Origin of the sequence: Ruminococcus bromii, assembly GCF_002834225.1 — a bacterium.
GTDB lineage: Bacteria > Bacillota > Clostridia > Oscillospirales > Acutalibacteraceae > Ruminococcoides > Ruminococcoides bromii.
Genome location: NZ_NNSR01000073.1, coordinates 115,343 through 173,013, shown reverse-complemented (window position 1 = coordinate 173,013; position 57,671 = coordinate 115,343). Strand labels below are relative to the sequence as shown.

The following is a 57,671-nucleotide window of genomic DNA, read 5'->3' as shown; positions in this document are numbered from 1 at the left end:
AAAGCATACACGAAGCCGAAAAAAGAGCAATGAATTTTTTAGCAAACTTTCTATTCATAAAATCACCTATACAAAAATTTTAAACATTTTACTTTATAACAAAAAATCAAATCAAACAATTTCCGCCTGAACTGCAACGGAACAGAAATTGTGGCAGATGTAAGCTATAAATGGATTATAACAGAACACATTTAGAATGTAAATAGCATACATCATGTAAAATTGCACAATAATAACTATACAAACACAAATTTGCGAAACGGGGGATTATTTTGCAGTTCAGAACCGACCTTGCAATTGAAGCAAGAGAAATTGCAGGAGAAAACACAGGCGGTGTTGAATTTAAAAGGTACAGCGAAAACGGCCTTGAAATCTCACGGCTGATTGTAAAGAACCAAAAGGCAAGACAGGCACTCGGCAAAGAAATCGGAACATATATTACGATTGAGCTGCCGTCACTCACAGACAATTTTACAGAAACCGACAAGCGGCTTGAAACCGTGGGCAATGAAATAAAGAGGCTTTTGCCCGTGAACGGACTTGTGCTTGTGGCAGGGCTCGGCAACATGGAAATTACTCCCGACTCGCTCGGTCCGAAAACAAGCAGCAGAGTGCTTGCCACCCGTCACATAAGCGGAGAAATTGCCCGCTCAACAGGACTTGACAGACTTCGTCCTGTTGCGGTTATGCAAACAGGCGTCACAGGTCAAACCGGCATTGAAACAGGCGAATATATTCTCAGCATTGTACGGCGGATAAGACCTACAGCCGTTGTCGCAATTGACGCACTCGCCTCACGCAGACCGGAAAGGCTCGGCTGTACACTGCAGATAAGCGACACGGGAATCTCACCCGGTGCTGGGGTGGGCAACCATCGCACCAAAATCACCAAAGAAACCGTAGGAGTACCTGTTATCGCAATCGGAGTGCCTACGGTTGTTGATGCACAAACGCTTGCGATTGATATTCTCGGCAGCGACTGCAACCGAAAAACGCAGAAAATGCTTATGCCGCAGGGCAGACAGCTTGTTGTAATTCCCAGAGAAATTGACCTGCTCACGGAAAGAGCCTCACGGCTGATAGCCTTTGCGCTCAACGGAGCATTGCAAAATGAGTTTGATTTGCCCGACCTCATATCGTTAATGTAAATTTATGCATATTCACGCACAACACCGCATATATTTAATTTAGAAACCGTTAGCCAACATATGTACGGATTGCAGGTGATTTTGTGAAAAGTGAAGGAAAATCAAAAAATAAATTTAAAAAAGCCATAAAAATCAGCACAGCCGTTGTATTATTGTCAACGGCTGTTTTAAGCGTTATATACAGATTTCCCCTATGTTTTGACTCTCAAAATCCGGCAGCTCTTGCCGCTGCCGCCTTTACCCTCACAAACGGAGAATACAGGCTTGAAAATTCAAAGGCGAAAAAACCGACGGATTCCGGCCAAAAGCCCACCGAATCAGCCGACACAGAACCCATAGTACAAGAAAAACACAAGCGTGACAAAAGCACCTATTACGATTCCTACGGCAACCATGACGGTGAAAATAAATATACGGTTGAGGAACGCACCATAGGCGACACGGGAACTCAGGTTGACAACTGCTTTGTCAAAAACAAAACGGGGCTGTCGCTTGACTTTGACGGACTGCTCGCCGCAAAGCTGCCTTTTTCAATTGAAAAAGGCATAAACTCACCGCAGGTTCTCATCTATCACACCCACACAAGCGAGGCTTACCTTGACGAGGATGTTGACTTTTTCTATGACAGCTTTTATTCACGCACAAACAACAACGATTTCAATGTTGTGGCAGTCGGTGACGCACTCACCGAACAGCTCAACAAGCGTGGAATAAAAACGGTTCATGACACGACAATTCACGATGAATCCTACAACGGTTCGTACGACCGAAGTGTTGACACAGTGTATAAAAATCTCGAAAAATATCCTGACATCAAGGTTGTTATCGACCTGCACCGTGACGCAATAGGAACAGATGAGAACAAGGTTAAGCCTGTATTTACATACAACGGCAAAAAAGGTGCGCAAATTATGATTCTTGCAGGCTGCGACTCTGAGGGTGAACGGGGTTTTGACTGCTGGGAAGAAAATCTAAATTTTGCCCTGAAAATTCAGGACAAAGCCGAAACCCTCTACCCCGATATGACCCGACCGCTGAACTTCGACTACTTTGCGTACAACGAGTATGTCTGCAACGGTTCCCTGTTAATTGAAGTAGGCACAGAGTCAAACTCGATTGACGAGGCGGTTTATTCAGGCACTCTCTTAGGCAACGCATTAGCAGATGTTTTGTTAGGGTTGTAAGGGAAAATCACTGAAAAAATAACAAAACACCCTGCCGTGTAGGCAGGGTGTTTTATAATTATGCTTTACGAGATAGATTAAACAGTCTCGCTGTTGTTGCCATAGTAAGCATTGAGGTACATCTGCTTGATTTCCTTGAAGAGCGGATATCTTGGGTTTGCACCTGTGCACTGGTCATCAAATGCCTGCTCTGTCATAGCGTCAAGACGGTTGAGGAAGTCCTCTTCGTCCGGAACATAATCCTTGATAGAGTTCTTGATGCCAACTCTTGCCTTGAGGTCGTTTACAGCCTTGATAAGGTTTTCAACGCTCTCTGTATCGTTCTTGCCGCCGAGGCCGAGGTAACGAGCTACTTCAGCATAACGAGCGAGTGTGTGCGGGTGATCATACTGTGGGAATGTACCCATCTTAGCAGGAACTTCTGCTGAGTTGAATCTGATTACCTGCTCAAGCATAAGTGCGTTAGCAATACCGTGCGGTACATGATGGAAAGCACCGAGCTTATGAGCCATTGAGTGACAAACACCGAGGAATGCGTTAGCGAATGCCATACCTGCCATTGTAGCAGCGTGAGCAACCTTCTCACGAGCAACAGGCTCGTTCATACCGTTGTCATAGCAAGCAGGGAGATACTCGAAGATAAGCTTGAGTGAACGGAGTGCAAGACCGTCTGTGAAATCTGTAGCCATCATTGAAGCATAAGCCTCAAGTGCGTGAGAAACAGCATCGATACCTGATGCAGCTGTAAGTCCCTTAGGACCGCTCATCATGTTGTTAGCATCAACGATTGCCATTTTAGGCATAAGCTGATAGTCAGCAAGCGGATACTTAACGCCTGTATTCTGGTCTGTGATAACTGCGAAAGGAGTAACCTCAGAACCTGTACCTGATGATGTTGGGATAGCAATGAAGTATGCCTTCTCGCCCATCTTCGGGAATGTGTAAACTCTCTTACGGATATCGCAGAAACGCATAGCCATATCCTGGAAGTCAACTTCCGGATGCTCATAGAGAACCCACATAATCTTGCCGGCATCCATTGCTGAACCGCCGCCGAGTGCGATAATGCAGTCAGGCTCAAACTTACGCATAGCCTCTGCACCCTTCTGAGCTGAAATAAGTGATGGGTCAGGCTCAACATCTGCGAATGTTGTATATGTGATGCCCATTTCATTGAGCTTGTCTGTGATTGGCTTTGTGTAGCCATTCTTGTAAAGGAATGAGTCGGTAACGATGAATGCTCTCTTCTTACCCATTACATCCTTGAGTTCCTGAAGAGCTACAGGCATACAGCCCTTCTTGATATAAACCTTTTCAGGTGCTCTGAACCAAAGCATATTTTCTCTCCTCTCGGCAACTGTCTTAATATTGATAAGGTGCTTGCAACCAACATTCTCAGAAACAGAGTTGCCGCCCCATGAACCACAGCCGAGTGTGAGTGAAGGAGTAAGCTTGAAGTTGTAAAGGTCACCGATACCACCCTGTGAAGAAGGTGTGTTTACAAGGATACGGCAAGTTTTCATTCTTGAAGCAAACTCGTCGATCTTTGCTCTTTCGTTTACAGCGTCAACATAAAGTGAAGATGTGTGACCGTAACCGCCGTCAGCAATAAGATGCTCAGCCTTTGCAATAGCATCTTCAAAATCTTCAGCCTTGTACATAGCGAGTACAGGAGAAAGCTTCTCGTGAGCAAACTCTTCGCTGATGTCAACTGATTCTACCTCACCGATAAGAACCTTTGTTTCCTCAGGAATTGTTACACCTGCAAGAGCTGCGATTGTAACAGGCTTCTGACCAACAATCTTAGCGTTAAGGGCGCCGTTGATGATGATAGTCTTTCTAACCTTCTCTGTCTCTTCCTCGTTAAGGAAGTAGCAGCCACGAGCCTTGAATTCCTTCTTAACTTTGCTGTAAATCTTCTTTTCAACGATAACAGACTGCTCTGAAGCACAGATCATACCGTTATCAAATGTCTTTGAGTGGATAATTGAGTTAACTGCGAGTAAAATGTCAGCTGTTTCATCAATGATAGCAGGTGTGTTACCGGCGCCAACACCGAGTGCAGGCTTACCTGATGAATAAGCAGCCTTAACCATGCCGGGGCCGCCTGTTGCGAGGATGCAGTCAGCTTCCTGCATAAGTGTGTTTGTGAGTTCGAGTGAAGGAATATCAATCCAGCCGATGATACCCTCCGGAGCGCCTGCCTTAACAGCAGCTTCAAGAACAACCTTGGCAGCCTCAATTGTGCTCTTCTTAGCACGGGGATGCGGGCTGATGATGATACCGTTTCTTGTCTTAAGACAAACGAGTGTCTTAAAGATAGCGGTTGAAGTCGGGTTTGTTGTTGGGATAACGGCAGCAATTACGCCGATTGGCTCAGCAATCTTCTTGATGCCGTAAGCCTTGTCTTCCTCAAGAACGCCGCAAGTCTTAACATTTCTGTAAGCATTGTAAATATACTCAGAAGCGAAGTGGTTCTTGATAACCTTATCTTCTGCAACGCCCATGCCTGTTTCTTCAACAGCCATCTTAGCGAGCGGAATTCTCATCTGGTTAGCAGCAGTTGCGGCAGCAAGGAAAATCTTGTCAACCTGTTCCTGTGTGTAGGTAGCAAAAATTTTCTGAGCTTCTCTTACTCTTGCAAGGGCAGCTTCAAAGCTTTCTGCGTTATCTACGATAGGATACTCTTTTGTACTCATTTAATCTACCTCTTATCTTGCATAATTATATTAGATTCAGCAAAGCTGAAAATGAATATCTTACTTTTTATTTCAAGGCTTATTCAGCCACGAACTTCAATTTATTTTTCTGTGCGTAGTTCTGGGCATATGTTCCTTTGCCTCCGTGAATTGTAACCTCTTTGGCACACTCCGAGAAAGCATTGTCAGGGATACTCGTCACACACGCAGGAATTGTAATGTCTGTAAGCTCACGCGACTGATAAAACGCAAATTCACCGATTTTTGTGAGATTTCCGTTGTCGGGAAGAACCACATTGTTTACGGACGCACCCGAAAAAGCTCTTACGCCAATCTGCCTAAGTGAATTTGGAAGCTTAATTTCTCTGAGCTCCGAACAGTTAAAGAACACGCTGTTGTCAAGAATTTCAAGACCTTCGTTGAAGTTTACCTTTGTAAGGCTGTGGCAGTTTGCAAAAGCATAATCTTCAATCTGTTTGATGCTTGACGGGATTGTAACCTCAGTGATTTTTGAGTCGTTGAACACGCTCGGACCGATTACGGTAACCTTGTAGTTCTTGTAGCTTTCGGGAATTTTAACAACCTTGTCTGAACCTGTGTACTTAGTAACCATAAGTTCTTCCTGATTGATGATAAAAAATCCGAATTCGCCGTTTGTAAAATCAGGCTCTGTCGGCTCAACCTTGTAGCCGGGTTTGTTTTTCTGGGATTTGTTGTCGTCACAACCGCATCCGGAAAGACCTACTGCTGCTGTCAGGCACATTGCACATGCCATTAAAAAGCATAGAATTTTCTTCATTTTTTGGATCCTCTCAATCGTTGTTTTAGAATTAGCCAATCATCGATTGACTCTATTTTATCATCTTTGTTAAATAATTGTCAATGTTTTTTTGACCATTTTTCTACTTTTATCGGGTTCAATAATAATTACAAAAAGATTACACAGTTATTGTTGCACTTCTCACAAAAAAGATAAAATTCCCGTAAAAATCGCCTTTTTTAGCGGTAAAAAATGTAATTAAAGCCTTTGTAACCGTGCCAATCTGTCATATCATTGAAGAGCCAATCGCTCGGCGTCATATTTTTACAATCTGTGTAGTAAAATCAAGACCTCCTTTTTTCGGAACGCGGTAAGCAAGAGCCGAAATATTATAAGCGGAAATGTCCTTTTCAAGCAATGCTTTTGTACTGCCGCCGATTTTAAGACCGGCAATTGCAGAAGTGACAACATTTAATCTGCAATCCTTTAAAAGCTCTGCACCGTCTTTCGTAAATCCTAACACACGGACATATTCAATCGGAATCTGCGTATGAGCTTTTTCAATTCCGAGCAATGCACAGGCGAGTATTCTCCGTATGCGTGCATGAGTGTAGCGTTTTGTTTTTACAAAATCGGCAATTTCCGCCGAGGTACTGCATTGCATTGCCGCATCGGCTATTCTGTTTTCAAGTCCCTCGCCCACATCGGGCAGCTTAGAAATCTCCTCTCTTGTCATAGTACGCAAACGATACAGCAACGGTCTGTCAAGATTTTCGGAAAATGTGATTTCATCGGGAACATATGGTGCATATTTCTTCGCATTTTCACCGTTACGCAACATTTCTCTTATGTGTGACGCAGACGCAAAGCCCTCGCCCGCAATTCGGCTGTCGTGTGCAACACCTGTTCTTGCAACCGAGAACGGTTCAACAGATGTACCGCTCAATGCCTTGATATACTCAACGGCAAGAATATTATTCGGTTTGCAAAGTACCGATGAAACCCCGTCACCAAAAACCGCTTTGACGGCGCTTTCAAGCTCACGGGGGTAGTATCCGCCGTTTTTCATTCCGTCACGCACAAGAGCCTGTACCCTTTCGTCACAAACAGCGTTTGCGGATCTTTTGAGCAGTTCGCAGTCACCGCTTTCACTGCCGAAAGCAAGGTGATTTGTGCAGTCAAAAGCCGACGCAATCGCAACACCTGCCCTTGCAAAGCCCTCAGCGCCCGAAAGCGAGAACACAACGGGCAGTTCAAGCACCAAATCCGCACCGTTTTCAAGGGCAGATTTTGCACGGACAAATTTGTCGCATACAGCAACCTCACCGCGCTGGGTAAAGCTTCCGCTCATAATCGCTATAATCGGCTCTTTAAGCACTTTTTTTGCACTTTCGAGCAAATATTTATGACCGTTGTGAAACGGATTGAATTCGCAGATGACAGCTGTTGCCATAACTATTCCTCCGAAGCCTTTATTTCGCATACATATTGTAAAAAACACTTGAAAACATACATAATTTGGAGTATCATATGTATGTGTGACCTGTCAATTTTGAAAAGTCTTTTTCTGATTTACATTATAGTATAAAATATGACGACAGGCAAATATATTTCTTATATTTTAAACTGAAAACAACTACCAAAGGGGACGATTGTAATGAAAATTCTCGTAATCAACGCAGGCAGTTCCTCGCTCAAGTACCAGCTTATTGATACTGACAACGAGGCAGTTCTCGCAAAGGGTAACTGTGAAAGAATCGGTCAGAACGGTGCTTTCATTGGTTTTAAAACACCCGACGGCAAAAAAATCAACCGCAAAACACAGATGCTTAATCACACTCAGGCTTTTGAGGCTGTTAAAAATGCACTCATAGATCCCGAATACGGTGCAATCAGCGATTTGTCCGAGGTTTCCGCCGTAGGTCACAGAGTTGTGCAGGGCGGTGCATACTTTGACAAGTCGGTGCTTGTAGATAACTCGGTAATCAACAAAATCAGAGAGCTTGCTCCTCTTGCACCTCTTCACAACCCTGCACATCTTCAGGGCATTGAGGCCTGCACAAGAGTTTTCGGTCCGAAAGTTCCGCAGGTTGCGGTTTTTGATACTGCTTTTCACCAGACAATGCCCGAAAAAGCATTTATGTATGCAGTGCCTTACAAGTATTATGAAAAGTTCGGTGTAAGAAAGTACGGCTTTCACGGCACATCTCACCGTTATGTTTCCGAAAAAATGGCTGACCTTATGGGCAGAAAAAAGGAAGAGCTCAAGCTTATTACCTGTCACATCGGCAACGGTTCTTCAATCACAGCCGTAAAGGGCGGTAAGGTTATCGACACTACAATGGGACTTACTCCTCTCGGTGGTTTTATGATGGGTACCCGTTCAGGTTCACTTGATCCGTCTGTTATCACATTTATCGCTGAAAAAGAGCATCTCACTCCCGAGGAAATGTCAAAGATTCTCAACAAGGAATCGGGACTTTTGGGCATTTCGGGCGTTTCGTCTGACGACCGTGATGTTTGTGCAGCCGAAGCAGACGGCAATATGAGAGCTCACCTTGCCCACGAAATGCTTTACTACCAGATTGCAAAGTACATCGGCAGCTATTATGTAGCGCTCGGCGGTTGTGACGGCATCGTATTCACGGCAGGTATCGGTGAAAACCAGCCTATGCTCCGTGAAAAGGTTTGCGACTATCTTGAATGCCTTGGCGTTAAGTTGGATAAGGAATTCAACAAGCAGGCCACATGCGGTGTTACAGGCACACTCTCAACTCCTGATTCGGCAATCAGAGTTGAACTCATTGCAACCGACGAAGAAATGGTTATTGCAAGAGATACAAGAGCCATTGTTGAGGCACTTTAATTAAAACGAATCTGCCACGCAGTAAATATTACATAGGAAAACAGGTTGTCATATGGCAGCCTGTTTTTTGTTTATTGATTATTTTATTGTACAATACGGCGAGCCGCCGTTCCCCTTTCGTGTAGACAGTTTGCAATTTAAAAAACATATTACGCCCGAGCGAAAGTTTTTTAAATTGAAAGTTGAAAATGGAAAATTACGGCGAGCCGCCGTTCCCCTTTCGTGTAGACAGTTTGCAATGTAAAAAGCATATTATGCCCGAGCGTAATATTGTAATTGTTTTCACAATTTTATATGGGCGGATAATATCCGCCCATACGGCTAAACCTACTGCAAAAACTACGAATCCGCAACCGTTCCGTCCGTCACGGTGTCGCTTGTGTCCCTGAATAAAAGTGTAATGCACCAGATTGCGGAAAGTCCGACAAGGATGTAAACAATACGGCTTATGATTCCTGTCTGTCCGCCGCAAATCCACGCAACAAGATCAAACTGAAAAATGCCGACACTTCCCCAGTTGAGTCCGCCGATAATAAGAAGCGTCAATGCTATTTTATCGAGCATTCAAAGTCCTCCTTTGTATTTGCTGAAAATAGTATTGACGCAATTTTTCGTTTTATTCAATTTAAATCAGAATTTAATTAACAATGCAAGGAGCAAAATCAGCACTCCGAGGAAAATTACCGCACCGCCGATCATTCTTGTGATTTTTACGGCTTTCCGAATTTTGAATTTTGAAATCATATTTTCCGTGGGAAACGGAAGAATAATGAGCATAGTTCCGAGAATCACACAGCTTGCAAGTGCGACGGTAAGACCGACCTCTCTTGCAAACGAGAGCATAAAAAGTCCGATTGGAATTCCGAACACACAAATCATATTGATTACCGCAAACAGCTTGCCGAAACGCTCGCCCTTTTCGTAAAATTTATTTGCTTTAATATGACACTCATCATCACAATACTGGTCAAAATACGATATCTGCTTACCGCAGAATTCACATTTTTTCATTGTCACACCTCGTTGTTTCATTTTAAATCGTTCACGAAATATTTTAACACACAAACCGACATATTTCAACTTGAATAAATGCACATTTTCGGGTGTATGCTTTGTTGAAAAAAATTTTGCAATGTGGTATGCTGAAAAGAGGTGATTTTATGGAGAGTTTTTTCGTTGCGCTTAATGCGGTTCTGCCGATGTTCATAATGCTTTTCATTGGTTTTCTTGTGAGAAAATTAAAAATTTTGCAGGACAGCTTTCTGCCTCAGCTTAACAAAATTGTTTTCAATGTATTTTTTCCTTTTCTGATGTTCAATAACATCTACGGCTCAGATTTTTCAAGCGTTTTCAGCCCGAAGCTGCTTGCCTTTGCGGTTATTGGCGTGTTCACGATTTACTTTTTATCAATCGGGTTTACACTCCTTGTTGAAAAGTCAAATTACAGCCGTGGTGCGATGATTCAGGCGATTTACCGCAGTAATTTTGTCCTTATGGGACTTCCGATTGCGGCGAATATTTTCGGTAAGGATAAGCTTGGTATGACCGCCGTTCTTGTTGCCGTAATTGTGCCGATTTACAATATGCTTGCCGTAATCACGCTTGAAATTTTCAGAGGGCAAAAGATAAATGTGCTGAAAATTTTAAAAGGTATTGCCAGAAATCCTCTGATTATCGGCTCTGCGCTCGGACTTTTGTCTGTTGCGTTCAATATAAGCCTTCCGGAAACAATTGACAAAACGGTTTCGGATATTGCGGCGGTTGCAACTCCGCTTGCGCTGATTGTACTCGGTGCGTCTGTCACATTTGACAGCATAAAAGGCTGTTCACGCAACCTCGTAATCTGCATAATCGCAAGACTTGTTGTTGTGCCGGCACTTTGTCTGGGGACGGCGGCGCTTATAGGAATCAGAGGAGTTGACTTTGTGTCGCTTATCGGACTTTTTGCATCGCCGTGTGCGGTTTCGTCATTCACAATGGCTCAGCAAATGGACAGCGACTTCAAACTTGCAGGTGCGGCGGTTGTGTTCACTTCGGTTTTAGCGTGTTTCACGATGTTTTTGTGGATTTTCTTCTTCAGACAGGCAGGTTTCTTTTGATAATCTGCACAAATTTCAGACACATGATTTATTCAATGTATAGAGTTAAACGATATTATTACTATCAATGACAAAAAATAGTATAACAGTCTTGACTTTTATTACTGTTAGTGTTAGAATACTCGCATAGGGTAACAGTTTGTAGGAAATAGCTTGAAATCCTGCAAGGTTACACTGTTGCTTTATTAAACAGCTATTTCCTTCTTTTTTTATTATTTTGTGGGCATAAGAAAACGGAGTGCGTAATGCACTCCGTTTTCTTTTATACGAATTTTCTGAATATAACAAAATAATTGCAACACCGTAGCATCCGCCCATACATTTAAACGCAACTTCTATATATACAAAAACAGTCGGGCAACAATGATTTGCATTTTGCAAACTGTCTGCCCGACCGTAATTTTCAATTTTCCATTTTCAACTTTCAATTTTAAAAAACTTCCGTTCGGGCATAATATGCTTTTTGACATTTACAAACTATCTGCTTTATGTACCTCCGAAGAAAAGTATAGCGCATTTTCCGTAAAAACTCTTCCCCGCAAACAGCGAATGTGTTGCCCACAGGCAGCAAAACGCATTTTTCGCGTGCTATACAGTGCTATTTCAGCAGGTTCGTTGATTTTAGTCCAATACGATGTCCTTTTTCTTCCCGTTTTTCTTTCTCGGATACTGCCGAATACGGGTGACGAAATCCAGATTGATAATCTCCAGTTCGCCTGTTTTCTTCTCTATGACCATACCGCCGTCATCAATTTCTTTTATCAATCCCTGTACGCTGCCGTCATTTGAAGTAATCGTATAAATAATGCACTCTTCTCCGATAAACCGTTTTGCCAACTCTTTCATTTCAATGTTCTCCTTGTTCCGCATTTTTCGGTTCAAAATATGTCTGATTGCCGCCAATCTCCTTCGCTGCATTATCCGTGGGATAATCACAAGAAGGAACAGGGCAAGCAAAATGAGATAAAGACTGTCCATTTGCGTATTCCTCCCACAATTATATTTAGGAGATTTTATTCCCAGCTTTTGAGTAGCGCATTGCCTCCTTGCAGTACACCGACAGATTGACGATCCAGACAAGGCAAACCATAAGTGAGGGCAGAAAACCAATGTCGAACACAAGCGCACAGACCGCAAGCACAATCGCCAAAACCGTGCAGACCACATTTGTTGCGGAGTATGCTTTGAACGCACATTTGCCAATCATAATTTTCTCGGCTTCATCGCAGTCGTCAATCCACTTTTTTTGAAACCGCATATCATAGACGGATGCTTTCTTTTCGGGATTTGTCTGCTTGGCGGTGTCCACGCACTTTTGCTGAATAATCGTCGCCTCAGCCATTATGCCGAAAAAAGCAACAACGCCGATAAAAAAGATGATTGTGCTGTTCTTACTGTCAAATGTTGCAAAGCCACCGGAATAGGATGCGGCAATAAGAAAATAGGAGACGATAAGGGCTACGCTTGTAATCCAAATCACAGCAGACAGCTTTCTGTCAACCGTATCCGAGATGTCCTCATCCTCGCCATCCCACGCAGCAACCAGTTTCTTTGCACTCCGATAAATTGGGATGCAGACCACCGGCACGATGACCGCCAACGCCAGCATCAGCCACGGAGCGATGTGCGTTCCGAAGAACGCTCCCGCTTCTTTCATCGTGCCAACCAGTTGATCCAACCCGCCTTTTGCTGCACTGTGACCGGAATAATAACCGACCACGCCGCCGACAATCGTACATACGACCGCAAAAAGCAAAAATTTAGGCAGAGCTTTTCGATTTGCCTGTTTGATTTCGTCATTTTTCATTTTCAGTTTCCTCCTGTAAATAGAAGACTTCTTCTACCGTAACGCCGCAGACCTTTGCAATCGTCAGAGCAAGGGTGACCGACGGCGAATAATCGCCCCGCTCAATCAGGCTGATCGTTTGCCGTGATACGCCGCATAAGCGTCCCATTTCCTGCTGATTGACATTCAGTGCAGCTCTGCGTTCCTTCAAACGATTTCGCAGTATCATACAGCACCTCCGTCCGACAATCTTCTTTGTCTATCTGACAAGTATGGTTGTCAAAATGTATTATATTATTGTCATTTGGATTTGTCAAGCGGTTTTGAAAAATCGGAGGATAAAGCTCGTTGCCTTACCCTCCGATTACAGTTTTTACTTATAGATAATCTCTTCGCTTACGACTTCCGCTGCCTGGTTTCTGACATTGTTCATCTTGCCTATCCACGCCGTTGTATCAGTAGCTTTTAGCTCCTCACGAATTTGGAACGGCGGCTCGCCGTGCGGGCGTCCAATGAACGCCCCTACAGAATTGTGCTAACAATTACAATACTACGCTCGGGCATAATATGTTTTTATTATTACATACTATCTTCCCGAACCGGGTGCAGCGACACGCTGCCGATCAATCTGTTTTTTGATTTTGTCAAAGGTTACACCGTATTTTTCGGCAATGTCTTTGGCATAGCTTACACCTTGAGGCGGAGCGATGAAAACCTTGAACGAACGCTGTCCGTTTTCAACACCTGTTACCAGACTTTCAACCTTGCTGTCGCCCTTTACGGTTGTGTTCACCTCATCAAGATTGCGAGCCAAATCGTGCATATGGGTATTAAAAATCGCCCTTGTGCCGAGATATCGCATTGATTTGACAACATCACGGGCAATGTACAAACCCTCGGCAACATTGGTTGTTGCAAGGCTTTCGTTGAGCAAAAGCAGACTGTAACGGCTTGCAGAAGAGAAAATTTCGGCAAGTCTTTTGCTTTCTTCACCGAGTCTGCCAAGGTCAACGGTATCGTTTTCATCGGCAGGAAAATGCGTAAAAATGCTGTCGCATGGGCTGAATTTCATCTGCGTTGCAGGAACATATATTCCGTTCTGAGCAAGCAGAAACGCAAGTCCGACCGCCTGAGTAATCGTGGTTTTACCGCCACGGTTCGGACCTGTCAGAATGTAAATTCGCCTGTCATCGTTAAAATCAATATCGTTTGTGACAATATCCAAATTCTCACCGTTTGCCGATTTTATGCCGAGTTTGAGGTTGTAAACATCTTTCAAAAAACAGTTTCTTTCCTCTTTAGGAAGAACCTCTGCCTTGCAGAGCGGAAGATTTTTCTTCTTCATCCTGTCGCAAAGCTCTGCAAAACGGATATAGAAAATGATTTCGGGCATAAGCGAAACGAACGAGTAGCCGTTGACATTGACATATCTGTTGAGCATTGATTTTATGTCATTTACGGTTCTGCGGAGGATATCGGTCACAACATTTTTGAGTGCGTCAGACATAGGATCTGCGCCGGTCAGCGAGCTGTTCATAGTGTGGTTTACATCCTGCTGAGCACCCACAACAAACTGTCCCAGCCCGAACTGCGAGGTTGACGGATTGGACGGATGAAAGCTTAAAAATCCCGAAACATCGTTGCCGTGGTGTAGTTCGCCGTCACGGTTTGTAAACTTCATAAATCTTTTGAGGATACCGCTGTCGGTAAATTCTTTGTCATTGAGTGAGATTACACCCACACTCTTTGGGCGGAGCAAATCGTCAAGATTCACACCGAGGGTTATGCTCTTGAGCTTTTGAGCCTTTGCAAGCGTATCTATTATATCCTTTTTCAGGTCGGGAAAGCCGCTGTCATTGTAGATTGACTTAACATTTTTCTTTAGCTCGAGCAATCCCTCCGACCTTACATCAATCGTTTCAAGCGTATTTTTTATTCTTGTAATGCAATCGACATAGCCGTCCATTTCACGGAGTCGGTTTACAAGCTGCCATAAGGAAGATGCCTCGGTATCCTTTTGAAAGCGCTCAATTTCACGCAAATCGTTCAGCTTTACAAGGAGTGCGGATAGATCATCACGAAGTTTCGGAAAACGAAGAAAATCCTCAAAAACATCGCAACGATATTTTATAACTTCCTCGTCATCCGTAATATTTATCAGCAGCTGCTTTATGCTGTTGCGTTCATACTGCTCTTTTGTGAGAGCGTCACATATAAAATCAACCGACAAATCATTCAGTGCCTCTTTGTTGAGAGTTCTATAGGCTGCATTTGAATTTGTCGGGTGTAATAAGCTGAAATTTTCCATAATTCACCGCCGAAAAAATTTGCCGTATAACGGGTTTAAATGAATGATAGCACAAATTTTTTTCGTTTTCAATTGGCAATTTAAAAATTTGCACTTTATCCTCTTGTGTGATATTATAATTGTTGAGCAGAGGCTCATAAATTTATAATTGCAGTCAGGGGGATTGACTTATGGATAAAAAGATGCTCGAAAGAATTAACGAGCTTGCAAAAAAGAAAAAGGAACAGGGACTTACCGAGGCTGAGCAAAAAGAGCAGAAAGAGTTATACAAAATTTATCTCGGCGAAATCCGCACACAGTTCAACGCAACACTTGACAATGTAAGCGTTGAGGAAAAGGACGGCACTGTAAAACCTTTCAAAGAGGCATACAAAAAGCCGTATGACAAAAACTGATTTTAATAATCGAACAAAGGTCATATAAAAATCCAATTACACAGCCAAACAAAAAAGCAGTTCCGATTTTGGAACTGCTTTTGTTTTATAAAGTTATCTAATTACTTGTATCTTCTTCCGCCCTTTGAGTTGTTCTTGGGGAGTTTGATTTCAGCAGTATCGTACTTACTGCGTCTTTCGGACTTTCTGCCTGAAGATGAATAATCGTCGGCATAGTCATCGTTACTGCTGTAACGCTGCGGCTGTGCAGATTTGCTCTTTGGAGCGTTACTTCTGCCGCCGACTGCGACTCTCTTCTTTTTGTTAAGGACAATCGAAATCACAAAGTATGCTATGCCGGCAACACCGAGAGCAAGAAGAACAATTGAAACATAGAACATCCAATGACCGTTGTCACCCTTGCTGTTATTGTTCTTGATGAAGCTAAAGTCATCACCGTCAGAACCCGCTGTGTCGGTATTTTTAAGATTTTTTGCGATATCAGACCAGTCGCCGCTTGAAAGAGTCTTTTCGTCAATGTTATCGTCAGACTTGATAAGCGACGCTGACGGAGCAGTATTTGACGGAGCAACATATGACTGACCGCCGCCTACATATGACGGCTCAGAGTAGTAGTAAGTCTGACTGCTGCTGTAGCTATTGTTATAATCGTTATTGTTGTTGTAGTCATAGCTGCTGTCGTAGCTATAGCTGCTGTCATATGACGAATCACTTGACGAATAGCCGGGATCTACATATGATGAATCGTCCGAAGAATCCGGATACACGGGGTCGGGCTGCGGCTGCGGCTCCGGATCCGGCTCCGGTTCAGGTGCAGGTTCCGGCTCAGGGGCAGGATCGGGTTCGGGCTCTACCGGATCAACAATAACGCTTGAATCTCCGCCTGAATCAACATCCTCACCGACTGCCGATACAGAATAGCTTACAGCCGAAATGCTCAAAAGTGCTGTAAGAAAAATTGCGCAAAGCTTTGAATGTTTTTTCATAAAAGCTCCTTTCTTCAGAATAATCTGAAAGTGCGTCTGTTGTATGTCCGATATCAATTACTTTGAGCTTTTATCAGATGCGGTTGTTGTTGACGCCGCTGTTGTAGGCTCAACCGCAACGAAGAAGAGTTCGGGCTTGTACTTGTCAATAACCGAAGTGTTTTCTTCATACTTGAGTTTCTCTGCAAGACCGTCAATGTACTTTGAAAATTCGTCTGACTTCATTGACGCAAGTACACCGGCTCTGTTTGATTCGTTGCCGATATAGCTGTCAACATCCTTGTTGATGTCTTTCTTATAAACGAGATAGTAGATTGCGCTGTCACCGCTACCGACCTTGAGAGTTTCAGCCTTGCCTGTTTTAAGCTTGCCGATAGCCTCTTTAAGCTCCTTACCGATTGAACTCTTGTCGAGAACTTCTACATTTGAAACAGAAGAATCTTTTTCCGAACCGCTTGACTTCTTGTATGATGCAATAACATCATCAAAAGAACCGCCCTTGTTAAGGTCATTCTTGTAACCGTTAAGCTGATCCTCAACCTTCTTGATTTCCTTGTCGCTCATTGCAACATTCTTTGATGAACCTGCCTCATCTTTTGTTGATGTATAAAGGTTCACGGGAAGATATGAGTAGTCCGTATAGTTTTCCTTGAAATACTTTGTAAGGTCGGCGTCGGAAACTTCCTTTGAACCGCCCTTGCCGTAAACTGCTTTGAAGAGAGCCTCATACTTTGTGTTGTAGAGAGTTGTGCAGTATGCAAAGCTGTCGAGTGAAACGCCGTACTTTTCATACTGCTTCTTCATCGGCATTACATAACCCTGTGACGCATACGGACCAACATTCCAGTATGTTTCGGCCTGACTTGTTGCGGAGTCAAGAGTTGCCTGACCGATGTTTACATTTTCCTTTTTAAGCTGTTCGTCAACTACGAGGTAGCTGAGGCACATTTTCTTAGCCTGATCTTTAATCCACTCTCTTGCAACCTGCTCGTTGCCGTCATCGTCCTTGATTTTTTCATCAAGCCACTTGTCCGATGTCGAATCATAATCGTCAAGCTTCTTGGCAAAGCTTTCAGCCTGACTGTAAGCTGCATTGAGTGAGTAGATATAAGCGCCGATGGCAAGCTCGTTATCGCTTGTCTTATACGACCATTCTTTGTTAAGAGTTGTGGGTGTACAACCTGCAATTGCAAAAACTGAGAACATCATAACAATTGCAAGTAAAAATGAACCGACCTTGATATTAGGCTTCATAGTTTTTTACCGTCCTTTTAAAAAATTAAATGCTGAGTGTCCTGCAAAACACACTTCCGCAGGATAATGTACCTTACGATTATACACAAAAAATTTGTCATTGTCTACATTTTTATAAAATTTTGTTGAGAATTTCCACCGAAAAACAGCATTTTTGTACTTTCGGGAGGTTTTTTCTTAACAAATTACGGCTTCATACCGTTAAATTACTGCACACCGAAAATTTTGGTGAGCGTTTCAAGCGGAGCGGAACTGTTTTTGCACTCAACCGCAACACACGGTTTTGCTCCTGCAACAAGCTTTGCTTTTCCGCCCAAAGCGATGAGCAGATCGGCAACCTGCGGTGATTTAAGCTCGTTTACATAGAGCATAAGCATTGTGCCGTTCTGTCTGATTTCATACACGCCCATTGAGTAAGCACGGTTACGCACAAGGGCAATGTCGATAAGTCCGAGAACCGAGTTTGGAATCTTGCCGAATCTGTCCTGAAGCTCGTCAATAACATCGTCTGCATCCTCATTACTGCGAATATCAGCAATTCTGCGGTAAACATCAAGGCGGAGCGTAAGGCTTTCGACATAACTTTCGGGAATGTGAGAGTCAACCGAAATGTCAATAAGACAGTCAAGATCCTTGGCAGTATTTTTCTCGCCCTTTTCCTCACTTACTGCCTCATCAAGAAGCTTGAGATACATATCGTAACCAACCGACTCCATATGACCGTGCTGCTGTGCGCCCATAATATTGCCCGCACCTCGCAGTTCAAGGTCACGCATTGCAATGCGGAAGCCGCTGCCGAATTCTGTAAATTCCCTGATTGCGGCAAGCCTTTTCTGCTGAATCTCCGTGAGAACCTTGTTCCGTCTGAAGGTAAAGTAGGCATATGCCCTTCGTGAACTTCTGCCCACACGGCCTCTGAGCTGATGCAACTGCGAAAGTCCCATACAGTCGGCATTTTCTATAATAAGGGTGTTGGCATTCGGCAAATCGACACCCGTTTCGATAATTGTTGTGCAGACAAGCACATCAATCTCCTGTTCAAGCATCTGCCGCCAAACCTCGCTGAGCTCCCCCTCTTTCATTTTGCCGTGACCGATTGCAATTTTCGCCTCTGGAATTGCTTCCCGTATTTTTGCGGCACATGATGAAATTGTTTCAACATTGTTATGAAGGTAGAACACCTGACCGCCACGGCGGAGCTCACGGCGGATTGCCTCGTTGATAACCGCATCATCGTGTTCAAGCACATAGGTCTGAACAGGCTGACGGTTTGTCGGAGCTTCTTCGATAACGCTCATATCACGCAGACCGCTCATTGCCATATTGAGGGTTCTCGGAATAGGCGTAGCCGAAAGCGTAAGCACATCTACATTTTTGCACAGTTCCTTGAACCTCTCCTTTTGAGCAACACCGAAACGCTGTTCCTCATCTATGATTGCAAGTCCGAGGTCACGGAATTCAACATCCTTCTGCACAAGTCTGTGAGTTCCGACAATCATATCAATTTCTCCTCGCTTTAGCTTTTGGAGAATTTCTTTCTGCTGTTTTGCTGTACGGAATCTTGAAAGCAGTTCCACACGAACGGGATAGCCCTCAAAACGCTTGATTACCGTCTGATAATGCTGCCATGCGAGAATTGTTGTGGGACAGAGCAATGCGCATTGCTTTGAATCTGCAATACACTTAAAAGCGGCACGGAGTGCAACCTCTGTTTTGCCGAATCCGACATCACCGCAGAGAAGTCTGTCCATCGGCGACGAACGCATCATGTCATGCTTGATTTCCTCACAACAACGCAGCTGGTCGGGAGTTTCGTCATATTCAAAGCTGAGTTCAAAATCTCTCTGCCACTCGTTATCTGCCGAAAAGGCATAGCCCTTGGCTTTCATACGCTGTGAGTAAAGCTCGATAAGCTCCTTGGCAATGTCCTTGACAGAGGTTTTAACCCTTGCCTTTGCCTTTTGCCAGTCGCCCGAACCGAGTCGGCTAAGCTTAACCCTTGAATCCTCTTTCGGACCTATATATTTTGCAACCATATCAAGCTGTGTGACAGGCACATAAAGCACATCGCCCTTTGCGTAGTCAATCTTGATATAGTCCTTTATAACTCCGTGAGTATCAATTTTTCTTATACCGCCGAACACACCGATACCGTGAACATTGTGTACAACATAATCGCCCGGAGTAAGCTCGGAAAGGCTGTAAATTTCCTGTCCCGTCTTTTTCTTCTTCTTTTTGGACTTTTCGGGACGGTATGAAACCTGACTGTAAGTTATTGCAAAAAACTTTTGTGACGGATACTCAAAGCCTGCACTCAAAGCGCCCTGCATAACAAGCAGTTCGCCCTTTGAAATCTTATCCGCACCCTCGCTGTAAACAGCATTTATGCCGTCTGCGTTAAAGGTGTCGCAAAGATTTTTGGCGGCTCTTTCCGTTCCCGCAAAGATAACGCCCCTGCTTTCGGGGGTGAAAAGTCCGTCAACATCTTCTTTTAGCTGTTTATACGAACCGCCCCATGCCGAGAGCTGTTTTGTTGAAAAGCTGATGATTTCCGACAGCTTGATAGGCATACTTCCGTGAACAAAGTTTTCAAGCACGATTGTTCCGTGACTTTGCAAAAACTCGGTACATTCGTTGAATGTGAGCGCAAAGCGGTCAAAACCTCTGCAAAGAGTTCCGTCCTCAAAGCCCTGCATAAGGGTTTCATTGCTGATAAAGTCCATTGACTTTCCCCGTTCCTGAATTGCAGTAAATTCGGACGCAAAAACGAGGGTGTTTCTGTCGAGATAATCAAAAAGCGACTCCGGTTTATCGTAAATCTGATTGATAAATTTGTCCGCATTGGCAATCATTGCGCCGCTGCGGATAAGCTCTGCCTCGGAGAAAAGTTTTTCCTTGGCCTTTGCGCTGTTCTTGGAACGGAGGAGCTTTGCCTTGTGTTCAATTTTATCTGCAAGGGCGGCTCTGTCCTCAATTACTATTTCGGTTGAGGGCGAAAGCGTAATTTTGTCAGCCTTTTTAAATCTTCTCTGAGTTTCAATGTCAAAATAGCTGAGGTCGGTAATTTCATCGCCCCAAAATTCACATCTCACGGGATAGTCGCTGTCGGGCATAAAGAAGTCGAGGATACCGCCCCTGAGTGAAAACTGACCGCTGCCCTCTACCGCATCAAAGCGTTCGTATCCGAGCAGAGTAAGTGCCTTTGTCGCCTTTTCAAGCGAGAGTTCCCTGCCCTCTTCAAATTCAATAACCGACTGTTCAAGCACATTTCTCGGAACGGTAAGCTGTGCCGCCGCATCAACACACGCAATTGCAACATCACATTCGTGGTTGAGAAGTTTGAGCAAAACTTTAAGTCTTGCGTGCTCGTACTCGTGCGAACGGCTCTGAAAGTCAAGAAAGTTGAAGTCACGCACAGGATAAACATAGGCACGCAGTCCCATACACGAAAGATCGTTACACAGGGTTTGCGCCTCTTTTTCATCGGAGGCAAGACAAAATGCCGTGACGCCCTTGAGGCGGCACAGCGCATAGATGATATTTGATTTGTTAATTGTTGAAAGTCCCGAAGCACAAACTGTTCTGCCCGGCTTGACATTCTTTTCAAGTGTTTTGAAAACGGGCGAGTCTTTCAGAACATCAACAAGAAAGTTGAGATTATTCATTTCTTTGTCCCTTTTCAGTTGAACAAATTCATAGCACGGTCGGTTTTGCCGTCAATAATCAGCTCGATTGCTTTTTCGGCATTGTCAAAAATTTCATCAAGCTTTTTCATTTCATCGGGAGTGAACCTTGAAAGCACCCAGTCGGCAAGGTCCCAGTCGGGATTTGGCTTTGCACCTATGCCAACCTTGATGCGCGGAAACTTGTCACTGCCGCTGAGATAGATTATACTGCGCATTCCTCTTTGACCGCCGTCACTGCCCTTTGAACGGATACGCATTTTTCCGACATCAAGCGAAATGTCATCAAAAATTACAATGACATTTTCGGGAGGAATTTTGTAGAAGTTCATCGCCTCAACAACTGCCTGACCGCTGTTGTTCATATATGTTGTGGGCTTCATCAGCATAACCTTTGCACCGTTTACGGTACAAGTGCCGATAAAGCTTTTGTATTTTATCCTGTTTACCTCACAACCGAGCTTGTCGGCGATGCTGTCAATTGCAAGCCAGCCTGCGTTGTGACGGGTGTTTTCGTATTTTCTGTCGGGATTGCCGAGTCCGACTACAATGTACTCAACCGACCCCGTTGATTTGTTTTTTCCGAACATATCAGTTTCCCTCTTATTTATATTATATGTATTCTGAAATTAAAATTAACCTTTTCCGAAGCTTACAACAACCCAGTCATCGTTGCCGAGATGATAAGGATTTCCGCAATACGGGCAGTTGCGTTCTCTTGTTGCATCAAAGCTTGCGCCACAGCTTTTGCAGGTTACTTTTTTCATTGTGAAAACTCCGTCATCCATGGCGTTCACACTTCTGCAAACGGTAAGCCTGAACTTTTCGTTTTTAACCCTAAATGAAGAATTTTTGTTCTTCACGGTTGTTGCGTAAACGGTCATATCAACATAGCAACAGCCGTTTGTGACATTGAACGAATTAAGCTTTGACACACCTCTGTACTTGATATCAACAATATCTCCGAAAGGATTTTCCGTCGGAGCGCCCTCATAAACTGCGAGGTTTGTGTAATCATCGCTGAAAATCATAATCTTGAGCAAAGCAAGCACCTTGCCGATAAAGTATTCATATGAGAAGTTGGGATTAACCTCTTTCATAAGCCACGGAAGTCTTTTCTGACAATTGAAGTGCGGACCTATCATAGGAATGCTCTTTGCCACACCGACAAAAAGTCCGAAAAGCGTTTTTAATGCCCATGCAAGGTAACCTGCCAAAAGTCCGCCGAGCAGAACAGGGATTACTCTGATGCCGATTTCATAAAGCATATTTGCGGTTGCGGGATCAAAGGTTCCGTCTTTTACAACCGTCCATACCGTAAATGCCGCAACGGCGGCAATTCCGCCGAGAAGGTACGGTGCAAGCACCTTTTTGGTTGACTTGTTCGCAAGCGAATAGGTTTTTACAAAGTAGAAGTTTGTAACCTTCGGGAACAAATCGTCCATAATAAAGCGAGTTTTGCAGTTTTTACAACCGTCGAGAAGCTCTCTTACACTGCTTACCGCACCGCAGTTCGGACACGAACACGCAACCTCGGAATTTCGGTTTTCAAGCCTTGTAATCATTGTGTAGAAGAAAAATCTGTCCTTGATTTTTTTCTTTTTCTTTCCGTCTTTAAAGTATTTCTCCGTAACCTCATATGTCTTTGACGCAATGTTACTCTTACATTCGCCCATATCGTAGGCAGTACAAGCATTTACGGGGACTTCATTCTTCACCGTTTCCTTATCGGTAAAGGCGGTCTGAATCTTTACACCCTTTTCGTCAAGTCTTTTCTTCTGTAGGTCAAGCGCAAAGTCAAGGTCGATTGACGCAATATCCGGATTTTTGCCCTCATTGCACCACAATTCGTACTCATCGACAAAGCGGTTCATTATTTTGTTATCTGAATCGGAGCCGTAAACTATACCAAACAAAATTAAATCACCCTCACATATTGTACCGTTTTATTCCTGAAAATTTTGCAGTAAAACAGCGAAATGGCGGGTTAGTTAAAACCCGCCTCAATTTATATGATTAAATTGCCTGTTGTTCGCCTATCATCCGAAAGCGGCTGTGAACGGCTTGTCATTGTAAATTCTTGCGATAGCCTCCGCAAATGTAGGAGCAACAGGAAGAATTGTGAACTTGTCAATCATCTTTTCCTTCGGAACAGGAATTGTGTCAAGAAGAACAACTTCCTTAATTGCACTGTTGCGAATTCTCTCAATTGCAGGACCTGAAAGAACTGCGTGAGTAGCACAAGCGTAAACCTCTGTTGCACCGCCCTTTTCAACAATAGCGTTAGCGGCATTGCAGAGAGTACCTGCTGTGTCGATCATATCGTCAACGAGGATAACCTTCTTACCCCTTGCGTCACCGATGATATTCATAACCTCACAAACATTAGCCTTCGGTCTTCTCTTGTCGATAATAGCAAGACCTGTGCCGATTTTTGATGCGAAGTTTCTTGAACGGGTTACAGAACCGAGGTCGGGAGATACAACGATATAATCATCATTGTTGCCGCCGATTTTCTCTCTCATATGGTTGGCAAGAAGTGACGCACCCTGAAGGTGGTCAACAGGAATGTTGAAGAAGCCCTGAATCTGATTTGCGTGAAGATCCATTGTAAGCACACGGTCAGCACCTGCACAGGTGATGATATCTGCACAAAGCTTAGCCGAGATCGGATCTCTTGCCTTAGCTTTTCTGTCCTGTCTTGCATAACCGAAGTATGGCATAACAACTGTGATTCTTGCAGCAGACGCACGCTTCATGGCATCAATCATTATGAGCATTTCCATAAGATTGTCGTTGACGGGAGCGCAGGTTGACTGAACAATAAAGCAGTCGCTGCCACGAACAGATTCGTGAAGAGAAACAGAGATTTCGCCGTCCGAGAACTGTGTACAGTCACTCTTACCAAGCGGCAGACCAAGACAGCCTGCAATTCCCTGAGCTACATCAACATTTGAACTGCCGGTGAAAATTTTAATGTCCTTACCGTGAAAATTCATTGCAATAACTCCTTTGAATTTTAATGTGTGTAGTATATGTTTACCAATGATTAACCGAGCAATTAACAGCTGTAACCCTTTGTCCTTGCAATTTCGTTAAGCTGTTCAAGCTGAGCCGGATCATTTGCACCCAGAACCGTATCGCTGCACTGAGCCGTGAATGCTCCGACCTTTCTTCCGTCCTCAAGCAAAAGCTTGATTGCGTCGGGAAGATAATATTCCTTTGCGCTGTTATCCGACTTGATTCTGTCGAGAACCGAAAGAAGAAGCTGACAATCAAACCAGAAACCGCCCGAGTTTACTTCATTTATTTTGAGAGTTTCCTCATCAGCGTCCTTCTGCTCAACAATTGCACGCAGATTTCCGTTTTCGTCACGGACAATTCTGCCGTAGCCTGTCGGATCGTCAACCCTTGCGGAAATAACCGTTGCGGCACAGCCGTTTTCAATGTGAGCCTTCAGGGAATCCTCAATAGTCTTGCTGTCCATAAACGGAGCGTCGCCGTTGAGAATAACAACATTGCCGCTGTGCTTTTTAAGAAAATCCTTTGCCATCATCACAGCGTGGCCTGTTCCGAGTCTTTCAGCCTGAAACACGCTTTCAACGGAAAAATCGAGAGTTGAAAGATACTCCTCAATACACTCTTTTTTAAAGCCCTTGACCACACAGATGTCGTCAATACCGGCTTTCCTTAAAGCCGACATAACCCAACAGAGCATCGGCTTGCCGAGTACCTCCGACAATGTTTTCGGCTTGTCGGATTTCATTCTTTTGCCCTCGCCGCCTGCGAGGATAACGGCACAATTCTTCATTTTTTCTCCTTTTATCTGTGACAAAACAACAAAGATGCAGACAGTCCTGTCACAAGACACTCGTTCATACCATAATATTATCTCACAAAAATCACAAATTTCAAGAGAAAATTACAAAAATCGGGCAAAAAAAGGCATTTTAAACGATTTATACAATATTGTCGAAAATAAAACTCGTTTTTTATAAGAAAAAAGTTTGAAAAAAATATAGCTATTTTGACCAAAGTTTGTTATAATATTCGATAGGCTTATACAAGCAGGCAGGTTTTACCAAGGGGTAAGTCTGCCACAGCCGTATATCTTAATTTATTTTTAGGAGGATTACCAGTTATGGCAAACAAATGGGTTTACCTTTTTACAGAAGGTAATGCTAACATGCGTGAGCTCCTCGGCGGTAAGGGTGCCAACCTTGCAGAAATGACAGGTCTTGGACTTCCTGTACCACAGGGCTTCACAATTACAACAGAAGCTTGTACTCAGTATTATGAGGACGGCAAAGAAATCAACGCTGAAATTCAGGCTCAGATCAACGAGTACATCGAGAAGATGGAAGAGATCACAGGCAAGAAGTTCGGCGACAAGGAGAACCCCCTCCTCGTTTCAGTTCGTTCAGGTGCTCGTGCTTCAATGCCGGGTATGATGGATACAATCCTTAACCTCGGTCTTAACGAAGATGTTGTTGAAGTTATCGCTAAGAAGTCAAACAACCCTCGTTGGGCTTGGGACTGCTACAGAAGATTCATTCAGATGTATTCCGATGTAGTTATGGAAGTAGGTAAGAAATATTTTGAAGAGCTCATCGACAAGATGAAGGCTGAGAGAGGCGTTACTTATGACGTAGAGCTTACAGCTGACGATCTTAAGGAGCTTGCAGGCCAGTTTAAGGCTGAATACAAAGAGAAAATCGGTCAGGACTTCCCTGACGATCCTAAGGAACAGCTCATGGGCGCAGTTAAGGCTGTATTCCGTTCATGGGACAACCCTCGTGCAAACGTTTACCGTCGTGACAACGATATTCCTTATTCATGGGGTACTGCCGTTAACGTACAGTCAATGGCATTCGGTAACATGGGTGACGATTGCGGTACAGGTGTTGCATTTACAAGAGATCCTGCTACAGGTGAGAAGAAGCTCATGGGTGAGTTCCTCATCAATGCACAGGGCGAAGACGTAGTTGCAGGTGTTCGTACTCCTATGCCAATTGCTAAGATGGCTGAAGAGTTCCCGGAAGCTTTCGAGCAGTTCCAGAATGTTTGTCAGACACTCGAAAACCACTACAGAGATATGCAGGACATGGAGTTCACTGTTGAAAACAAGAAGCTCTATATGCTCCAGACAAGAAACGGTAAGAGAACAGCTCAGGCTGCTCTTAAAATTGCTTGTGACCTCGTTGACGAGGGCATGAGAACAGAAGAAGAAGCTGTTGCAATGATCGATCCTCGTAACCTTGACACACTTCTTCACCCACAGTTCGATGCTGCTGCTCTTAAGGCTGCTACACCAATCGGTAAGGGCCTCGGCGCTTCTCCTGGTGCTGCTTGCGGTAAGATCGTATTCACAGCCGAAGATGCTGAAAACTGGAACGCTAAGGGCGAAAAGGTTGTTCTCGTTCGTCTTGAAACTTCACCTGAGGACATCACAGGTATGAAGGCTTCACAGGGTATCCTCACAGTTCGTGGCGGTATGACATCACACGCTGCCGTTGTTGCTCGTGGTATGGGTACATGCTGTGTATCAGGTTGCGGCGACATCGCAATGGACGAGGCTAACAAGAAGTTCACACTCGCAGGCAAGGAATTCCACGAGGGTGACTACATTTCAATCGACGGTTCTACAGGTAACATCTACGACGGCGTTATCCCAACAGTTGACGCTACAATCGCAGGTGAGTTCGGCAGAATCATGGCTTGGGCTGACAAGTACAGAACTCTTAAGGTTAGAACAAACGCTGATACACCTGCTGACGCTAAGAAGGCTCGTGAGCTCGGTGCTGAAGGTATCGGTCTTTGCCGTACAGAGCATATGTTCTTTGAAGAGGACAGAATCGCTGCATTCAGAGAGATGATCTGCTCAGATACAGTTGAAGAAAGAGAAGCTGCTCTTAACAAGATTCTTCCTTATCAGCAGGGCGACTTTGAGGCTCTTTATGAGGCACTCGAAGGCAATCCTGTAACAATCAGATTCCTTGATCCGCCGCTTCACGAGTTCGTTCCTACAGAGGAAGCTGACATCGAGAAACTCGCAGCTGCTCAGGGCAAGAGCGTTGAAGACATTAAGACAATCATCGCTTCACTCCACGAGTTCAACCCAATGATGGGTCACCGTGGTTGCCGTCTTGCAGTAACATATCCTGAAATTGCAAAGATGCAGACAAAGGCAGTTATCCGTGCTGCTATCAATGTTCAGAAGGCACACGCAGACTGGACAGTTGAGCCTGAAATCATGATTCCGCTCGTATGCGATGTTAAGGAACTCAAGTTCGTTAAGAAGGTTGTTGTTGAAACAGCTGACGCTGAAATCGCTGCTGCAGGCATCGACCTCAAGTACGAAGTTGGTACAATGATCGAAATCCCAAGAGCTGCTCTTACAGCTGATGAGATTGCTAAGGAAGCTGACTTCTTCTGCTTCGGTACTAACGACCTTACACAGATGACATACGGCTTCTCAAGAGATGACGCAGGTAAGTTCCTCAACGCTTACTATGATGCTAAGATCTTCGAGAACGATCCGTTCGCTAAGCTTGACCAGACAGGCGTTGGCAAGCTCATGGAAACAGCTATCAAACTCGGTAAGCCTGTAAACAACAAGCTCCATGTTGGTATCTGCGGTGAGCACGGCGGCGACCCTTCTTCTGTTGAGTTCTGCCACAAGATCGGTCTTGACTATGTATCATGTTCACCGTTCCGTGTTCCGATTGCTCGTCTTGCTGCTGCTCAGGCTGCTATCGCAAACAAGTAATCCACACCGGATGTATTGACAGGTAACTTAATACAAGTTTAATCCTGATATAAAATCAGAGGCTGTGAAGAAATGAAGTTTAAGACTTCGTTCTTCGCAGCCTCTTTCAATTTTGGTAAAACTTTTGTGAAATAAATTACAAATTAAAGGCAAGGTGAATATCACAGCTTTTTTCTGTCTTGCATTTGCAATGCATTTTTAGCTGATTTTCGCGTATTTCAGCATATTTTAGCATACAAAAGATATAAAAATAACCGCACTAAAAAGCTCTAAAATGGCTTCTTAGTGCGGTTTTTCTTTGGTGCGCCAACAGGGACTCGAACCCCGGACCGACCGGTTATGAGCCGGTAGCTCTAACCAACTGAGCTATTGGCGCATATTCCGTTTACAGTCTGACAAATCAATAAACTTCAAAATCAATCCGCCACATTTTGTAACCGAACCACGCGAATAATATTATAACAAACTTTTCCTTCGTTGTCAATGATTTTTGTATTACAATATGCTCGGAGTTACTTTGGAAATTAACGCTCATTGAATTTATTCTTTTTAAATTCAAGATACTTTATATAATCAAGCACATTGTCGCAGTCCGCTTTGGTAAATGATTGAGGAAGCGGAAGGGAACGGTTATTGCGGTTGAACGAAAGCGGTTCGTCAATCAGACCGATTAGGTAATCGACCGACACATCAAAAAGCTTTGCAATGATTATTTTTGAATTATCGTCGGGGTCACTGCGGTTACATTCGTAGGATGATATTGTGTAGTGTGACACGCCCAAAAGCTCCGCAAGCTGTGCCTGCGACACTCCATGGTCTTTGCGAAGTTCCTGCAAGCGTTCACCAATCATAATATCACCTCATATATTTAATAACTTAATTATAAGTATTTTGCGAATTTTTGTTTAAAATTATGAGAAATTTTAGACTTTTAATTGACAAGTGTGAAAATCTGCATTATAATTCTCATATAAGCTGTGAATTTTCACAGTAATTTTAAGGAGGAATTATTTATGTATTGTCAAAAATGCGGCAAACAAATTGCTGACGGAAGTGTATTTTGTCAGTACTGCGGCGCACAAATAGGAAATGTTGTATCAGATAATTTTTCTAATCAAAATGCAAATCAAAATTTTAATGTACAGCATACCGAAAAGCATGAAGAACCAATAAAAAACAAAGAAGAATTTATTGCCGATTTCCGCGCAAAGCACCCTGAACGAATGGTATATATAGTTATATTTATTATTTTAGAAATTGTTTCAACAATCGTATTTATAATGAATGTATCATCTTATATAGATCATCACCGTGATGAAAATCTCACAGGTATGATGATTGCGGCATTTCTCGAAATAATTGCAATAATTTTTGCATGTGCAATTCAAAAAGTAAACGCATCGGCAAATAAAGCATTTAACAGTTATATTACAAAAGAAAGCCGCGAAAAAACGAATGTAAGTACAAAATGGCTGTGTCCGAAATGCGGAAATTCAAATCCTGCCAACATAAGATATTGCTCAAACTGTAGTTGTCAAAAGCCGAATTTTGAACCGATTTCAGCTCAAACCGATGTTTGGCAATGTCCAAAGTGTGGAAAGATAAATCAAAATTATGTCGGAACATGCGGTTGCGGCACAAGAAAACCATAAAGCGACAGGCTGTACGAAATTTGTACAGCCTGTTTTTATGTGTGGGTATTAAAATATAGCGGCTCGCCGTGCGGGCGTCCAATGAACGCCCCTACTGATAACTTTGCTGTTACACCGACATTTTGTCCCGAATGGCGGTGAGAATTTTCTTTTCTCTGCGGCTGATTTGAACCTGCGTCATGGAAAGAATTTTGGCGGTCTGGGTTTGGGTTTTGCTTTGATAGTAACGCAGTTGGATTATTTTTCTGTCGGTGTCGCATAGGGATTTTACTGCCTGTTCAAGCGACAATCGTTCCGAGATTTCGTCCTGAATATCATCTGTCGGGACATCAAGCTGTGGGTTGCCCTCGCTGTCATATTCGGCAGTCAGGGATAGAGGAACTCTTGCACTGTTAAGTGCGTCAATGATTTTTTCCTCGCTTGTATCAAGCCTTTCGGCAAGCTCGCTCACGGTGAGTTCTCTGCCGTTTTTCAGCTTGCTTTCATTGTTAAGCCTTGATATCGCAAGCGAAAGCTCCTTTAATGTGCGGCTTACCCTGACTGCACCGCCGTCACGGAAAAGCCGCTTTATTTCGCCCATAATCACGGGGAAGGCATAGGTTGAAAACTGCAGGTTACGGCTTTCATCAAAGTTATTTATCGCCTTTGCAAGTCCAAGGCACCCCGATGCGAAAAGCTCTTCGTACTCTATTCCTTTGCCTGCAAATCGTTTGCAACAGGCATGGACAAGCCCTATATTTTTATCGGCAAGTTTATTTTTATCGGTCATTTTCCGAACCTATAATTTTTTCAAGAGTTACGGTTGTTCCGCTGTCGGGCTTTGAACGGACACGCACCTTGTCGCAAAAGCTCTGCATAACTGCAAAGCCGAGTCCCGCCCTCTCCTCTTCGGGAGCGGTTGTAAACAGCGGTTCCATTGCCTTTTTTACATTGGGAATACCGCAGCCTTTGTCACGGATTGTGATTATCACCTTGTTTTCGGCGGTGATTTTTCCGTTTATGTAAATCATTCCGCTTTGGCGGCGGTAGCCGTGAACAATGCAGTTTGTCACAGCCTCGGACACAGCGGTTTTCAGGTCGCTGAGTTCGTTGACAGTCGGGTCAAGGTTCATTATAAACGCAGACACTACGCTCCTTGCAAAAGCCTCGTTACAGCCTTTTGACGGCACGCAAAGTTTCATTTCATTTACTGTTTTCATCTCAACACCCCCAAACTTTCAAGCCCCGACATTTCAAACAGTCTGTACAATCTGTCGGGAATATTGATTACACGCAACGCTCCGCCGACAAGCTTCATCTGACGGTACCGTCCCATTACAAGACCTATGCCCGATGAGTCCATAAACGACACCTTGGAAAAATCAAGGCACAAAAGCTTAGGTTTGTTTGTCTGAACGGCGGCGTCAATTTTCGTGCGTATCTCTGCCGCCGAATCGTGGTCGATTTCGCCGTCGATATATGCCGTGAGGATGTTGTTTTTAAATTCCGTTTTCAGCAATTTTATCAGTCCTTCTCAAAAATAAAAGCTCCGCACCTGTTATCTTAATGATAATAAGTGCAGAGCAAAAAATTTGTTTTATTCTGTTGTAACGAAAAATTTACTTTTCGGCTGATTCGTTTTCAGCCTTGATTTTATTGATGATATACGGACGGATTTCGCCTGCAAGGTAGAGCGAACCGCAGATTACAACCGCACAATCGGTCTTTTCAGCCTGTTCAAAAGCCATATCAAATGCGTGTTCGGCACTTTCAAAGGTTACCGTATCGTCAACAAATCTTGCATACTGTTGCATAAGCTTTGCAGGGTGCATTGCCCTTGGATTGTGAACGGGAACTGTGTAAACTCTGTCAAAAACTCCGTCAAGCAGTTTTACCGAAGTGCTGACATCCTTGTCGGCAAGCATCCCCGTGATTGCAATTATATACTTATTCGGAAGGAATTTTTGGATTGCCGATTTAAGCGCCTCAATTCCGTTAGGATTGTGAGCACCGTCAAGCAGAACAATCGGCTTTTCACTCAACAGCTCAAGTCTTGCGGGATTGACAGCCTTTGCAAAACCGTTTGCAATCTGCTTATCTGTTATTGAAATCAGAGAATTGCAACGGAGCATATCAAGTGCCGCAAGTGCGGTTTTTGCATTTTCAAGCTGATGATCACCCGAAAGCGGAAGGTCGATTTCAACACCGTTAAACATAAAGCGACTGCCCTTTAAGGTGGTTTCAATGACATCAATATTAACGCTCTCGCTCGTTGCAAGCGGAATTTTCTTTTCTCTTGCAGTTGATTCAATAACCTCCATTGCACGGATATCCTGCTTTGAAGTAACCGCCATTGAGTCGGGCTTGAAAATTCCGCATTTTTGCTGTGCGATTTTTTCAATTGTATCGCCGAGAATTGCCGTGTGGTCAAGTCCGATTGTGGTGATAACGGCACAAAGCGGTGATTTTATAGTATTGGTGCAGTCGAGCAGACCGCCCATTCCTGTTTCAAGAACAACAATGTCACAATCTGCATTTGCATGTATATAAAATTGAAGAGCGTTGACATACTCAAATTCTGTGATGATTGTGCCCTCTTCACGCAGTTGCTCGATAATAGGGAAAGTTTTTTCAACCGCATCCGTGAGAACGGACTCGCTCACCATACAATTGTTTATTTGTATTCTCTCACGAAAATCCGTGATATACGGTGAAATGAACAAGCCTGTTTTGTAGCCTGCCGCAACAAGTGCGGATGAAAGCATAGCACAAACCGAGCCTTTGCCGTTCGTACCTGCAATGTGTATAAATTTCAGCCTGTCCTGCGGATTTCCGAGCCTGTCAAGCAAAATTCTCATTCGGTCAAGTCCCGGACGAGAACCGAATGTCAAAAGTGAATGAATTTTTTCAACAGCATTTTCGTATGTCATTTACAACAGCTCCCTGTAAATCTCATTTTTCTTAAAGCCTGTTATACTTGCCGCCTCTTTTGCCGCCTCGGTGGGCTTTGCACCGTTTTCAATCAGCTTGCGCGCGGTTTCAACCGCAAATTCAAGGGTGTATTCTTCAGAATTTTCCTCCTGCTTTTTGCCCTCAAGCACAAGCACAAATTCGCCCTTCAGACTGCCGTCCGCATAATTTTCCGCAGCATATTTTGTTGTGGTGCGGATTACTTCTTCGTGAACTTTAGTGAGTTCACGGACGATCGAAAGCTTTCTGTCACCGAAAAAGCTGTACAAATCACGGAAAGTTTGCGGAAGCTTGTGGGGTGCTTCATAAAAAATCATTGTTCTGTGTTCGTTTTTCAGACTGTCAAGATGCTCGCTGCGGCTCTTTTTGTTCACACTCAAAAAGCCTTCAAATGTGAATCTGCCTGTTTCAAGTCCCGAAACCGCAAGTGCGGAAATCACGGCACTCGGTCCGGGAATCACCACGGTTTTTATTCCGCGCTCCTCGCAGAGCTTTATCAAATCTTCACCCGGATCGGAAATGCACGGCATTCCGGCGTCCGTCACAATTGCACAATTTTCGCCCTGTTCAATTCTGTTGCAGATGATTTCGCCGCGCTCACGCTTGTTGTGTTCAAAATAGCTTACCATAGGCTTTTTTATGCCGAAATGATTCAAGAGCTTAAGCGTTACTCTTGTGTCCTCTGCCGCAATGAAATCAACCGATTCGAGGGTTTCTGCGGCTCTCGGTGAAAAATCTCCGAGGTTGCCGATCGGCGTTCCCGTTACATACAAAATTCCGCTCAATTTATATAGTCCTCCTTGTAACTGCCGTAGATGCTCAGCATTTCTTCGGAAAAGTTTCCGCTTTCGTCCTCAATAAAAAGGGTTGGCATAACCTCAAGAAATCCCCTTTTGCCGCCCCTTCTGCCTTCAAGCAAAAAGAGCTTCGGAGCTTTTGACTTTCGCTGTTGAACAAGTCTTAATTTTTTCGGCTCAACCGAATATTTACGCATTGCCTCCATTGCGTCGGCGAGCCTTTCGGGGCGCTGACAAATGCAGAGCCGTCCTCCAAACTGCAAAAGCGACGAACCGCAGCGGCACACATCGTCAAGCGTACATTCGGATTCGTGCCTTGCAACAAGCTTTGCGTTTTCGGGATTTGTAATTCCGCCTCCGCTGATTTTGTAGGGCGGATTGCAAGCAACAAGGTCAAACGAGCCGAGCGGCAATGCACCGCCAAGCTTGTTTAAGTCCGAGTTTACAATTTTGATTTTATCCAGAAGATTGTTGTATTCAAGACTTTGTGAAAACAGTTTGCAGGCATTCTCCTGTATTTCTACCGCCGTGATGTCAAGGCGGTTGTTGTTTTTGTACCACAAAAGCGGAATAGTTCCGCAACCCGTGCCGAGATCAACACATTTTTTCACACCGATTTGCTTTGAAAAATCGGCAAGTAAGATTGTGTCCGTTGAAAAACGGTAGCTGTCTGACACATATATTTTAATACCGCTGCCAAGCGGTTCAAGATGTTTATTATTCATCGGTATTCCCCTGAAAACAGTAATTAAAAAGCGGCAAGGAAATCCCTGCCGCCTGTCTTTGTGGATTAACCCTTAATCAGCCTTCCTGTGGAGCGCCGACGGGGCAAACTTCAGCACATGAACCGCAATCAACACAAGCGTCTGCATTGATTTCATACTTGCCGTCGCCTTCTGAAATAGCCTCGCAAGGGCAGTTATCTGCACAAGCACCACACATGATGCAATCGTCACTGATAGTATATGCCATAGGGAAATACCTCCTTCATAAATTTCACCTTTATTGTAACATAAATTTTGAAAAAAGCAACCTTTTGGAAAGAATTTTATATTTTAAACTGAAAACAGTTCTTTTTTACTGCAACTTGACGAACGCTGTACACATTACAAAAAATTATTCAAGTTCCTTGAATTTTTCCATTTCCTTTTTGTCAAGCTTGATGTAGCCGTCCTTGACAAGCTTGCATTGCTTGACTGTGAACGATTTCGGAGCGGCATCTTCGGGAGTGTTGTTGAGCTTAACCTTTAAAGTTCCTGCAATCAGGTTGTTTTCAACAACAAGACCTCTGCCTTCGGGAGTATTTACAATTGCTCCTACCTTTGGGGTGTGTTTAAGAAGGTCTGTGTATGCCTCCTGTTCATATTTAAGACAGCACATAAGTCTGCCGCAGGTTCCCGAAATTTTAACGGGAGAGAGTGACAGGCCCTGCTCCTTTGCCATTTTGATTGAAACGGGCTGGAACTCACCCATAAAGCTTGCGCAACAGAACGGCTTACCGCAGATACCGAGTCCGCCGAGCATTTTTGCCTCATCACGAACGCCAATCTGGCGAAGCTCAATTCGTGTTCTGAATACACTCGCAAGGTCTTTTACAAGGGCGCGGAAGTCAACTCTTCCGTCAGCTGTGAAGTAGAAAAGAATTTTGCTGTTGTCAAATGTGTATTCAACATTTACAAGCTTCATTTCAAGCTTGTGATGGGCAATTTTCTGTTCACAGATTCTGTATGCGTCCCTTTCCTTAAGCTTGTTTTCAGCAAGGTGATTGAGGTCTTTTTCGGTTGCAATTCTGATTAACGGCTTGAGCGGATGGGAAATCTCCGCATCGTCAACGGTCTTGTTAGGAGTTGCAACCTCCCCGCACTCAAGACCTCTTGCCGTTTCAACAATTACCCTGTCGCCTGTGTTAAGCTTATTGTCAAGCGGATCAAAGTAGTACACTTTGCCGACTTCTTTAAATCGTACTCCGATTATCTCTGCCATGAAATCCTCCTGTATTCTCCGCACAGCCAAGTTGTGAGGAGATTTATATTTATATGTTTCGGTATTTTCAGTTTTGCGTTCTCGGTCAGCTCAATCATTGAAATCAGCTTCGCCCGAGTAAACCGTCTTGCAAGCTCCCCTGCGCACTCTTCGTCAAAAACTGCATCAGCTCCAATGCTCTTTGCCATTCCGTCACGCAGAAACAGCTTTACTGCAAGCAGAATTTCGTCCGCAAGGCTTTTGTCGCTGAGGGCATAGAGTGCCTGCATCAGTTCGTACTCCTTTGCCGACAGAATACCTTTTATAATTTTCCTTGCCCCTTCCACAGCGTCTTCGCTGAAAACATCTTTCGTTTTCAGGCGGAACACGCTTGCGCGTGAAAGAATTGTCGTGAGCAGTTTTTTTGAATTTTCACAGAGCAGTATAAAATATACATTCTGAGGCGGTTCCTCAAGAAGTTTAAGAAATGAATTTTGAACAATCTCCGACAGCCTTGTGTCGGCAAACGGAAATATATACACCTTTGCGTTTGAATCGTTCGGCTTGATGATTGAATCCTTGATTATCTCCCTCATCTGCTCAATTGAATTTTGCTTTCTGTCCTTTGGGAGTTCAACATATTTAATGTCAGGGTGTGCCTTATTCCTCGCCTTGTGACATTGTTCACAACTGCCGCAGGGCTTTATCGGTGCGGTACACACCGCATACATTGACAAAAACACGGCAAGGCTCATTGCCTTTTCGCTGTCCCTGCTTTCTATTACAACAGCGTGGGGAACTCTGCCCTGAATATCAAGGGTGTTGAAGGTTTGTTTTATATTGTCGTCAAAATCAAATCCGTCAAAATTCAAAATCCCACCTCCGCTTATTTATCACATTTAATTATATCATTTTATTTTTGCAATTTCCACAGTTATTTTAAGGCTACGGTATTGGTAACAATTTCGCCCTTGTCGGTGATGTCGATAATGCCGTAGGACGCATAGTATCCGTGGCATGAACCGGGGTTCATAATATACAGACCGTCCTCATAGAGTGTGAGAGGCATATGTGTATGACCGAAGAGGAGAATATCCGCTCCTGCTTCTCTTGCGGCGGAGGTAATGCGGTAAAGTCCCGATTTTGCGTCATAGAGATGTCCGTGTGTTACAAAGATGGTTTTACCGCAGGCCTTGAAAATCTCCTTTGACGGAAAAAAACTGTTCCAATCGCAGTTGCCCCTTACGGCAACAATCATCTTGTCTTTGTAATTATCCTTTAAAAACCGCTGTTGTTCTTCACCGTCGCCGCAATGCACAATTATTTCCGCCTTGCGCTGTGCGTCAACGGCTTTGATAAGACTGCGAAGATCTCCGTGAGTGTCCGAAACTACCAAAATACGCATTGAAAATTCTCCGTTCTAAAAATAAAATTTCCGCATAGTATATGTTGAGGTGTTGGTATGTCTGATAATAAAAAGGTCAACGAACTGCTCGGTGAGGTATCGAAAAAGTACGGTATCTCTAAGGAACAGCTTGAAAGTGCCGCACAAAGCGGTAACATAGAAAATCTTTTGAAAAATACAAATCCGAATCAATCAAAACAGATTGAGAGCGTTCTGTCGGATCCCGAAAAAGCAAAGAAACTTTTGCAAAGTCCGCAGGCTCAGGCACTGATGAAACTGCTCGGCGGTGAATGATATGTCGGATTTACAGGATAAGCTCAATCAGATTTTGCAGAACCCCGAGGCAATGAAACAGGTGCAAAGTCTTGGGGCACAGCTTGGTCTGACAGGTGAGCAAAAACAACCGCCAAAGCCGAAACCGCCCGAAAATAACCTTATGTCAATGATTGGCGGTGACGACACGATCGGCACAATTGCCAAATTTGCACCGCTTTTAAGCTCGCTGAACAACAGCGATGACACCACCCGACTGCTTGATTCGCTCAGACCGTTTCTTTCACATGAACGGCAGGAAAAGCTTGACAAAGCCGAAAAGATGCTGAAATTATTCCGCCTTATGCCGTTACTGCGTGAAAACGGATTGTTCTGACAGGAGGTGATTTTTTGCCGAGTTTTGAAGAGGAGGCTTTTAACCGAGCACAGCAGATGCACCGAAAGCCGCAATTCAATCGTGAAGCACCAAGAAGGGAAGTTCCGAAACAACCCGAAAAGCAGGAAGAACCAAAGTCCGAAATTCCCGAACCGCCCGTTCCGAAAAAGGATGACGGTCTTTTGAATCTGATGTTCAAAAACAAGGAGCAAAGCCTTATTCTTTTGCTTGTGATACTGCTTATGGAAGAAAACACCGATCCGTCAGTTCTGCTTGCGCTGATGTATCTTCTGATGTGATTATCGGATTTGTCCGTTTCCTCTGATGATATATTTTGAGCTTGTAAGCTCGTTAAGTCCCATAGGTCCTCTTGCGTGGAGCTTCTGGGTTGAAATTCCGATTTCTGCACCGAGTCCGAATTCTCCGCCGTCGGTAAAGCGGGTTGATGCGTTTACATAAACCGCCGCAGAATCAATTCGTGCCGTGAACTCGTTTGCACTGTTGTAGTCGCTTGTCACAATGCATTCGCTGTGACCTGTACTGTACTTCTGAATATGAGCAATTGCGTCATCAAGGTTGTCAACAACCTTTACGGCAATGATGTAATCGAGAAATTCGATTCTATAATCTTCTTCCGTTGCAGAAACAACGCAGTCGCCGAGAATCTGTTTTGTTCTGTCACATCCTCTGATTTCAACATTCTTTTTATCAAGCTCTGCTTTAATTACGGGCAGAGCTTTTTCTGCGATATCCTTGTGTACAAGCAATGTTTCAAGCGCATTGCATACAGATGGACGAGAGGTTTTGCCGTTGAAAACAATATTCTTCGCCATTTCAATATCTGCACTCTTGTCAACATAGATATGGCAGTTACCCACGCCTGTTTCAATAACGGGAACCTTTGCGTTTTCAACAACACTTTTGATAAGTCCTGCTCCGCCGCGGGGAATGAGTACATCGAGATAATCGGAAAGCTGCATAAGCTCTGTTGCACTCTGTCTTGTTGTGTCCTCAACAAGCGCTACGCAGTCACGGGGAAAGCCTGCCTTTTCAAGTGCGTCACGCATAACCCTTGCGATTGCCATATTTGAATGAAAAGCCTCCTTGCCGCCGCGAAGAATTACGGCACTGCCTGCTTTAAGGCAAAGAGCCGCCGCATCGGAAGTTACATTAGGTCTTGCCTCAAAGATGATTCCGATAACACCCATCGGAACTGTTACCTTTTCAATCTGCAAGCCGTTTTTGAGGGTTCTACCGTCAAGCACCTTGCCCACGGGATCGGGCAAAGCCGCAACCTGTCTTACCCCGTCAGCCATACCGTTGATTCTCTCCTCCGACAGTCTGAGTCTGTCGAGAAGTGACGCTGTAAGACCGCTTTTTTCGCCGTTCTCAAGGTCAATTTTGTTAGCCGCAAGAATTTCTTCGCAGTTTTCGCAGAGTGCGTCTGCAATTGCACCGAGGGCAATGTCCTTTTTTGAACCGGATGTCATAAGAAATCTTGACGCCTCTTTTGCCTTTGCGCCCATTTGTTCAAGTGTAGTCATAATTTTCCTCCGATTATTTAACAGGTAAAAATTTTGTTCCGATTTTTTTCCCGTCAATCACTTCATAAAGATTTTCAGGATTCGAGCCGTTGATAACGCTGACCTCAACACCTCGTTTTGTGGCATAATCAGCCGCATGAAGCTTTGTAATCATACCGCCTGTGCCACGGTTTGAACCGGTACCTGCCGCCATTTCAAGAATTTCGGCATTTATTTTCTCGATAACATCAAGCTTTTTTGCATTTGGATTTGTTCGTGGGTTTGAATCGTACAGACCGTCAATGTCGGTAAGAATGATAAGTCTGTCTGCGGAAATAAGACCTGCAACAATTGCGGAAAGCATATCGTTATCTCCGAAATTGTTGCCCTCAAGTTCATCAATTGTAACTGTATCGTTTTCGTTGATTACAGGGATAATGTTCATTTTGAGAAGCTCATCAATTGTGTTGATAACATTCTGCCTTTTCTGCTCTGTTTCAACAGCGTAACGCGTGAGAAGCAGCTGTGCAACGGAGTGGTTGTACTCGCCGAAAAGCTTGTCGTACATAAACATAAGCTCACACTGACCGATTGCGGCAAGAGCCTGTTTTTTCTTGGTTTCGGAAGGTCGCTTATCAAGTCCTGCCTTGCCCATTCCGACAGCAATAGCACCCGAAGAAACAAAGATAACCTGTTCCCCGCGGTTCTGCAAATCGGAAAGAACCTTGCAAAGCTGTTCAACTCTTCTGTAATTTATTTTTCCGTTTTCATAAGTCAGCGTTGAAGTGCCAACCTTGATTACGGTACGCTTTTTCTCCATAAAAACACCTGTTTCGTTGCGGATTTTCATTTTTGCACTTTTTCATTATGTACAATTAAGGTAATTATAACATAATGTGTATGATAAATACAACACTTTACATAACAAAACCCCGAAGTTTTGGCACTTCGGGGTTGATTTTATATTTAATTTAGTGAGGATATCTGTTGATAAGCTCACGGAGATCATACGGAGTTGCCTGATAAACGAAATAGTTGAGCCAGTTTGTGTAGAGCAAGGTTGCGTTGCTCCTCCAAATCATCGGCGGAGTTTTTGACGCGTCGTCATTCGGAAAATAATTGTAAGGAACATTCGGATTGAGTCCCTTGTTTTTATCTCTGAAATATTCCTTGGCAAGGGTGTCACGGTCATACTCTGCGTGACCTGTAACAAAAACCTGTCTGCCGTTTCGGCTGCAAATTACGCATGAACCTGCAATCTCGGAAACCGCAAGTACTTCAAGCCCTCTGCACCTTTTCAACGCCTCTTCATCAATTCCCGTATGTCTTGAATGCGGAATTGTGAATGTATCGTCAAAGCCTCTCATAAGCTTGTGATGCGGAACAAGCACCCTGTGGGTATAAATTCCGCTGAGCTTTTCGGGCAAAAGGTGCTTTTTTATGCCGTAGTGATAATAAAGACCTGCCTGAGCGCCCCAGCAGATGTGGAATGTTGAGCATACATTATGCTTTGACCACTCCATAATTTCACAAAGCTCGCCCCAGTAATCGACCTCTTCAAAGTCGAGCTGTTCAACAGGCGCACCCGTGATAATCATTCCGTCAAAGCTCTCGTTCTTCACCTGATTAAAGGTCTTGTAAAAGGTTGTCAGATGATGCGGAGAGGTGTTTTTAGAGGTGTGTGATGCCATCTGCAAAAGCTCGATATCAACCTGCAGAGGACTGTTGCCGAGCAGCCTTAAAAGCTGGGTTTCGGTTTCGATTTTTGTCGGCATCAGATTCAGAATAAGAATTTTCAGCGGACGGATATCCTGCCTGAGAGCAACCTCATTCGGCATTACAAAAATATTTTCCGATTCCAGCACCTTGATTGCCGGAAGATTACTTTGTACCTTGATTGGCATTTTCTCACCACCTTTATTTTTTCTTACGAGCAGACAGTAAGGCTTATATCATACCTTAGTGTCCCGAACCTGTCATTGTACTATTGATGTCTTATATTTTACAAGCAACTCTGTCTTCATCTGTTCGGTTGTTATTTCACCGTTTGACCAACGGTCTGACAACAATTTTGAACTTTCAGAGGCAGGAACATCCTCGATACTGTTTACGGCATTTGCAATTTTTACTGCACGCCTACGCTTTTTCAAATCAACCGACTGCATTCCTGTTGCCTCTGAAAATATTATTGACTTAATTTACAAATTAATACTGCTTACCCCAGAATACCATATGCTTTGCAGGCTTTCCGCAGCATACGCAAACATCCGAGAGATGCTCCTCGTTGAAGGGGATACATCTACTCTTTACGCCGCCTGTAACTTCTTTGATTTTTTCTTCACAGGCTGTATCGCCGCACCACATAGCCTTGATAAAGCCGGGCTTGTTCTTGGCTGTGTCAACGAACTCATCAAATGTTGTTGCTGTGAATGTCTTTTCCTGTGTGTTTTTAAGAGCACGGTCATACATATCGTTGTGAATTGTTGCCATAAGGTTTTCAACAAACGGTACAAGCTCGTCAATTGAAACAAATGCCTTTTCACGGGTATCACGGCGAACAACCACGCATTGGTTCTTTTCAATGTCCTTAGGACCGATTTCAACTCTTACAGGCACGCCCTTCATCTCGTACTCGGCAAACTTCCAGCCGGGAGCGTGGTCTGAAGAATCAAGTTTTACTCTGAACTTTTCGGCAAGTGCCTTTCTAAGCTCCTCTGCCTTTTCAAGAACACCCTCTTTGTGCTGTGCAACAGGAATGAGTGCAACCTGAATAGGAGAAATCTTCGGCGGAAGAACAAGACCGTCATCATCAGAGTGAACCATAATGAGCGCACCGATCATTCTTGTAGAAACACCCCATGATGTCTGATGAGGATAATGAAGCTTGTTGTCCTTGCCTGTGTATGTGATGCCAAAGCTCTTTGCAAAGCCGTCGCCGAAGTAGTGTGATGTACCGCCCTGAAGAGCAACACCGTTGTGCATCATCGGCTCGATTGTGTAGGTTTCTTCGGCACCTGCGAACTTTTCTTTTTCTGTCTTTCTGCCGATTACTGCCGGAATAGCAAGAGTTTCCTTGTAGAAATCAGAATAAACATGTAACATTCTGAGCGTTTCTTCTCTTGCTTCTTCTTCGGTTTCATGCATTGTATGACCTTCCTGCCAGAGGAATTCCGATGTACGAAGGAAAGGACGGGTTGTCTTTTCCCATCTTACAACGCTGCACCACTGATTGTAAAGCTTCGGAAGGTCACGGTATGTGTTGATAATCTTTTTATAATGTTCACAGAAAAGAGTTTCCGATGTAGGGCGAACGCAAAGACGCTCCTGAAGCTTTTCCTGACCGCCTACCGTAACCCATGCACATTCGGGAGCAAAGCCCTCAACATGGTCTTTTTCTTTCTGCAAAAGGCTTTCGGGAATAAACATAGGCATATAAACATTCTCGTGACCTGTTTCTTTGAAACGACGGTCAAGGTCAGCCTGAATATTTTCCCAGATAGCGTAGCCGTAGGGGCGGATAACCATACAACCCTTTACGCCCGAATAGTCAACGAGCTCAGCTTTTTTAACGATGTCGGTGTACCATTTTGCAAAGTCCTCATCTCTGCTTGTGATAGCTTCAACCATTTTTTTGTTGTTTGCCATTTTTATATTCCCTCCGTAAAAATTTAATTTTACTTATTTTTAACATATTTTTTTGCATTTTCAAAATGCCGAATACACGACTGTCATAACATTTAGTCATAACATCATAACATTACCATTATACACTAAATCTCTGAATTTTCAACCTTTTCGGCAAAACAAAAAGAGGCCGCAAAACGACCTCTCAAAAAATGCGAAAAAATTAAAGATTTAATTATGAATGAGCCTCAATGTAAGAAACGAGTGAGCCTACAGTCTTGATGTTTTCGATTTCCTCATCGGGAACTTCAACCTCGAACTCGTCTTCGATTGACATAAGAAGGTCAACAACATCGAGTGAATCTGCGCCGAGATCTTCCTGAAGATCTGTATCGGCAGTAATCTTATCCTCTTCAACATCAAACTGTTCAGCAAGAATTGCCTTAACTTTTTCTAATACCATTACTAATTCCTCCCGGTAAAAATATTGATTGTCCAAAGTAAATTATAGACAAAAGCACTTGGTTTATGCTACAATGGTATGAAAGCAAACGGATTGCTCTACTTCCCTTATATTATTGATTATTTACCCCTTTGTCAATATATATTTGAAATTTTTTGAAAAATTTCTGATTTTTGCATAAATAATTTCTTTTAAGTTTATTTCTGCATAGCTAAAAATATGAACCTCGGAGGTATTTTTTATTATGGAAACCAAGAAATTTGCCGTAATCGGTCACCCAATCGGTCACACAATGTCACCGTTTATACACACAAGACTTTTTGAACTTCAGGGCGTCAAAGCCGAATATACAAAGCTTGACATTGCTCCCGAAAATCTTGAATATGAATTTAAAAATACCCTTTCAAGGCTTGACGGATTTAACATTACAATTCCACATAAGCAGGCAGTCATTCCGTTTCTTGACGAAATTGACGCAAAGGCCGAGATGTACGGCAGTGTAAACACCGTTTCAAATAAAAACGGCATTTCAAAGGGCTACACAACAGATCCCGACGGATTTTTAAAGGCTCTTGACGCGGCAGGAATTATGCTTAACGGCAGAATCGTAATCATCGGCTGCGGCGGTGTTGCAAGAACAATGGCGTATGAGGTCGTTCTCAAAAAACAGCCTCTCCTCTTTGCCGTAAGAAAAGAAGATTTGAAAATTGCCGAGGCTTTATGCGATGAAATCAGAAAAACAGTTGCAGGCTGCGATGTAAGCTTCTGCCTTATTGACGAACTTTCGGGCGACATTGATGTGCTTATCAACGCAACTCCCATAGGAATGTATCCTAAGATTGAAAATCAGCCTGTAAGCGACAGCGTAATAAACCGTTGTGCAAATGTATTTGACGCTGTTTACAATCCGCTTGAAACAATGCTTGTTAAAAAGGCAAGGGCAAACGGTGCAACAGCCGAAAGCGGAATGGCAATGCTCGTATGGCAGGCAGTTGTTTCTCACGAACATTGGGACGGCTCTGTTTATAACAAGGGCGACATTGCTCAGCTTTGCATTGATTCTGCAAAAGAGCTTGAAAAAAATTTCTGATGAACGGAGAAATTTAAAGTGAACAACATAGTTTTATGCGGATTTATGGGTTGCGGAAAGTCAACCGTAGGCAAAAACATTGCAAGAAAATCGGGAAGAAAATTTCTCGATATGGACTCATACATTGAACAAAAGGCAGGAATGACCGTTTCCGAAATATTTGAAAAATACGGCGAAGAAAAGTTTCGTGATATGGAACATGACGCCTGTGTTGAGCTTGCGGAGCTTGAAGGTCTTGTAATTGCATCGGGCGGCGGTGCATTTACATTCAAGAGAAATGTTGAGGCCTTCAAGGGCAAGGATAAAATTGTTTTTCTTGATGTTCCGCTCGGAATCATCAAGAACCGTCTTAAAAATGACACGACAAGACCACTTCTTCAGCGTCCCGACAGGGACAGGGTTATGAAAGACCTGTATAACAACAGATATCCAATATATCATGCCGCTGCTGATATTGTGATAAAGGGTCAAAACACACCGTTAAAAACCGCTTTTGCAATAATCGACGCAGTAAACGGTACAGATGTGGCTGAAAAACCGCATAAAAACGCTTGATTCTGCATTTATTCTATTGACTATCACGCTTTAAAGTGCTAAAATGACTAAAGAAATATGACGAACTTCGATTCGTTTCGTCAAAAGTGAATTGAAAGGAAATTAAAGCAATGATTATAGTATTAAAACCGTCTGCAACAGAGGAGCAGATTACAAAATTCACAAATATGCTCAAAGAGAGCTATGATGTAAAGGTTAATAAGTGGGACGGTGTTCAGTCAACCGTACTCGGTCTTATCGGCGATACAACAAAGATTGACATTGAGTATATTGACGCTCAGGACATTGTTGAAAATGTAAAGAGAGTTCAGGAGCCGTACAAAAAGGCTAACAGAAAGTTCCACCCAGACAATACAGTCATTAAAATCAATGACAATGTAACAATCGGTGACGGCAGTCTGCACATTATGGCAGGTCCCTGCTCTGTTGAAAGCGAGGAGCAGATTGTTCAGATTGCAAAGGATGTTAAAGCATCGGGCGCAACACTTCTCAGAGGCGGCGCATTCAAGCCCCGTACTTCACCATACGCTTTCCAGGGACTCAAGGCAGAAGGACTTGACCTTCTTAAAACAGCAAGAAGAGAAACAGGTCTGCCGATTGTAACAGAAATTATGAGAGCATCACACATTGATATGTTCGAGAATGTGGATATTATTCAGGTTGGTGCAAGAAATATGCAGAACTTTGAGCTTCTCAAGGAGCTCGGCAAAATTGACAAGCCTATCCTTCTCAAGAGAGGTCTTTCCGCAACAATTGAAGAATGGCTCATGAGTGCCGAATATATTATGGCAGGCGGTAACGATAAGGTTATGCTCTGCGAAAGAGGTATCCGCACATACGAAACCTTTACAAGAAACACTCTTGATATTTCGGCTATCCCGATTATCAAAAAGCTTTCTCACCTTCCTGTTATTGTTGATCCGAGCCATGCATCGGGCAAGTCATGGCTTGTTGAACCGCTTGCAATGGCAGCAGTTGCCGCAGGTGCAGACGGTCTTATCATAGAGGTCCACAACGATCCGCCGCACGCACTTTCGGACGGTGCGCAGTCACTTACTCCAAAGCAGTTTGACGGAGTTGCAAAGAAGGTTTTCGGCTTAAAAAAGGCTGTTGACAAATTAAATTAAGATTTTTACTTTCGGTACGGTTTTTCAGCCGTACCGATTTGGACTTTAATTAACTTTACTAAAGAATACACAAACGGAGGCTAATGCAGTGAATATTGCAGTTGTAGGACTCGGAATTATCGGCGGCAGTTTTTGCAAGGCGATAAAAAAGTACACCGACCACCGTGTAATCGGTATCAACAGAACAAAATCTACTGCCGAAAAGGCTTTAAAAGAAGGTGCGATTGATGAAATCGGCACACATGAAAGCCTTGAAAACGCAGACCTAATTATCCTTTCAATGTATCCGCAGGCGGTTGTTGACTATGTTTCAAGGTACGGCGAATACATAAAAAAAGGTGCGGTTGTAACCGATGTTTCAGGTATCAAGAGGGCAATTTGTCCGCAGATGACAGAGCTTTCCGAAAAATTCGGCTTTGTTTTTGCCGGCAGTCATCCGATGGCAGGCAAGGAAACAAACGGTTTTGATGTTTCGGACGCCGACCTTTACAAAAACGCAAGCTACATTATCGTTCCGTGCAATGCCGGTGACAGCGTTGTAAATATGCTGTCCGACTTTGCAAAATCAATCGGCTTTGGCACAGTAAAAATCACAACTCCCGAAGAACACGACAGAATGATTGCCTTCACATCACAGCTTCCGCATGTGCTTGCGTGTTCATATGTTTTAAGTCCGTGCTGTCCGAACCACAAAGGCTTTTCGGCAGGAAGCTACCGAGATGTTTCGAGAGTTGCAAACATAAATTCAACGCTCTGGAGTGAGCTTTTCCTTGAAAACAAGGATCCGCTCATTTCCGAGCTTGATATACTTATAGAGAACATTACAAAAATCAAAGATGCGATAAAAGCCGAAGATACCGACGCTCTCAAGGCTCTTCTTGAAAAGGGCAGAGAGGTTAAACAGGCACTCGGAGAATAAAGAGGAAGGAGAACTTTTATGAAAACTATTCATGTTTCCACAGGAAGTCCCTATGACATTATGATTGAAAGAGGTATTCTTGACAATTGCGGCGAGATTATCAAAAAGCTTTCAAACGCAGAAAAAATCACTATTGTAACAGATACAAATGTTGCTCCGCTGTACAAATGGAGAGTTCTCAACTCTCTTTCACAGCAGGGTTATCAGACTACCGCGCATGTTTTTCAGGCAGGCGAGCAGTCAAAGAATCTTAACACAATCGCAGATATCTATGACACACTTGCAGATTTTAAGATGACAAGAAAAGACCTTATCGTTGCACTCGGCGGCGGTGTTACGGGCGATATGGCAGGCTTTGCCGCCGCAACATATCTGAGAGGAATCGACTTTGTTCAGATTCCGACATCTCTGCTTGCACAGGTTGACTCATCCGTAGGAGGAAAAACAGGCGTTGACATTGCACAGGGCAAGAACCTTGTCGGTGCATTCTATCAGCCAAAGGCTGTTTTGATTGATCCCGACACTCTTTCAACTCTTCCCGACCAGTTCATCACAGACGGTATGGCTGAGGTTATCAAGTACGGCTGCATCAAGGACAGCGGATTTTTTGAAATGCTTGCAAACGGCGACGCTCTTGAACACATTGACGATGTAATCGAAACCTGTGTAAAAATTAAGCGTGATGTGGTAAACCGTGACGAAAAGGAAGCAGGGGAAAGAATGCTTCTCAACTTCGGTCACACACTCGGTCACGCAATCGAAAAAATCTACAACTACACAGGCATCACACACGGTATGGCAGTTGCCGTCGGTATGGTGATGATGACAAAGGCAAGCGAAAAGCACGGACTTACCGAGGCAGGAACTGCATACAAGATTGAAGAAGTTTGTGCAACCTACGGCTTGCCGACTACCGATGACGCAAGCCTTGAAAAAATTGCCGAGGCGGCTCAGACAGACAAGAAAACTTCGGGTTCGTCAATCAATGTTGTTTTGCTTGAGAAAATCGGCAGAAGCTTTACCAAGAAAGTTGCAATTTCCGATTTGCTCGACTTCATCACACCGTAACACGGTAAACATATTTTAATGAAAGGCTGTGGAAGTATGGCTTTGTCAACCGACAAAAGCAGTAAGCCGTATGTACGGTATCTTCCGTTTGTACCAAACGGCGAGGTGAACATTCCCCCGTCAAAGAGCGATGTCCACCGTGCAATCATCTGCGCCGCCCTCACAAGGGGCAAATGCACAATTGCACCCGTTGCTCTCTCAAATGACATTAAGGCGACAATCGGCGTGATTGAGGATATGGGATGCACCGCCTCAATAAAGGACAATATGCTGACTGTTGACGGTACAAATATTTTTAAAACAGATAATGTAACGCTCGACTGCGGCGAAAGCGGCAGTGCTTTGCGATTTTTCATACCCGTAGCCGCAGCCGGCGGTATAAATGCCACATTTGTCGGTCACGGAAAGCTTCCCGAAAGACCTATCGGAATTTTCACGGAGGCTCTGCCAAAAGCAGGAGTAAAGTGTGAAACCGATGGCGGTCTGCCGCTCAAAATCAGCGGTCGGCTTGAAAGCGGAACCTTTGAAATTCCCGGTAATGTAAGTTCGCAGTTCATTACGGGACTTCTGCTTGCTCTTCCGCTTGTTGAGGGCGACAGCGACATTGTGCTGACATCTCCGATTGAGAGTGTCGGCTACATAAATATGACAATTCACACTATGTCACAATTTGGTGTTGAAATTGAAACAACCGACAACGGCTGGCACATCAAGGGCGGTCAGTCATACATTCCGCATGATTACACAACAGACGGCGACTGGTCGCAGGCGGCTTTCTTTATGGTTGCAGGCGCACTCGGCGGAAAGGTGACTGTGAACGGCGTCAACAGAAATTCTGCACAGGGTGACAGGAAGATTGCCGAGTTGCTTGCACGGTTTGGTGCAAAGGTAACGCAGACGGATACATCCGTAACCGTTGAAAAGGCAGAGCTTAACGCAATTGATATTGATGCTTCACAGATTCCCGACCTTGTACCCGTGCTGGCGGTTTGTGCCGCATTTGCAAAGGGAACAACCAGAATTTACAATGCCGAAAGACTTCGCATAAAGGAATGTGACCGTCTTACGGCAACCGCTAAGCTGATAAACGATCTCGGCGGTAAGGTGACTGAGTTGCCTGACGGACTTGTCATAGAGGGAATTGACACCCTCAAGGGCGGATTCTGTGAGGGCTTTAATGACCACAGAATTGTAATGTCGGCAGGTGTCTGCGCAGTAAGACTCAACGGTGAAATTGAGTCAAGCTATGCGCTTTCAATCAACAAAAGTTACCCTGATTTTTACATAGATTATAATAATATTGGAGGTAAGGCGAATGTCCTCGACCTACGGTGATAAGATAAAAATTTCCGTTTTCGGCGAAAGCCACGGCAACGGAATCGGAGTTGTAATTGACGGACTTCCGGCAGGATTTGAGGTTGACTTTGACAGGGTTCTCACTCAAATGGCACGCCGTGCTCCCGGCAAGGATAAAACGGCAACTCCCCGAAAAGAAAAAGACCTCCCGAAGGTTCTTTCGGGTATGCTCGGCAACAGGCTGACAGGTGCTCCGCTTTGTGCCGTAATTGAAAACACCAACACAAAAAGCGGTGACTACGGCAATCTTCTCGACTGCCCCCGTCCCGGTCACAGCGACTACACAGCCTTTGTAAAATATAATGCGTCGAACGATATTCGCGGCGGCGGTCATTTTTCGGGCAGACTTACGGCACCGATTGTTTTTGCAGGTGCTGTCTGCCGTCAGATTCTTGAATCAAAGGGCATTAAAATTGCCGCCCATATCAGCAGTATCGGCAATGTTTCCGACAGCTCCTTTTGTCCGACGGAAATTGATGACGCACTCATTGAAAAGCTGAACAGCTCATCGTTTGCACTCATTGACGAAACTGCCGAAAAACCTATGAGAGATGCCGTTGAAGATGCCAGAATGGCACAGGACAGCATTGGCGGAACAATTGAATGTTGCGTAACCGGCATTGACGCAGGCTACGGCGAGCCGATGTTTGAAGGTGTTGAGGGCGTTATTGCCAAGGCTGTTTTCGGTGTTCCCGCAATTAAGGGCATTGAGTTCGGCAAAGGCTTTGAGCTTTCAACAATGAGAGGTTCGCAGTCGAACGATCCGTTTGAATACAAAGACGGCAAGGTTGTTACAACAACAAACAACTGCGGCGGTATTTTGGGCGGAATTACAAACGGAATGCCGATTATTTTCCGTGCCGCCGTAAAGCCTACACCGTCAATTTCACAACCGCAAAGGACTGTAAATCTTCAGACAAAAGAAAATGCAGAGCTTGTTATTCACGGCAGACACGATCCGTGTATTGTGCCGAGAGCAGTCCCCGTTATTGAGGCTGTTACGGCTGTTGCAATTATTAACCTTATGTGAGGTCTTTATGAGAGATTTAAAAGAAATCAGAAAAGATATTGACAAAATAGACAATCAGCTTATTGAGCTTTTTAAGCAGAGAATGGATTGTGCAAGGGATGTCGGCATCTACAAGCAGGCAAACAACATTCCCGTTCTTAACGAGGGCAGAGAGAATGAAATTCTTGATGCCGTTGAAGAAAAGGGAGGCGAATACGGCGCATCCGCAAGACTTCTCTACTCAAACATTATGGAGCTTTCAAGGGCGCTCCAGCACAACATTGTCGGCAGCGGCAAAGAGCTTAAAAGCGTTATCAACAATGCAAGCACGGATATTCCGTCAAGCGGAATCAAGGTTGCGTATCAGGGAATCAAGGGTGCTAACGGTCATGAGGCAACCTTAAGACTTTTCCCGAACGGCGAGGCTGTCAATTACAAAAGCTTTGCAGATGTATTTTCTGCCGTTGACAACGGCGAGGTTGCATTCGGTGTTCTTCCTGTTGAAAACTCAAGCGCAGGCTCTGTTTCGGCAGTTTATGACCTTATTCTCAAGCACCGTTTTTACATTGTAAAGGCGCTTGATTTGCCGATTGACTACTGCCTTGCAGGTCTTAAACAATCTGCTTTTGAGGACATTGAAATCGTGTGGTCGCATCCGCAGTCACTTTCACAATGTGCGCAGTATATTGCCGACCACGGCTTTGATTCTGTTCCATTCTCCAACACGGCAATTGCCGCCCGTGATGTTGCAAAGGAAAAGCGCCTCAATGTTGCGGCAATCTGTTCATACAAAGCGTGTGAGGAATACGGCTTAAAGGTTCTTGACAATCATCTTCAGGACAATGACGAGAACACAACAAGGTTTATTGTCATCTCCAAAAAGCTGTACATTCCGAAAGATGCAAACAGAATCAGCCTTTGTTTCTCACTCCCCCATGTTACGGGATCGCTGTACAGTCTTTTGTGCAGATTCAATTCGCTTGGTCTTAACCTCACAAAAATCGAATCCCGTCCCCGTCAGGGCAGACAGTTTGAATATCTCTTTTACCTTGACTTTTCGGGAAATGTACGCAGTGAAAATGTTATTGAACTTGTAAGTCAGCTTAGCGAAGAAATGCCCGAATTCAGCTTTTTAGGCAACTACGCAGAACCGGAGTTTCCTATAAAATAAACGGCGAGGCTTTGTGCAAATGAATACACAACATTATACAACAAAAGCGTCCGAATTAACGGACGCTTTTTACTTTGGCTTTAATTCTGTTTTTCAAGGTCTAATTTTTCAACAATTGCATCTACCGTAGTTTCGATACTGCTCAGTTCAAGTGACACCGTGATATCGGCATACTTTTTATAGAGCGGATAACGCACTCTGTACACATCGTCAAGGGTTTCGCCCTTACCGAATGCAATACCTCTTGTTTTGATGTTGGTAACTCTGCGTTTGATTTCGTCGAGGTCAACATCAATAAAAACAACCTTGCCGTTCTTTTTGAGGTTTTCCATAGCGTTTTGGCTCAGAACCATTGAACCGCCTGTTGCAATAACGGTTTTATCATATTTAAGCTCCGCGCCGATTTTTCCCTCAAGGTGGAGAAAATAGTCAAGACCTTCATTATCGAGAATTTTTTGCAGAGGCTTCCCTGCCTCTTTGCAGATTATCAAATCTACATCAACAAAGGAATAACCCAGAGCCTTGGCAAGCAACACACCGACCGTGCTTTTGCCCGAACCCGGCATTCCGATTAAAACTATATTTTCCATATTAAAGAATCCTTACATTAAGTGAGTCTGTGCTTGAAGTCGGGCAGGTCTTGTTTGATGAAAGCACAACAACCGTGTCACCCTTTTTAACAACACCTGTGCTGAGTGCCTTTTCCATAGCCTGTTTTGTGATAGAGTCCGATGTGCGTTTTTCTTCGCCCATAACAGCCATAACACCCCAGTTAAGGCAGAGCTTTCTGCACACAAGCTGTGATGTTGCAACTGCGATAACAGGACAGTCAGGTCTGTAATGAACCATCGCTCTTGCAACTCGACCTGTTGCACTTTCAACAATAATAGCCTTTGCGCCTACTGCCTGCGCAATATTCTTTGCAGCCTTGCAGATGCTTGATCTGATCGGGTTGGTGTCCTTCATTCCGTGTTCTTCCACATACTCATGAAGTGCGGTAAATTCACCGTTTTCCTCCGCCTCAGAACAAATTGCGTCAAGCGCCTTTACGCTTTCAATCGGATACTTACCTGCGGCGGATTCTGCCGAAAGCATTACTGCGCTTGTACCGTCATAAACTGCGTTGGCAACATCGCTGATTTCGGCTCTTGTAGGACGGGGAGCCGTTGTCATACTCTCAAGCATCTGGGTTGCAGTGATTACATACTTACCCCTTGAAACAACCTTTCTGATAATCGTTTTCTGGATTTCAGGGAGTTTGATGAACGGAATTTCAACGCCCATATCACCTCGGGCAACCATTATACCGTCTGCGTAATCAATAATTGCGTCCATATCGTCAACACCGCTCTGATTTTCAATCTTTGCGATAATTTCAACATACTCATAGCCGAGGCTGTCAATAAAGTCACGAAGAGTTCTAACATCATCGTGATTGCGGACAAATGATGCGGCAACAACTGTTGCACCGTGGTTAAGACCGAACTCAATGTCCTTTCTGTCCTGAGCGCTTACATACGGCATATTGATAAAGTAGCCCGGAATATTGATACTCTTGCGGTTTTTAAGCACACCGCCCTTGTTTACGGTACAAACGATTGACTCGGGATTTACCGACTTAACGACAAGCGAGATAATACCGTCATCAAGCAAAAGCTCTCTGCCGATTGCCTTCTGACCTTCGGATTCAAAAATATCAACAAGCTTAGGAAACGAAAGGCTTACGCCTGTTTCGTCACCCTCTTCTTTGTTTTTAAAAAGACTGAATTCTGCACCCTCAGAAAGCTCAACAGAACCGTCCTTGAATGTGCCGACTCTGACCTCAGGACCCTTTGTATCAAGCAGAATTGCAACATTTTGACCGCTCTCTGCAATTGCCTCTTTCAAGTTCTTGATTGTAACCTCAAGTTGGTCATAAACGCCGTGTGACATATTGATTCTGGCAACATTCATACCTGCGTCAATCATCTTGCGCATCATTTCTTTTGAATCACAGGCAGGTCCAATGGTACAAACTATCTTAGTCTTTCTCATAATTCCTCCGTCCTTTTTGAAATGCTTATATTCCATTATTGTGCATATGAATAAATCTGTGTGAATTTTCCAATCAAACACATTATAGCGTATCTACCTCACAATTTCAATCATTGATTTGTAAAATTTCACATTCTGTGCCTTGTACAAAAAATATTAAAACAAAAACAAAAAATCGGGCAGTTTCCTGTCCGATTTTTGTGTGAATTTGTAATTATAAAGCGCCTATAGCCAACTTCTGAATACATGTTGCATCAAGCACCGTAACCATTCCGTCACCATTGATATCGGCAAGCACAATTTGATCTGCCGTAAGTGTTGCCGCATTAACAATATACTTCTGAACGAGTGTTGCATCCATTACCGTTACAGTGCCGTCACCGTCAACATCGCCCTTTATCTCAGACGGAGTGTATTCGCTGAACCATTCGTTGCTGATCCAAGCCGCACGGCTTGTCATCCAATCAGCCGCATAGTTGTACATATCCGTAAAGCTGTTCTGATTGTAGCTTGTCTTTGTATTGCTTACCGTATATGTGCCTGTTTTTATATCAAAATCAGCTTTGTTCATTGAAGTGTGGTCACTAATCCAGCTGCTCGTTTTGATATACCAGCCACTCTTGTAGTTCATCTCTGCACTGTCCTTGAGAAGGTCGTAATACTGTGCTTTTGAATAAAACTCATTTGAACCCGAATAGTTCTGAGTTTTGCCTGCAAAGTAGTTGATTGCCGGAACAAACTTCTCAAACCAGATATTAACTGCCGCCTTATTAACCTGAGTGTTTCTTGAAATGTTGTTAATAATGTTGGTGCTGCTCTGAGTGCGTTTTTGTCTGTCCTTGAATCTGCACCACCAGCCTGAATACTGTGTGTAATCCTTAACACCGAAGTTTTTAAGATCCCAAGCACTGCCTGTAGCATTACCGAGCGAATTATCGTAGTCCCATACAGGTGAGCCGAAGAACTTATAGTTACCGTCAGAATCCTGCTTATAAACAAAGTAAACGCTTGAAACACCTGAATCCCAGTTCTTGCCAAGCTCATTTATGAGCCACAGCTTTGCGCAGGAATCGACATCTGCATACTGTGAAAGGTCGGAAGCGGTGTTTTTTGCGGCATTGTGGAAAGCGTTATACTTTTCACGGACATAGTTCTTAACCTCATCATAGCCCTTGTCACCCTCTGAAAGCTCCGGAGCCTTGATTGTAACCTTGATTCCATCGTTACATTTTACATAGTAATCTTCACCGTCCACCGCGTTTGAATCAACTTCACAAAGGAACGGAAAATCCTTGTTTACATTTCCATCAGCGTCAAGGTATGCAGTATCGTCAATATCGTTGATAAGGGCATTTTTGCCGACCTCAATCTTTTCGGTCATCTGATATGAACCCCAGTAATAACCGTCTGAGTAGAAATCAACATATCTTGAATCCGAAGCATATGGAGTTCCTACTGCATCTGCAAGGTCATAAAGAAAACGGTTTCTTGTAAGTGAATCGTCCTGATAATTTGCAAGGAGAGAGAACTTCTTGCTCTTTGCCATACCGCCGATTGAAACCTTATCGGAATATGTAATGTTAAAGGGCTTCTTAGCCTTGACCCATGTTGAATTGCCCCTGCCCTTAATTTTTTTGATTGAGGTATTATCAATCTTGCCGTTCCTGTCAACAATAGCGCCTGTTGCAGAAGCAGAGTTGCTCTTGTCCTCACTGAGATAAGAGATAAGCTCAGAGCCGTTGCCGTCGGCATTGCTGTTATTTACATAAATTGCAGACTCGGCAGATGACTTTAAGAATGTAAGAGAATAGGTCTTGCCGCCTGCACTTACACTGGTTGATTTGTCAATTGTGTAGGAAACCTCCCTTGACTCGCCTGAGGGAATAGTAACATTATTGACTGTAACATTGTTTGAATAAGCATTATAAATCTCAACGCTTGTTGATGAAACACTGCTCGGAAGAAAAAAATACTTTTGATTTGCGTTAATTTCGTTCATATACTCGTTATGCTCACACTGCCAGGCAACCCACGCATCAGAGTCGGCAGAGCCGCTTACAGCATGGGCGTAAAGTGCATTCTGAGTTTTGAACGACAGCGTAGGCGAAGTTTCTTCAACAGCAGAAACAGATAACGCAGACATACTGCCGGCTGTAATCAAGCCTGCAAGCACAATTGAAATCGCTTTCTTTGTTGTTTTCACTTTAATCACTCCTAAAAAATATATTGACAACGAACTTCTCAATGTATTCACAAAAAGTTCACTTATTAATCACATCTGTCAAAATTATTGTAGCATTTGCATAAAATTAAAGCAAGTTATTTTTCAATATGTAAAAGCATTATTTTGCGAATTTTCTTTATTTTCAGTATTTTTTTTGATATAATATTATGGTAACGATAGGGTTACAAACCGAATTTTTATAACATAAGGAAGTGGCACAATGCGTAACAGCAAAAAGAAAAACTATTGTCTTATTGCAGCACTCGCATCACTCGTAGCTTTTTCAACAATGGCGGCAAGTGTTATGAGCGGCTGCGGTGAAAATTCCGATGAACAGAAAACGACCAAAATTGTTCACGAAACAAAAATAGACACTCAGATTGAAACCAAAATTGAAACATATACAGAAGTTGTAACCGACGCGCAGGGACACACAGAATATGTTGAAGAAACGAAGAATGTCCCTGTCAACAATGATAAAACTGTCAGCAACGGCAATTCTTCCGAAAAATCAGAGTCCTCTGTAAATAATAATAATGGAAACAGCAACGAAAAAAATAACAACGGAAATAACGGCGGCAACAATAATATCAACAGTGTAAACAATTCTCATAATAAGGGTTCAAATAATCAAGCCGCATCAAAAACAGAAAAGTCCGAAGGCAGTAAGACAAACAACAGTTCATCAAAAACGGATTACGGCAAAACAAATAACAGCAATTCATCAAAAACAGATGGAAACAAAACAAACAACAATGGCAGTTCATCGTCAAAATCAGATTCGTCCAAGTCGGATTCATCAAAACCCGAGAGCAAAACACTTACTGTACACGGCAAAAAATATAATATAGGCGATACAGTTGTATGCACCTATAAGCTGACAACACCGGCTGTTCTTGAAAACTATCAGGCTACAATCAGCTATGATTCATCAAAGCTCAGCTGTTTGTCTGCAAAAATGTCAGAGCCGGCAAAGAACGGCGCTATGCTCAACAAAAACCTTAACGGTGAAATCAAAATCTGCGGTTCAAACATCAGCGATGGATACGACTACACAAAGGGCGGAAAATTTATGACCGTAACCTATGTTGTAAAGGGAGGCGGCTCATCTACACCTAAATTCAAATGGGAAATTGCGTCCAGAGCAAGCGACAGCAAGAATCTTATCAGCTCCGACGGAAAGCCTGCAAGCGGATTTAAGCTGGTCGGATCATACACAAAGGGATAAGTTTATCTGAACTAAACAAAATATTTTAGCAAAAAGGGCTGTGAAGAAATGAAGTTTAAAGCTTCGTTCTTCGCAGCCTGAATTGTTTTGTAGGAGCGAACCGTGTTCGCCCGCCGTGTGCGCCCGCCACACGATTGGACGCTATGCGTTCAAAATAAACACATAGTTTTCATCGAATCAAAAAATTTAATTGTTCCCGACCGTAACACGGCATTTGTCTGTACAATATAACAGCAACTTTGCGATATTTATATAATTTCAAATTAAAAATATTCTCTTATATTATCTGTGGGTATCTGATGAATGCCCATACAGATTATACATAACCTTAAATAAGCAGAAAAACAATTTTCCGTTTTCAGTTTTGAACTTTCAATTTAAATCAGCGTCCGTTATCCGTAATTCTGATTGCTACGGCGGTGACATCGTCCTCACGCTCGGCTTTACGGCGTTTTACCGCCTCATCAACAACAGCCTTTGCAAGGTCCTGCGTACTGCCCTCGTTCCATGTGCGAATAAGCTTTTCGAGCCATTTGTCATCGCCCGTAATTACACCGTCTGATACCATAACAATCATATCCCCCGTTGTCAGATTTACCGTGTCGGTTGAAAATTTTATACCGTTTAGAATTCCTGCAGGGAGCGACGGCATTTCACGAACCGTTACCCTGCCGTTTTTCTTTACAAATGTTACGGGTGCGCCTGCTTTTTTAAAAGTGGTTTTGCCGGTGTAGAGGTCAACACTTGTGACATCAACCGTTGAAAGCGATTCGTCCTCACTTTTCACCATGAGGGCGGAGTTCACAATCTGCAAACAGCTGTCGGCTGAAAGTCCCGCCCTGAGCAGTCTTGTCATAACAGACGTCGCCATATTGCCGTCAACGGCGGCTCTTCCGCCCGTACCCATACCGTCACACACGAGGGCATAT

General features: G+C 43.7%; 58 protein-coding genes and 1 tRNA gene (2 of these 59 running past the window's edge). 19 read left to right on the top strand and 40 right to left on the bottom strand.

Annotation, left to right across the window (positions count from 1 at the left end):
- Positions 1-58, bottom strand: partial view of a C1 family peptidase gene (locus tag RBATCC27255_RS09590; protein WP_101029784.1) — the start only. Its footprint begins 1,604 nt before the window's first position; only the first 58 of its 1,662 coding nucleotides appear in the window; its start codon is at positions 56-58; its stop codon lies beyond the left edge, outside the window.
- A 214-nt stretch (positions 59-272) separates the two neighbouring features.
- On the opposite strand from RBATCC27255_RS09590, the gene gpr reads away from it, so the two are divergent.
- Both gpr and spoIIP read left to right on the top strand, forming a co-directional pair.
- Positions 273-1,148: a GPR endopeptidase gene (gpr, locus tag RBATCC27255_RS09585; RefSeq protein ID WP_101029783.1), complete on the top strand. Its 876-nt coding sequence runs from the start codon at positions 273-275 to the stop codon at positions 1,146-1,148.
- An 83-nt stretch (positions 1,149-1,231) separates the two neighbouring features.
- The gene (spoIIP, locus tag RBATCC27255_RS09580; RefSeq protein ID WP_169923324.1) at positions 1,232-2,332 is read left to right on the top strand and encodes a stage II sporulation protein P; all 1,101 of its coding nucleotides are present in this window, start codon (positions 1,232-1,234) and stop codon (positions 2,330-2,332) included.
- A 77-nt stretch (positions 2,333-2,409) separates the two neighbouring features.
- Here the strand turns inward: spoIIP and adhE are convergent, their stop codons facing one another.
- From adhE to RBATCC27255_RS09565, 3 genes are all read right to left on the bottom strand, one after another.
- Positions 2,410-5,031, bottom strand: a complete 2,622-nt coding sequence (gene adhE / locus RBATCC27255_RS09575) for a bifunctional acetaldehyde-CoA/alcohol dehydrogenase (RefSeq protein ID WP_101029781.1) — start codon at positions 5,029-5,031, stop codon at positions 2,410-2,412.
- 79 nt (positions 5,032-5,110) lie between these two features.
- Positions 5,111-5,830, bottom strand: coding sequence for a leucine-rich repeat domain-containing protein (locus tag RBATCC27255_RS09570; RefSeq protein WP_101029780.1), 720 nt, complete (start codon positions 5,828-5,830; stop codon positions 5,111-5,113).
- Between the two features lie 277 nt (positions 5,831-6,107).
- A complete protein-coding gene (locus RBATCC27255_RS09565) occupies positions 6,108-7,244 on the bottom strand; it encodes a tRNA(Met) cytidine acetate ligase (RefSeq protein WP_169923323.1) in 1,137 nt (378 codons plus the stop codon).
- Positions 7,245-7,448: 204 nt separating this feature from the next.
- Between RBATCC27255_RS09565 and RBATCC27255_RS09560 the strand changes: the two genes are divergently transcribed.
- Positions 7,449-8,657 (top strand): acetate/propionate family kinase, encoded by a 1,209-nt coding sequence (locus RBATCC27255_RS09560; RefSeq protein ID WP_101029778.1) that lies wholly within the window; start codon positions 7,449-7,451, stop codon positions 8,655-8,657.
- Between the two features lie 339 nt (positions 8,658-8,996).
- Here the strand turns inward: RBATCC27255_RS09560 and RBATCC27255_RS09550 are convergent, their stop codons facing one another.
- Positions 8,997-9,221, bottom strand: a complete 225-nt coding sequence (locus RBATCC27255_RS09550; RefSeq protein WP_021882621.1) for a DUF378 domain-containing protein — start codon at positions 9,219-9,221, stop codon at positions 8,997-8,999.
- A 66-nt stretch (positions 9,222-9,287) separates the two neighbouring features.
- On the bottom strand, positions 9,288-9,668 hold the full coding sequence (locus RBATCC27255_RS09545; RefSeq protein WP_101029776.1) for a hypothetical protein: 381 nt from the start codon (positions 9,666-9,668) through the stop codon (positions 9,288-9,290).
- 149 nt (positions 9,669-9,817) lie between these two features.
- On the opposite strand from RBATCC27255_RS09545, the gene RBATCC27255_RS09540 reads away from it, so the two are divergent.
- Positions 9,818-10,756, top strand: a complete 939-nt coding sequence (locus RBATCC27255_RS09540) for an AEC family transporter (RefSeq protein ID WP_101029775.1) — start codon at positions 9,818-9,820, stop codon at positions 10,754-10,756.
- A 621-nt stretch (positions 10,757-11,377) separates the two neighbouring features.
- Here the strand turns inward: RBATCC27255_RS09540 and RBATCC27255_RS09535 are convergent.
- From RBATCC27255_RS09535 to RBATCC27255_RS09515, 5 genes are all read right to left on the bottom strand, one after another.
- Positions 11,378-11,734 carry a hypothetical protein gene (locus RBATCC27255_RS09535; protein ID WP_046433088.1) on the bottom strand — a complete coding sequence of 119 codons (357 nt, stop codon included), beginning with the start codon at positions 11,732-11,734 and terminating at the stop codon, positions 11,378-11,380.
- A 25-nt stretch (positions 11,735-11,759) separates the two neighbouring features.
- Entirely contained in the window at positions 11,760-12,563 is an 804-nt protein-coding gene (locus RBATCC27255_RS09530; RefSeq protein ID WP_101029774.1) for a DUF3169 family protein, read from the bottom strand.
- Entirely contained in the window at positions 12,553-12,753 is a 201-nt protein-coding gene (locus RBATCC27255_RS09525) for a helix-turn-helix transcriptional regulator (protein WP_479725154.1), read from the bottom strand. Before RBATCC27255_RS09525 ends, RBATCC27255_RS09530 begins: the two co-directional genes overlap by 11 nt.
- Positions 12,754-12,915: 162 nt before the next feature.
- Positions 12,916-13,023 carry a TnpV protein gene (locus tag RBATCC27255_RS10790; protein WP_278292797.1) on the bottom strand — a complete coding sequence of 36 codons (108 nt, stop codon included), beginning with the start codon at positions 13,021-13,023 and terminating at the stop codon, positions 12,916-12,918.
- Positions 13,024-13,128: 105 nt separating this feature from the next.
- Positions 13,129-14,850, bottom strand: coding sequence for a MutS-related protein (locus tag RBATCC27255_RS09515; protein ID WP_101029773.1), 1,722 nt, complete (start codon positions 14,848-14,850; stop codon positions 13,129-13,131).
- Between the two features lie 170 nt (positions 14,851-15,020).
- Here RBATCC27255_RS09515 and RBATCC27255_RS09510 point away from each other — a divergent pair, with 170 nt between their 5' ends.
- Positions 15,021-15,245 carry a DUF896 domain-containing protein gene (locus RBATCC27255_RS09510; protein ID WP_101029772.1) on the top strand — a complete coding sequence of 75 codons (225 nt, stop codon included), beginning with the start codon at positions 15,021-15,023 and terminating at the stop codon, positions 15,243-15,245.
- A gap of 101 nt (positions 15,246-15,346) precedes the next feature.
- Here the strand turns inward: RBATCC27255_RS09510 and RBATCC27255_RS10525 are convergent, their stop codons facing one another.
- The 7 genes from RBATCC27255_RS10525 to RBATCC27255_RS09475 form a co-directional block, all read right to left on the bottom strand.
- The gene (locus RBATCC27255_RS10525; RefSeq protein ID WP_169923322.1) at positions 15,347-16,231 is read right to left on the bottom strand and encodes a hypothetical protein; all 885 of its coding nucleotides are present in this window, start codon (positions 16,229-16,231) and stop codon (positions 15,347-15,349) included.
- Between the two features lie 57 nt (positions 16,232-16,288).
- Positions 16,289-17,485 (bottom strand): hypothetical protein, encoded by a 1,197-nt coding sequence (locus RBATCC27255_RS09500; RefSeq protein WP_101029771.1) that lies wholly within the window; start codon positions 17,483-17,485, stop codon positions 16,289-16,291.
- A gap of 206 nt (positions 17,486-17,691) precedes the next feature.
- On the bottom strand, positions 17,692-21,150 hold the full coding sequence (mfd, locus tag RBATCC27255_RS09495; RefSeq protein WP_101029770.1) for a transcription-repair coupling factor: 3,459 nt from the start codon (positions 21,148-21,150) through the stop codon (positions 17,692-17,694).
- Positions 21,151-21,164: 14 nt separating this feature from the next.
- Positions 21,165-21,758: an aminoacyl-tRNA hydrolase gene (pth, locus tag RBATCC27255_RS09490; protein WP_101029769.1), complete on the bottom strand. Its 594-nt coding sequence runs from the start codon at positions 21,756-21,758 to the stop codon at positions 21,165-21,167.
- Positions 21,759-21,803: 45 nt separating this feature from the next.
- Positions 21,804-23,084: a hypothetical protein gene (locus tag RBATCC27255_RS09485; protein WP_101029768.1), complete on the bottom strand. Its 1,281-nt coding sequence runs from the start codon at positions 23,082-23,084 to the stop codon at positions 21,804-21,806.
- A gap of 123 nt (positions 23,085-23,207) precedes the next feature.
- Entirely contained in the window at positions 23,208-24,167 is a 960-nt protein-coding gene (locus tag RBATCC27255_RS09480; RefSeq protein ID WP_101029767.1) for a ribose-phosphate diphosphokinase, read from the bottom strand.
- 62 nt (positions 24,168-24,229) lie between these two features.
- The gene (locus tag RBATCC27255_RS09475; protein ID WP_101029766.1) at positions 24,230-24,979 is read right to left on the bottom strand and encodes a sugar phosphate nucleotidyltransferase; all 750 of its coding nucleotides are present in this window, start codon (positions 24,977-24,979) and stop codon (positions 24,230-24,232) included.
- 330 nt (positions 24,980-25,309) lie between these two features.
- Between RBATCC27255_RS09475 and ppdK the strand changes: the two genes are divergently transcribed.
- Positions 25,310-27,937 carry a pyruvate, phosphate dikinase gene (gene ppdK / locus RBATCC27255_RS09470; protein WP_101029765.1) on the top strand — a complete coding sequence of 876 codons (2,628 nt, stop codon included), beginning with the start codon at positions 25,310-25,312 and terminating at the stop codon, positions 27,935-27,937.
- Between the two features lie 299 nt (positions 27,938-28,236).
- On the opposite strand, the gene RBATCC27255_RS09465 is transcribed toward ppdK, so the two are convergent.
- Both RBATCC27255_RS09465 and RBATCC27255_RS09460 read right to left on the bottom strand, forming a co-directional pair.
- Positions 28,237-28,313, bottom strand: a tRNA-Ile gene (locus RBATCC27255_RS09465).
- A 148-nt stretch (positions 28,314-28,461) separates the two neighbouring features.
- Positions 28,462-28,788, bottom strand: coding sequence for a helix-turn-helix domain-containing protein (locus RBATCC27255_RS09460; protein WP_101029764.1), 327 nt, complete (start codon positions 28,786-28,788; stop codon positions 28,462-28,464).
- A gap of 162 nt (positions 28,789-28,950) precedes the next feature.
- Here RBATCC27255_RS09460 and RBATCC27255_RS09455 point away from each other — a divergent pair, with 162 nt between their 5' ends.
- Positions 28,951-29,589, top strand: a complete 639-nt coding sequence (locus tag RBATCC27255_RS09455) for a zinc-ribbon domain-containing protein (RefSeq protein ID WP_101029763.1) — start codon at positions 28,951-28,953, stop codon at positions 29,587-29,589.
- Between the two features lie 109 nt (positions 29,590-29,698).
- Here RBATCC27255_RS09455 and RBATCC27255_RS09450 read toward each other — a convergent pair whose 3' ends face one another.
- From RBATCC27255_RS09450 to RBATCC27255_RS09405, 10 genes are all read right to left on the bottom strand, one after another.
- Positions 29,699-30,358 (bottom strand): sigma-70 family RNA polymerase sigma factor, encoded by a 660-nt coding sequence (locus tag RBATCC27255_RS09450; protein WP_101029762.1) that lies wholly within the window; start codon positions 30,356-30,358, stop codon positions 29,699-29,701.
- On the bottom strand, positions 30,348-30,788 hold the full coding sequence (gene spoIIAB / locus RBATCC27255_RS09445; RefSeq protein WP_101029761.1) for an anti-sigma F factor: 441 nt from the start codon (positions 30,786-30,788) through the stop codon (positions 30,348-30,350). Before spoIIAB ends, RBATCC27255_RS09450 begins: the two co-directional genes overlap by 11 nt.
- Entirely contained in the window at positions 30,785-31,087 is a 303-nt protein-coding gene (locus tag RBATCC27255_RS09440) for an STAS domain-containing protein (RefSeq protein ID WP_242958640.1), read from the bottom strand. Before RBATCC27255_RS09440 ends, spoIIAB begins: the two co-directional genes overlap by 4 nt.
- A gap of 100 nt (positions 31,088-31,187) precedes the next feature.
- Positions 31,188-32,498, bottom strand: coding sequence for a bifunctional folylpolyglutamate synthase/dihydrofolate synthase (locus RBATCC27255_RS09435; RefSeq protein ID WP_101029759.1), 1,311 nt, complete (start codon positions 32,496-32,498; stop codon positions 31,188-31,190).
- Positions 32,499-33,323, bottom strand: coding sequence for a 16S rRNA (cytidine(1402)-2'-O)-methyltransferase (rsmI, locus tag RBATCC27255_RS09430; RefSeq protein ID WP_101029758.1), 825 nt, complete (start codon positions 33,321-33,323; stop codon positions 32,499-32,501). It abuts the gene before it with no gap.
- Complete coding sequence (locus RBATCC27255_RS09425) at positions 33,320-34,060, bottom strand: tRNA1(Val) (adenine(37)-N6)-methyltransferase (protein WP_101029757.1); 741 nt, start codon at positions 34,058-34,060, stop codon at positions 33,320-33,322. The genes rsmI and RBATCC27255_RS09425 overlap by 4 nt, the downstream gene beginning before the upstream one ends.
- Before the next feature lie 76 nt (positions 34,061-34,136).
- Entirely contained in the window at positions 34,137-34,307 is a 171-nt protein-coding gene (locus tag RBATCC27255_RS09420; RefSeq protein ID WP_101029756.1) for a DUF362 domain-containing protein, read from the bottom strand.
- Between the two features lie 144 nt (positions 34,308-34,451).
- On the bottom strand, positions 34,452-35,318 hold the full coding sequence (locus tag RBATCC27255_RS09415; protein WP_101029755.1) for a PSP1 domain-containing protein: 867 nt from the start codon (positions 35,316-35,318) through the stop codon (positions 34,452-34,454).
- Positions 35,306-36,169, bottom strand: a complete 864-nt coding sequence (locus RBATCC27255_RS09410) for a DNA polymerase III subunit delta' (RefSeq protein WP_169923321.1) — start codon at positions 36,167-36,169, stop codon at positions 35,306-35,308. The genes RBATCC27255_RS09415 and RBATCC27255_RS09410 overlap by 13 nt, the downstream gene beginning before the upstream one ends.
- Before the next feature lie 62 nt (positions 36,170-36,231).
- Entirely contained in the window at positions 36,232-36,702 is a 471-nt protein-coding gene (locus RBATCC27255_RS09405; protein ID WP_046431371.1) for a metallophosphoesterase, read from the bottom strand.
- A gap of 57 nt (positions 36,703-36,759) precedes the next feature.
- On the opposite strand from RBATCC27255_RS09405, the gene RBATCC27255_RS09400 reads away from it, so the two are divergent.
- The 3 genes from RBATCC27255_RS09400 to RBATCC27255_RS09390 are packed head-to-tail and all read left to right on the top strand — an operon-like array spanning position 36,760 to position 37,650.
- Entirely contained in the window at positions 36,760-36,996 is a 237-nt protein-coding gene (locus RBATCC27255_RS09400; RefSeq protein WP_101029753.1) for a hypothetical protein, read from the top strand.
- A 1-nt stretch (position 36,997) separates the two neighbouring features.
- The gene (locus RBATCC27255_RS09395) at positions 36,998-37,351 is read left to right on the top strand and encodes a hypothetical protein (RefSeq protein ID WP_101029752.1); all 354 of its coding nucleotides are present in this window, start codon (positions 36,998-37,000) and stop codon (positions 37,349-37,351) included.
- Positions 37,352-37,365: 14 nt separating this feature from the next.
- On the top strand, positions 37,366-37,650 hold the full coding sequence (locus RBATCC27255_RS09390) for a hypothetical protein (protein WP_021883466.1): 285 nt from the start codon (positions 37,366-37,368) through the stop codon (positions 37,648-37,650).
- Here the strand turns inward: RBATCC27255_RS09390 and RBATCC27255_RS09385 are convergent, their stop codons facing one another.
- The 6 genes from RBATCC27255_RS09385 to acpP form a co-directional block, all read right to left on the bottom strand.
- Complete coding sequence (locus tag RBATCC27255_RS09385; RefSeq protein ID WP_101029751.1) at positions 37,651-38,895, bottom strand: glutamate-5-semialdehyde dehydrogenase; 1,245 nt, start codon at positions 38,893-38,895, stop codon at positions 37,651-37,653.
- A gap of 13 nt (positions 38,896-38,908) precedes the next feature.
- Complete coding sequence (proB, locus tag RBATCC27255_RS09380) at positions 38,909-39,724, bottom strand: glutamate 5-kinase (RefSeq protein ID WP_101029750.1); 816 nt, start codon at positions 39,722-39,724, stop codon at positions 38,909-38,911.
- Positions 39,725-39,845: 121 nt separating this feature from the next.
- Complete coding sequence (gene metA / locus RBATCC27255_RS09375) at positions 39,846-40,778, bottom strand: homoserine O-acetyltransferase MetA (RefSeq protein ID WP_101029749.1); 933 nt, start codon at positions 40,776-40,778, stop codon at positions 39,846-39,848.
- A gap of 72 nt (positions 40,779-40,850) precedes the next feature.
- Complete coding sequence (locus tag RBATCC27255_RS09370; protein WP_101029748.1) at positions 40,851-41,039, bottom strand: antitoxin VbhA family protein; 189 nt, start codon at positions 41,037-41,039, stop codon at positions 40,851-40,853.
- A gap of 40 nt (positions 41,040-41,079) precedes the next feature.
- Positions 41,080-42,519 (bottom strand): proline--tRNA ligase, encoded by a 1,440-nt coding sequence (gene proS / locus RBATCC27255_RS09365; RefSeq protein ID WP_101029747.1) that lies wholly within the window; start codon positions 42,517-42,519, stop codon positions 41,080-41,082.
- Positions 42,520-42,733: 214 nt separating this feature from the next.
- Positions 42,734-42,961, bottom strand: a complete 228-nt coding sequence (acpP, locus tag RBATCC27255_RS09360; protein ID WP_101029746.1) for an acyl carrier protein — start codon at positions 42,959-42,961, stop codon at positions 42,734-42,736.
- Between the two features lie 244 nt (positions 42,962-43,205).
- Between acpP and aroE the strand changes: the two genes are divergently transcribed.
- The 8 genes from aroE (at position 43,206) to RBATCC27255_RS09320 (ending at position 51,256) form a co-directional block, all read left to right on the top strand.
- Positions 43,206-44,051: a shikimate dehydrogenase gene (aroE, locus tag RBATCC27255_RS09355; protein ID WP_101029745.1), complete on the top strand. Its 846-nt coding sequence runs from the start codon at positions 43,206-43,208 to the stop codon at positions 44,049-44,051.
- Between the two features lie 18 nt (positions 44,052-44,069).
- The gene (locus RBATCC27255_RS09350; RefSeq protein WP_242958638.1) at positions 44,070-44,606 is read left to right on the top strand and encodes a shikimate kinase; all 537 of its coding nucleotides are present in this window, start codon (positions 44,070-44,072) and stop codon (positions 44,604-44,606) included.
- A 110-nt stretch (positions 44,607-44,716) separates the two neighbouring features.
- Positions 44,717-45,733 carry a 3-deoxy-7-phosphoheptulonate synthase gene (aroF, locus tag RBATCC27255_RS09345; RefSeq protein ID WP_101029744.1) on the top strand — a complete coding sequence of 339 codons (1,017 nt, stop codon included), beginning with the start codon at positions 44,717-44,719 and terminating at the stop codon, positions 45,731-45,733.
- An 88-nt stretch (positions 45,734-45,821) separates the two neighbouring features.
- A complete protein-coding gene (locus RBATCC27255_RS09340) occupies positions 45,822-46,652 on the top strand; it encodes a prephenate dehydrogenase (protein WP_101029743.1) in 831 nt (276 codons plus the stop codon).
- 18 nt (positions 46,653-46,670) lie between these two features.
- A complete protein-coding gene (gene aroB / locus RBATCC27255_RS09335) occupies positions 46,671-47,720 on the top strand; it encodes a 3-dehydroquinate synthase (RefSeq protein ID WP_101029742.1) in 1,050 nt (349 codons plus the stop codon).
- Between the two features lie 36 nt (positions 47,721-47,756).
- Positions 47,757-49,055, top strand: a complete 1,299-nt coding sequence (gene aroA, locus RBATCC27255_RS09330) for a 3-phosphoshikimate 1-carboxyvinyltransferase (RefSeq protein ID WP_101029741.1) — start codon at positions 47,757-47,759, stop codon at positions 49,053-49,055.
- Positions 49,036-50,106 carry a chorismate synthase gene (gene aroC, locus RBATCC27255_RS09325; protein WP_101029740.1) on the top strand — a complete coding sequence of 357 codons (1,071 nt, stop codon included), beginning with the start codon at positions 49,036-49,038 and terminating at the stop codon, positions 50,104-50,106. Before aroA ends, aroC begins: the two co-directional genes overlap by 20 nt.
- A 7-nt stretch (positions 50,107-50,113) precedes the next feature.
- Positions 50,114-51,256 (top strand): bifunctional chorismate mutase/prephenate dehydratase, encoded by a 1,143-nt coding sequence (locus RBATCC27255_RS09320; protein ID WP_101029739.1) that lies wholly within the window; start codon positions 50,114-50,116, stop codon positions 51,254-51,256.
- A gap of 80 nt (positions 51,257-51,336) precedes the next feature.
- Here the strand turns inward: RBATCC27255_RS09320 and RBATCC27255_RS09315 are convergent, their stop codons facing one another.
- The 3 genes from RBATCC27255_RS09315 to RBATCC27255_RS09305 all read right to left on the bottom strand — a co-directional run bounded on the left by RBATCC27255_RS09315 (position 51,337) and on the right by RBATCC27255_RS09305 (position 55,493).
- A complete protein-coding gene (locus tag RBATCC27255_RS09315) occupies positions 51,337-51,846 on the bottom strand; it encodes a shikimate kinase (protein WP_101029738.1) in 510 nt (169 codons plus the stop codon).
- Position 51,847: 1 nt separating this feature from the next.
- A complete protein-coding gene (gene pyk, locus RBATCC27255_RS09310) occupies positions 51,848-53,290 on the bottom strand; it encodes a pyruvate kinase (protein WP_169923320.1) in 1,443 nt (480 codons plus the stop codon).
- Between the two features lie 214 nt (positions 53,291-53,504).
- Entirely contained in the window at positions 53,505-55,493 is a 1,989-nt protein-coding gene (locus RBATCC27255_RS09305; RefSeq protein WP_101029736.1) for a CotH kinase family protein, read from the bottom strand.
- 241 nt (positions 55,494-55,734) lie between these two features.
- Here RBATCC27255_RS09305 and RBATCC27255_RS09300 point away from each other — a divergent pair, with 241 nt between their 5' ends.
- Positions 55,735-56,742 (top strand): cohesin domain-containing protein, encoded by a 1,008-nt coding sequence (locus tag RBATCC27255_RS09300; RefSeq protein WP_101029735.1) that lies wholly within the window; start codon positions 55,735-55,737, stop codon positions 56,740-56,742.
- 382 nt (positions 56,743-57,124) lie between these two features.
- Here RBATCC27255_RS09300 and RBATCC27255_RS09295 read toward each other — a convergent pair whose 3' ends face one another.
- Positions 57,125-57,671, bottom strand: the 3' end of a protein-coding gene (locus tag RBATCC27255_RS09295; RefSeq protein WP_169923319.1) for a SpoIIE family protein phosphatase. It continues 1,778 nt past the right edge of the window; only the last 547 of its 2,325 coding nucleotides appear in the window; the start codon falls outside the window, past its right edge; the stop codon is at positions 57,125-57,127.

Excerpts from the sequence above, each read along its gene's own strand:
- RBATCC27255_RS09475 (WP_101029766.1), bottom strand. The coding sequence starts at position 24,979 with ATGAAGAATTGTGCCGTTATCCTCGCAGGCGGCGAGGGCAAAAGAATG.
- RBATCC27255_RS09435 (WP_101029759.1), bottom strand. The coding sequence starts at position 32,498 with ATGACATACGAAAATGCTGTTGAAAAAATTCATTCACTTTTGACATTC.
- RBATCC27255_RS09400 (WP_101029753.1), top strand. The coding sequence starts at position 36,760 with ATGTCTGATAATAAAAAGGTCAACGAACTGCTCGGTGAGGTATCGAAA.
- RBATCC27255_RS09385 (WP_101029751.1), bottom strand. The coding sequence starts at position 38,895 with ATGACTACACTTGAACAAATGGGCGCAAAGGCAAAAGAGGCGTCAAGA.
- proB (WP_101029750.1), bottom strand. The coding sequence starts at position 39,724 with ATGAAAATCCGCAACGAAACAGGTGTTTTTATGGAGAAAAAGCGTACC.
- RBATCC27255_RS09550 (WP_021882621.1), bottom strand. The coding sequence starts at position 9,221 with ATGCTCGATAAAATAGCATTGACGCTTCTTATTATCGGCGGACTCAAC.
- RBATCC27255_RS09560 (WP_101029778.1), top strand. The coding sequence starts at position 7,449 with ATGAAAATTCTCGTAATCAACGCAGGCAGTTCCTCGCTCAAGTACCAG.
- proS (WP_101029747.1), bottom strand. The coding sequence starts at position 42,519 with ATGGCAAACAACAAAAAAATGGTTGAAGCTATCACAAGCAGAGATGAG.
- spoIIAB (WP_101029761.1), bottom strand. The coding sequence starts at position 30,788 with ATGAAAACAGTAAATGAAATGAAACTTTGCGTGCCGTCAAAAGGCTGT.
- adhE (WP_101029781.1), bottom strand. The coding sequence starts at position 5,031 with ATGAGTACAAAAGAGTATCCTATCGTAGATAACGCAGAAAGCTTTGAA.
- aroC (WP_101029740.1), top strand. The coding sequence starts at position 49,036 with ATGTCCTCGACCTACGGTGATAAGATAAAAATTTCCGTTTTCGGCGAA.
- aroB (WP_101029742.1), top strand. The coding sequence starts at position 46,671 with ATGAAAACTATTCATGTTTCCACAGGAAGTCCCTATGACATTATGATT.
- RBATCC27255_RS09570 (WP_101029780.1), bottom strand. The coding sequence starts at position 5,830 with ATGAAGAAAATTCTATGCTTTTTAATGGCATGTGCAATGTGCCTGACA.
- RBATCC27255_RS09535 (WP_046433088.1), bottom strand. The coding sequence starts at position 11,734 with ATGGACAGTCTTTATCTCATTTTGCTTGCCCTGTTCCTTCTTGTGATT.
- RBATCC27255_RS09460 (WP_101029764.1), bottom strand. The coding sequence starts at position 28,788 with ATGATTGGTGAACGCTTGCAGGAACTTCGCAAAGACCATGGAGTGTCG.
- RBATCC27255_RS09480 (WP_101029767.1), bottom strand. The coding sequence starts at position 24,167 with ATGAATTTTCACGGTAAGGACATTAAAATTTTCACCGGCAGTTCAAAT.
- RBATCC27255_RS09510 (WP_101029772.1), top strand. The coding sequence starts at position 15,021 with ATGGATAAAAAGATGCTCGAAAGAATTAACGAGCTTGCAAAAAAGAAA.
- RBATCC27255_RS09420 (WP_101029756.1), bottom strand. The coding sequence starts at position 34,307 with ATGGCATATACTATCAGTGACGATTGCATCATGTGTGGTGCTTGTGCA.
- metA (WP_101029749.1), bottom strand. The coding sequence starts at position 40,778 with ATGCCAATCAAGGTACAAAGTAATCTTCCGGCAATCAAGGTGCTGGAA.
- RBATCC27255_RS10525 (WP_169923322.1), bottom strand. The coding sequence starts at position 16,231 with ATGAAAAAACATTCAAAGCTTTGCGCAATTTTTCTTACAGCACTTTTG.
- RBATCC27255_RS09455 (WP_101029763.1), top strand. The coding sequence starts at position 28,951 with ATGTATTGTCAAAAATGCGGCAAACAAATTGCTGACGGAAGTGTATTT.
- RBATCC27255_RS09565 (WP_169923323.1), bottom strand. The coding sequence starts at position 7,244 with ATGGCAACAGCTGTCATCTGCGAATTCAATCCGTTTCACAACGGTCAT.
- pyk (WP_169923320.1), bottom strand. The coding sequence starts at position 53,290 with ATGAGAAAGACTAAGATAGTTTGTACCATTGGACCTGCCTGTGATTCA.
- RBATCC27255_RS09540 (WP_101029775.1), top strand. The coding sequence starts at position 9,818 with ATGGAGAGTTTTTTCGTTGCGCTTAATGCGGTTCTGCCGATGTTCATA.
- RBATCC27255_RS09405 (WP_046431371.1), bottom strand. The coding sequence starts at position 36,702 with ATGCGTATTTTGGTAGTTTCGGACACTCACGGAGATCTTCGCAGTCTT.
- aroE (WP_101029745.1), top strand. The coding sequence starts at position 43,206 with ATGGAAACCAAGAAATTTGCCGTAATCGGTCACCCAATCGGTCACACA.
- RBATCC27255_RS09545 (WP_101029776.1), bottom strand. The coding sequence starts at position 9,668 with ATGAAAAAATGTGAATTCTGCGGTAAGCAGATATCGTATTTTGACCAG.
- RBATCC27255_RS09450 (WP_101029762.1), bottom strand. The coding sequence starts at position 30,358 with ATGACCGATAAAAATAAACTTGCCGATAAAAATATAGGGCTTGTCCAT.
- RBATCC27255_RS09515 (WP_101029773.1), bottom strand. The coding sequence starts at position 14,850 with ATGGAAAATTTCAGCTTATTACACCCGACAAATTCAAATGCAGCCTAT.
- RBATCC27255_RS09320 (WP_101029739.1), top strand. The coding sequence starts at position 50,114 with ATGAGAGATTTAAAAGAAATCAGAAAAGATATTGACAAAATAGACAAT.
- RBATCC27255_RS09500 (WP_101029771.1), bottom strand. The coding sequence starts at position 17,485 with ATGAAGCCTAATATCAAGGTCGGTTCATTTTTACTTGCAATTGTTATG.
- RBATCC27255_RS09425 (WP_101029757.1), bottom strand. The coding sequence starts at position 34,060 with ATGAATAATAAACATCTTGAACCGCTTGGCAGCGGTATTAAAATATAT.
- RBATCC27255_RS09415 (WP_101029755.1), bottom strand. The coding sequence starts at position 35,318 with ATGGCAGAGATAATCGGAGTACGATTTAAAGAAGTCGGCAAAGTGTAC.
- RBATCC27255_RS09315 (WP_101029738.1), bottom strand. The coding sequence starts at position 51,846 with ATGGAAAATATAGTTTTAATCGGAATGCCGGGTTCGGGCAAAAGCACG.
- aroF (WP_101029744.1), top strand. The coding sequence starts at position 44,717 with ATGATTATAGTATTAAAACCGTCTGCAACAGAGGAGCAGATTACAAAA.
- ppdK (WP_101029765.1), top strand. The coding sequence starts at position 25,310 with ATGGCAAACAAATGGGTTTACCTTTTTACAGAAGGTAATGCTAACATG.
- aroA (WP_101029741.1), top strand. The coding sequence starts at position 47,757 with ATGGCTTTGTCAACCGACAAAAGCAGTAAGCCGTATGTACGGTATCTT.
- acpP (WP_101029746.1), bottom strand. The coding sequence starts at position 42,961 with ATGGTATTAGAAAAAGTTAAGGCAATTCTTGCTGAACAGTTTGATGTT.
- RBATCC27255_RS09395 (WP_101029752.1), top strand. The coding sequence starts at position 36,998 with ATGTCGGATTTACAGGATAAGCTCAATCAGATTTTGCAGAACCCCGAG.
- RBATCC27255_RS09370 (WP_101029748.1), bottom strand. The coding sequence starts at position 41,039 with ATGCAGTCGGTTGATTTGAAAAAGCGTAGGCGTGCAGTAAAAATTGCA.
- pth (WP_101029769.1), bottom strand. The coding sequence starts at position 21,758 with ATGTTCGGAAAAAACAAATCAACGGGGTCGGTTGAGTACATTGTAGTC.
- RBATCC27255_RS09530 (WP_101029774.1), bottom strand. The coding sequence starts at position 12,563 with ATGAAAAATGACGAAATCAAACAGGCAAATCGAAAAGCTCTGCCTAAA.
- RBATCC27255_RS09300 (WP_101029735.1), top strand. The coding sequence starts at position 55,735 with ATGCGTAACAGCAAAAAGAAAAACTATTGTCTTATTGCAGCACTCGCA.
- mfd (WP_101029770.1), bottom strand. The coding sequence starts at position 21,150 with ATGAATAATCTCAACTTTCTTGTTGATGTTCTGAAAGACTCGCCCGTT.